This is a genomic window from Roseivivax sp. THAF197b (assembly GCF_009363255.1).
In the GTDB taxonomy this organism is placed as follows: Bacteria; Pseudomonadota; Alphaproteobacteria; order Rhodobacterales; family Rhodobacteraceae; genus Roseivivax.
In genome coordinates this window covers 3,566,071-3,623,741 of sequence record NZ_CP045318.1, presented here as the reverse complement: position 1 = coordinate 3,623,741, position 57,671 = coordinate 3,566,071, and the positions used below count along the sequence as shown (strand labels likewise).

General features: G+C 63.5%; 39 protein-coding genes and 1 tRNA gene (2 of these 40 only partly in view). 21 read left to right on the top strand and 19 right to left on the bottom strand.

Going from position 1 to position 57,671, the window contains the following annotated elements:
* Positions 1-409: the end of an acetyl-CoA C-acyltransferase family protein gene (locus FIV09_RS17315; protein ID WP_152451950.1), read on the top strand. It extends 770 nt beyond the left edge of the window; 409 of the gene's 1,179 nt are visible here — the last part of the coding sequence; its start codon lies off the left edge, out of view; the stop codon is at positions 407-409.
* Between the two features lie 13 nt (positions 410-422).
* Here the strand turns inward: FIV09_RS17315 and pbpC are convergent, their stop codons facing one another.
* Positions 423-2,432, bottom strand: coding sequence for a penicillin-binding protein 1C (gene pbpC / locus FIV09_RS17310; RefSeq protein WP_152451948.1), 2,010 nt, complete (start codon positions 2,430-2,432; stop codon positions 423-425).
* 4 nt (positions 2,433-2,436) lie between these two features.
* Positions 2,437-7,845, bottom strand: a complete 5,409-nt coding sequence (locus FIV09_RS17305; protein ID WP_152451946.1) for an alpha-2-macroglobulin family protein — start codon at positions 7,843-7,845, stop codon at positions 2,437-2,439.
* A 143-nt stretch (positions 7,846-7,988) separates the two neighbouring features.
* Here FIV09_RS17305 and FIV09_RS17300 point away from each other — a divergent pair, with 143 nt between their 5' ends.
* Positions 7,989-10,529 (top strand): PAS-domain containing protein, encoded by a 2,541-nt coding sequence (locus FIV09_RS17300; RefSeq protein WP_152451944.1) that lies wholly within the window; start codon positions 7,989-7,991, stop codon positions 10,527-10,529.
* Positions 10,530-10,557: 28 nt separating this feature from the next.
* Here FIV09_RS17300 and yaaA read toward each other — a convergent pair whose 3' ends face one another.
* From yaaA to FIV09_RS17285, 3 genes are all read right to left on the bottom strand, one after another.
* On the bottom strand, positions 10,558-11,340 hold the full coding sequence (gene yaaA, locus FIV09_RS17295; protein ID WP_152451942.1) for a peroxide stress protein YaaA: 783 nt from the start codon (positions 11,338-11,340) through the stop codon (positions 10,558-10,560).
* Between the two features lie 99 nt (positions 11,341-11,439).
* The gene (recQ, locus tag FIV09_RS17290) at positions 11,440-13,494 is read right to left on the bottom strand and encodes a DNA helicase RecQ (RefSeq protein ID WP_152451940.1); all 2,055 of its coding nucleotides are present in this window, start codon (positions 13,492-13,494) and stop codon (positions 11,440-11,442) included.
* Between the two features lie 118 nt (positions 13,495-13,612).
* On the bottom strand, positions 13,613-13,906 hold the full coding sequence (locus tag FIV09_RS17285) for a YggT family protein (protein ID WP_152451938.1): 294 nt from the start codon (positions 13,904-13,906) through the stop codon (positions 13,613-13,615).
* 137 nt (positions 13,907-14,043) lie between these two features.
* Here FIV09_RS17285 and FIV09_RS17280 point away from each other — a divergent pair, with 137 nt between their 5' ends.
* The 6 genes from FIV09_RS17280 (at position 14,044) to arfB (ending at position 19,209) form a co-directional block, all read left to right on the top strand.
* On the top strand, positions 14,044-14,577 hold the full coding sequence (locus tag FIV09_RS17280; protein WP_152451936.1) for an acyl-CoA thioesterase: 534 nt from the start codon (positions 14,044-14,046) through the stop codon (positions 14,575-14,577).
* A gap of 95 nt (positions 14,578-14,672) precedes the next feature.
* Positions 14,673-16,004, top strand: coding sequence for an MFS transporter (locus FIV09_RS17275; protein WP_152451934.1), 1,332 nt, complete (start codon positions 14,673-14,675; stop codon positions 16,002-16,004).
* Positions 16,001-16,948, top strand: coding sequence for a penicillin-insensitive murein endopeptidase (gene mepA, locus FIV09_RS17270; RefSeq protein ID WP_152451932.1), 948 nt, complete (start codon positions 16,001-16,003; stop codon positions 16,946-16,948). The genes FIV09_RS17275 and mepA overlap by 4 nt, the downstream gene beginning before the upstream one ends.
* On the top strand, positions 16,921-17,805 hold the full coding sequence (locus tag FIV09_RS17265) for an esterase-like activity of phytase family protein (RefSeq protein WP_152451930.1): 885 nt from the start codon (positions 16,921-16,923) through the stop codon (positions 17,803-17,805). The genes mepA and FIV09_RS17265 overlap by 28 nt, the downstream gene beginning before the upstream one ends.
* Before the next feature lie 95 nt (positions 17,806-17,900).
* Positions 17,901-18,530, top strand: a complete 630-nt coding sequence (locus FIV09_RS17260) for a queuosine precursor transporter (RefSeq protein WP_152451928.1) — start codon at positions 17,901-17,903, stop codon at positions 18,528-18,530.
* 259 nt (positions 18,531-18,789) lie between these two features.
* Positions 18,790-19,209, top strand: a complete 420-nt coding sequence (gene arfB / locus FIV09_RS17255) for an alternative ribosome rescue aminoacyl-tRNA hydrolase ArfB (protein ID WP_152451926.1) — start codon at positions 18,790-18,792, stop codon at positions 19,207-19,209.
* A gap of 116 nt (positions 19,210-19,325) precedes the next feature.
* Here the strand turns inward: arfB and FIV09_RS17250 are convergent, their stop codons facing one another.
* Positions 19,326-20,651 carry a mechanosensitive ion channel family protein gene (locus FIV09_RS17250; RefSeq protein WP_152451924.1) on the bottom strand — a complete coding sequence of 442 codons (1,326 nt, stop codon included), beginning with the start codon at positions 20,649-20,651 and terminating at the stop codon, positions 19,326-19,328.
* A gap of 83 nt (positions 20,652-20,734) precedes the next feature.
* Positions 20,735-20,869 (bottom strand): hypothetical protein, encoded by a 135-nt coding sequence (locus FIV09_RS20705; RefSeq protein WP_256371940.1) that lies wholly within the window; start codon positions 20,867-20,869, stop codon positions 20,735-20,737.
* 398 nt (positions 20,870-21,267) lie between these two features.
* Here FIV09_RS20705 and leuC point away from each other — a divergent pair, with 398 nt between their 5' ends.
* From leuC to FIV09_RS17215, 7 genes are all read left to right on the top strand, one after another.
* The gene (leuC, locus tag FIV09_RS17245) at positions 21,268-22,671 is read left to right on the top strand and encodes a 3-isopropylmalate dehydratase large subunit (RefSeq protein WP_152451922.1); all 1,404 of its coding nucleotides are present in this window, start codon (positions 21,268-21,270) and stop codon (positions 22,669-22,671) included.
* Between the two features lie 84 nt (positions 22,672-22,755).
* A complete protein-coding gene (gene leuD, locus FIV09_RS17240; RefSeq protein ID WP_152451920.1) occupies positions 22,756-23,361 on the top strand; it encodes a 3-isopropylmalate dehydratase small subunit in 606 nt (201 codons plus the stop codon).
* A gap of 33 nt (positions 23,362-23,394) precedes the next feature.
* Entirely contained in the window at positions 23,395-24,513 is a 1,119-nt protein-coding gene (locus FIV09_RS17235) for a hypothetical protein (RefSeq protein ID WP_371417734.1), read from the top strand.
* Between the two features lie 53 nt (positions 24,514-24,566).
* Positions 24,567-25,529 carry an endonuclease/exonuclease/phosphatase family protein gene (locus tag FIV09_RS17230; RefSeq protein ID WP_152451918.1) on the top strand — a complete coding sequence of 321 codons (963 nt, stop codon included), beginning with the start codon at positions 24,567-24,569 and terminating at the stop codon, positions 25,527-25,529.
* A gap of 79 nt (positions 25,530-25,608) precedes the next feature.
* Positions 25,609-26,712: a 3-isopropylmalate dehydrogenase gene (leuB, locus tag FIV09_RS17225; protein ID WP_152451916.1), complete on the top strand. Its 1,104-nt coding sequence runs from the start codon at positions 25,609-25,611 to the stop codon at positions 26,710-26,712.
* 102 nt (positions 26,713-26,814) lie between these two features.
* Entirely contained in the window at positions 26,815-27,780 is a 966-nt protein-coding gene (locus FIV09_RS17220) for a DMT family transporter (protein ID WP_152451914.1), read from the top strand.
* 45 nt (positions 27,781-27,825) lie between these two features.
* A tRNA-Pro gene (locus tag FIV09_RS17215) sits at positions 27,826-27,902 on the top strand.
* 251 nt (positions 27,903-28,153) lie between these two features.
* Here FIV09_RS17215 and FIV09_RS17210 read toward each other — a convergent pair.
* The 12 genes from FIV09_RS17210 to FIV09_RS17155 all read right to left on the bottom strand — a co-directional run bounded on the left by FIV09_RS17210 (position 28,154) and on the right by FIV09_RS17155 (position 44,093).
* Positions 28,154-29,140: a hypothetical protein gene (locus FIV09_RS17210; protein WP_152451912.1), complete on the bottom strand. Its 987-nt coding sequence runs from the start codon at positions 29,138-29,140 to the stop codon at positions 28,154-28,156.
* Positions 29,141-29,827: 687 nt separating this feature from the next.
* The gene (locus FIV09_RS17205; protein WP_152451910.1) at positions 29,828-32,434 is read right to left on the bottom strand and encodes a DEAD/DEAH box helicase; all 2,607 of its coding nucleotides are present in this window, start codon (positions 32,432-32,434) and stop codon (positions 29,828-29,830) included.
* Positions 32,435-32,437: 3 nt separating this feature from the next.
* Positions 32,438-34,051 carry a DNA methyltransferase gene (locus FIV09_RS17200; protein WP_152451908.1) on the bottom strand — a complete coding sequence of 538 codons (1,614 nt, stop codon included), beginning with the start codon at positions 34,049-34,051 and terminating at the stop codon, positions 32,438-32,440.
* 871 nt (positions 34,052-34,922) lie between these two features.
* Positions 34,923-35,609, bottom strand: a complete 687-nt coding sequence (locus tag FIV09_RS20650; RefSeq protein WP_254702441.1) for a hypothetical protein — start codon at positions 35,607-35,609, stop codon at positions 34,923-34,925.
* A gap of 426 nt (positions 35,610-36,035) precedes the next feature.
* Positions 36,036-36,245 (bottom strand): hypothetical protein, encoded by a 210-nt coding sequence (locus FIV09_RS17190; RefSeq protein ID WP_152451904.1) that lies wholly within the window; start codon positions 36,243-36,245, stop codon positions 36,036-36,038.
* A 488-nt stretch (positions 36,246-36,733) separates the two neighbouring features.
* The gene (locus FIV09_RS17185) at positions 36,734-37,984 is read right to left on the bottom strand and encodes a site-specific integrase (protein ID WP_172975761.1); all 1,251 of its coding nucleotides are present in this window, start codon (positions 37,982-37,984) and stop codon (positions 36,734-36,736) included.
* Positions 37,985-38,414: 430 nt separating this feature from the next.
* A complete protein-coding gene (locus tag FIV09_RS17180) occupies positions 38,415-38,693 on the bottom strand; it encodes a hypothetical protein (protein WP_254702266.1) in 279 nt (92 codons plus the stop codon).
* Positions 38,683-39,726 (bottom strand): hypothetical protein, encoded by a 1,044-nt coding sequence (locus tag FIV09_RS17175; protein ID WP_254702440.1) that lies wholly within the window; start codon positions 39,724-39,726, stop codon positions 38,683-38,685. The genes FIV09_RS17180 and FIV09_RS17175 overlap by 11 nt, the downstream gene beginning before the upstream one ends.
* Positions 39,723-40,127 carry a DUF4383 domain-containing protein gene (locus FIV09_RS17170; protein ID WP_152451900.1) on the bottom strand — a complete coding sequence of 135 codons (405 nt, stop codon included), beginning with the start codon at positions 40,125-40,127 and terminating at the stop codon, positions 39,723-39,725. The genes FIV09_RS17175 and FIV09_RS17170 overlap by 4 nt, the downstream gene beginning before the upstream one ends.
* Complete coding sequence (locus FIV09_RS17165) at positions 40,124-41,611, bottom strand: FAD-binding protein (protein WP_152451898.1); 1,488 nt, start codon at positions 41,609-41,611, stop codon at positions 40,124-40,126. The genes FIV09_RS17170 and FIV09_RS17165 overlap by 4 nt, the downstream gene beginning before the upstream one ends.
* Positions 41,612-41,867: 256 nt before the next feature.
* A complete protein-coding gene (locus FIV09_RS17160) occupies positions 41,868-42,296 on the bottom strand; it encodes a response regulator (protein ID WP_152451896.1) in 429 nt (142 codons plus the stop codon).
* 3 nt (positions 42,297-42,299) lie between these two features.
* Positions 42,300-44,093 (bottom strand): CHASE domain-containing protein, encoded by a 1,794-nt coding sequence (locus FIV09_RS17155; RefSeq protein WP_172975760.1) that lies wholly within the window; start codon positions 44,091-44,093, stop codon positions 42,300-42,302.
* 530 nt (positions 44,094-44,623) lie between these two features.
* Between FIV09_RS17155 and FIV09_RS17150 the strand changes: the two genes are divergently transcribed.
* From FIV09_RS17150 to FIV09_RS17125, 6 genes are all read left to right on the top strand, one after another.
* Entirely contained in the window at positions 44,624-46,660 is a 2,037-nt protein-coding gene (locus FIV09_RS17150) for a hypothetical protein (RefSeq protein WP_152451892.1), read from the top strand.
* Positions 46,661-46,769: 109 nt separating this feature from the next.
* Positions 46,770-47,615 (top strand): glycosyltransferase, encoded by an 846-nt coding sequence (locus FIV09_RS17145; protein WP_152451890.1) that lies wholly within the window; start codon positions 46,770-46,772, stop codon positions 47,613-47,615.
* Complete coding sequence (locus FIV09_RS17140; RefSeq protein ID WP_152451888.1) at positions 47,612-48,979, top strand: oligosaccharide flippase family protein; 1,368 nt, start codon at positions 47,612-47,614, stop codon at positions 48,977-48,979. The genes FIV09_RS17145 and FIV09_RS17140 overlap by 4 nt, the downstream gene beginning before the upstream one ends.
* 111 nt (positions 48,980-49,090) lie before the next feature.
* Positions 49,091-55,552, top strand: coding sequence for a type I polyketide synthase (locus FIV09_RS17135; protein WP_152451886.1), 6,462 nt, complete (start codon positions 49,091-49,093; stop codon positions 55,550-55,552).
* Positions 55,549-56,556: a glycosyltransferase gene (locus FIV09_RS17130; RefSeq protein ID WP_152451884.1), complete on the top strand. Its 1,008-nt coding sequence runs from the start codon at positions 55,549-55,551 to the stop codon at positions 56,554-56,556. Before FIV09_RS17135 ends, FIV09_RS17130 begins: the two co-directional genes overlap by 4 nt.
* Before the next feature lie 4 nt (positions 56,557-56,560).
* Positions 56,561-57,671, top strand: partial view of a MupA/Atu3671 family FMN-dependent luciferase-like monooxygenase gene (locus FIV09_RS17125; protein ID WP_152451882.1) — the 5' end (the start) only. The gene runs 3,524 nt beyond the window's last position; the window shows 1,111 of its 4,635 coding nt (coding positions 1-1,111); it begins with the start codon at positions 56,561-56,563; its stop codon lies beyond the right edge, outside the window.

Below are 57,671 nucleotides of genomic sequence, written 5' to 3'. Positions count from 1 at the left end.
CCTCGCTACGGCGGAGGCCGCCCAGTCGAAGGGCGCGAAGCCTCTGGCCCGCGTGCTGGGCTATGCTCATGCGGGCGTCCGCCCCGAGGTGATGGGCATCGGCCCGGTCCCGGCGGTCGAGGCGCTCATGGCGCGGACCGGCCTTTCGGCGGGTGATTTCGACGTGATCGAATCGAACGAGGCCTTCGCGGCGCAGGCACTGGCGGTGAACAAGGGCCTCGGCCTCGATCCCGCGAAGGTGAACCCCAATGGCGGCGCCATCGCGCTTGGCCATCCGGTGGGTGCGACGGGTGCCATTCTGACCGTGAAGGCGCTTTACGAGCTGGAGCGCGTGGGCGGCAAGATCGGCCTGATCACCATGTGCATCGGTGGCGGGCAGGGCATCGCCATCGCGATCGAGCGGCTCTGACCGCGAATCCGCCCTAGTCCTGAACGAGGATCGACGCCCGCGCGGCCTGGCCGGCGGCGTCGATCACCGACAGCACGGAATATCCCTGTGGCGCGGCTTTGAGGATCGTCTGCGGCGTCCTGAGCCGAGTGGCCACGGGCGCGCCGTTCAACAGAAGCGTGTAGGGCGGGACCGCGCCGGTCAGCTTCACCGGAAGGGCGTCCGCCCCCTCCAGCACCGCGCCATCCGGCGGGAAGGCGATGACGAGTTTCGGCGTCGGTCGACCGCGATCCGCGAAGCGCTGCAACGGGCGCGGCAGCTCGGCATTGGACACGAGCAGCGTATCGGCAGGCGGTGGCGGCAGAGGCACCGCCGTGCCGCGCAGATGACCCAGCGCCTCGAACAGAAGCGGTGCTGCGGTGTCGCCGCCGAACGCCCCCGGCACCGGCGTGCCGTCCGCGCGCCCGATCCAGACGCCGACCACGTATTTGCCGTCAAAGCCAAGCGCCCAGGCATCCCGGTGCCCGTAAGAGGTTCCGGTCTTGTAAGCGACCGCACCCGGTGTGCCGGAGGCCTGGGGCGGCGGGATGTCCGACAGGATGTGCCCCACCTGCCAGGCCGCGCGCGGGGACAGGATGCGCGGGCCCGGTGCTGTGTCGTCCGGCGCGATGGTCAGCGGTCGCGCCGTCCCACCGGCGGCGAACATCGCGTAAAGCTGGGTCAGATCGCGCAGGCTGAGGCCCAGACCGCCAAGCGCCGTGGCAAGCCCCGGCTCCGATCCGAGCGCGGGCTGCAGACCGGAAGCGCGCAGCGCGGCCATCAGATGGGCCGGGCCCATCGCCTCCGTCAGATGCAGGACGGGGATATTCAGCGACAGCTGCAGTGCCTCGCGCGCGGTGACATCACCGCGATAAAGCCCGTCGAAATTCTGCGGTGCATAGGTGCCGAAGCGCACGGGGCGGTCCGACAGAAGCGTCTCGGGATGGGCCAGTCCCCGGTCGAAGGCCAGCCCGTAGATCAGCGGCTTGAGCGTGGAGCCGGGCGAGCGGATCGCGCGCGCCATGTCGACGTAGTGCCGACCGGGTCCGGCGGCATAGCCCGGCGCGCCGACATATCCCAGTATCTCGCCCGTGTGGTGATCGGCGGCGATCAGGGCGGACGAAAGAGACGGATCGCGCCCGGCCATGTAGCGCGCGACATGCCGTTCCAGACGGGCCTGAAGCCCCGCGTCGAGGCTGAGGCGCTGGCGTGTGGGGCCAGTTGCCAGCGGGGTGGTCAGGTGTGGCGCAAGAGACGGCATCGCATGGCGCGCGGTCGGGGCGGCATCGCGGCGGGCGGAATCCGCGGCTTTCCGCGACAGGAGGCCCGCGCGTTCCATCCGCGCCAGCACCCGATCCCGCGCCGTCCGGGCGGTCTCGGCATGTCTGTCGGGGCGGCGGGCTTCGGGGGCTTGAGGAAGTGCTACCAGAAGGGCCGCCTCGGCCGGGGTCAGGCGGCGCGGCTCCTTTCCGAGCCAGGACAGTGACGCCGCGCGCAGGCCTTCGATATTTCCGCCATAAGGGGCGAGGTGCAGGTAAAGGCTCAGGATGTCGTCCTTGGACAATTGCCGCTCCAGCGCGAGGGCCACGCGCATCTGCCGCAGTTTTCCCCGCCATGCGCCAGTGCCGCTGTCTTCCAGAAGCCGCGACACCTGCATCGTCAACGTGGAGCCGCCCGAGACGATGCCCCCATGCCGCATCGCCTGGCCTGCTGCGCGCAGAAGGGCAAGGGGATCGACGCCGCGATGCTGGTGGAAGCGGCGATCCTCATAGGCGATGAGCATCGCGATGAAGTCCGGATCGACCGCATCCAGCGATGTTGCCAACCGCCAACGTCCGTCGCCCATGGTGAAGGCGCGCAGGAGCCTGTCATCACGGTCCCGGATCTCGACGCCGACCTCCGGGATCAGCGGCGGCAGCGTCGTTGCCGCGATCCAGTCCTCCGCCCGGTCGTGGGCAAAGGCCAGTGACCACAGCGCCAATGCGAGGACGAGAAGCGCGCGCATGGCGCTACTCGGCGACCGACATGCGGCCCGTCGCGGTCACGGCGCGATATTCCGGGCGGTACATGTCTTCGACCAGCGCCGCGGGATGGTGAAAGTCCCCGGGCGAGACCGCGCGCACCATATAGGCCAGGCGGAATGGCTCCGCGCCCTGCCAATCCATAGCCGCGATGAAACGGTCGGTGCGGAATTCGGCGCTCTCCGTCTCGGCGGTCTGAAGCCAGTCGAGGGCCGCGATGTCACCGGCACGCAGAAGCGCGGGGTTGTCGATCTCGAACCCTGCGGGCAGCGGATCATCGACGATCAACCGCGCAGGCGTCTCCTCGGCCGGACGAATGGTCAGGACCGCGACCAGCCGGTCGCCCTGCGCGACCTGTCCTGTCAGGGGCGTGCCGTCGAGGCGGTAATAGGCCCGCTCCAACGCATATCCATAGCCGCCCGCCGGGGGCGCCACCTCGGGCACGCCGAGCGTTGTGAGGGTCAGAAGTGTCGCCCGTTCCGTCGTCAGGACTTGTGCGGGAAGCCCGGGCGCACGGCGGCGCAGGTAGGGGCCTTCGACCGGCGCACCATCCGCAAAAAGGCCCGAGGCAACGGGATCCGCGACAAGCGCCTCGGCGGCGGCCAGTGTCCAGGCGCTTTCCTGCGTCGACAGGGGGCGGCCCGGCGTTGCGAGCCTGTTGGTCAGCGCGTCCAAGTCCAGCGCCGTGCTCCCGGCCCCGCGCGCCAGGGTCACGAAGGCGGCGGTGTCGCGCAGGGTCGAGCCGTAATCGTCCCGCCTGCCGCCGCGCTCCGGCGTGGCAACCGCTGCAATCCGTGCTGCGGCAAGGCTGAACAGGCGATCCGCGCGCGGCTGATCTCCATAGGCTGCAAGCGCTGCGCCAAGCTGCGCTTGCGCCGTCGGTGTGGCCAGCGCATCGCCCTTCTCGTCGGCATAGTAGCGCAGATCACCCATGGAGGCGCGTCCTTCCTGGGCCAGCACGTAAAGCGCATAGGCAATATCCGTGCCGCCCCGGTCGAAATCGGGCGCATAGGCGATGCGGTTGGACAGGTTGTCGAGTGCGGATTCGAAGGCGCGCTCCGGCACGTCATGCCCCGCGCTGCGGGCGCGCGACAGGAAATCGGTCACATAGGCGTCAAGGAAGCCATCCCCCGATCCCGCGCGCCACAGACCGAACGCCCCGTTCGGGGCCTGCCGCGCCAGGATAGTCTCGATCGCCGCGCCGATCTTGGCATTGAGCCCCTCTGGCGGAACCATGTCGAGGCTGTCTGCCACCGGTCCCAGCGACAAAAGCGGCATGGCCTGCGATGTGACCTGTTCCGTGCAGCCATAGGGATAGCGGTCGAGCCCGCGCAAAAGCCCCGGCACATCGAACCGCGCGAATGCGCCTGCGGAGACCAGCAGCTCGGGCTGTCCGGTATACCCGGCGAACAGCGCATCATCGAGGATGAAGCTTTCGCCCGCGCCCAGCGTGATGCGCCGCGTCTCCGATGTGACGGGATCGTTCCGGCGCACGCCAAGGGCGAGGGTCTTCACAAGCCGCGTGCCATCCGGCGTCGTCATCGTGACGGTGATCTCGTGATCGCCAGGCGCTCCGGCCGACAGAGGCAGGCTGACCCGCCGGGTCGCGCCTTCGGACAACGTGACCGCGGCGGGGAGGGCGCTCGTGTCGATCTCCAGACCAGGTGCGGTGACAGCCAGCGTGATGTCGCCTGCCGGTCCCGTGGCATGGGTCAGATCGAGGGAAAGGCGCGCCGCATCCCCAGGCGCCAGGAAGCGGGGCAGCGCTGCTTGCAGAACGACCGGATCCCGCACGAGAACCTCGGCCTCGGCCGCACCCACGGCCGTATCGGTCCAGGCCAACGCCATCAGCCGCACTTCCCCGTTGAAGGTGGGCAGATCCAGCGTGACGCGCGCCTCTCCGGCCTCGTCGAGCGATAGCGGACCTTCGAAAAACGCCAGCAACGCTTCGGTCGGCGGGGGGCTTTGCGCCTCCATCCGGCCCATCGCGTCCCCGCCGGAGCGGATGCGCCCCAGCGCGCCGGTTTGCCCGTCGATCAGACGTCCGTAGAGGTCGCGGATCTCGACCCCGAGCCGTTTCTGCCCGAAGTAATGCCCGGCGGGATCCGGCGTCTCGAAGCCTGTCAGGTTCAGAATGCCCTGATCCACGGCGGCAAGGGTGACATGGGCCGCCCCTGCGCCCGCGTTTGGCACGCGGACCGTGACATCGAGCGGCCCGCGCGGCATGGCCTCCGCAACCGCGTCGATACTGACATCGAGCTGCCGTGCGCCCGGGGCGACGGAGGCATGGGCGAGCCCCAGCGCGCGGGTGGGATTGCGCCCCTCGGCCTCATCGAGCGGGCTTAGAAGTTCCGCGGTCACATAGGCGCCGGTGCCCCATTCCTCGGTCACCGGCAGCGCGATCACGCTCGTGCCCTCGGGCACCTCATGGGCCGACAGGGCAATAACCCGTTCGGTCAAAACGGAGACGAGGACGCGCCCGGCACGACGCGGAATAAGGCGCAATTGCGCGGTATCGCCGGGCCCGTAGCTTTCGCGGTCGAGGGACAGCTCCAGCATGTCGGGCGTCTCCGCCGCACCGGCAGGCGCGTACCAGCCTGCATCGACCGTGACGGAGGAGGCGGTATAGGTGCCGTCCGTCCGCTCCACCACCAGCTCGTAGCGCCCCCAATCGAGCGGTGCGGTGATTTCCACAGGATCGCTGCCCAGCGTGATCGTGCCCCCCGAGACGCGGCTGCGGGTCGTGATCGGCTCCCAGTTCCAATTGCCGTAAAGCGCGTACCATTGGTAGCGCGTCTCGACCCGGTTCAGGGTCCATTCGGCGCTCATGGGCGCCGGGGACAGATCGGGGCTGAAGCCCTGCACGCGGAACCGCGCCTCTGTGCCTTCGGGAATGGTGCTGTCGGTCAGCGCGCGGATGCCGATCACCGGGCCTGCCGGTCTGACGGGCCGAGCGATGCGCCGCTCCACCGGGCGGGCGGCACCGTCGAGGACGCGCAGGATCGCCGTCGCCTCCAGGGGCCGGTCGGTCAGATCGCTCTCGGGCAGGGGAAGGGGCAGTTCCGCGGCCCCGCCAGCATCGGTGCGCAGATTGCCGGGCAGGCTTTCGGTCCGCGTGGCGCTTTCCGCGTCATGGCGGCCGAAAAGATAGCCGGGCAGGACGTCGAGGCTGCGCTGCCCGCTCAGCCGGACCTCGCCTTCAAGCGGCAGATCCGCCCCCGGTGCCCCGAAGAGGTAATCCACCTGCACGGAGAGGCTCGGCGGCGCTATTGGGTCGATGGCGCCGTCCGGCAGCGACAGGTCCATATCCACGCGCTCGGGCACGAAATCCTCGACCAACAGGGCCCGGGAGGCCAGCGCGGGGGCGTCGGGATCGGCGTGAACTGCAAGCTGCCATGTTCCGCGCGGCACAGCCTCAGACAGCGGAAAGGCCAGAACATGCCCGCCCGCGCGATCCTGGGTGGAGACCTGCCGCGCATGCTCCACCCCGTCGGGCCGGGTCAGGATGGCGGTCAGCGGCACATCGGAGATCGCCGCCGCTTTCGCGTCCCGCATGAGCGCCGTCATGTGCACGGTCTCGCCCGCGCGGTACGCGCCGCGCTCCGTGGTGAGGAAGACATCCATCGGCCCCGGCGCTTCGCGTCCCGCAACGCCGCGATCCGACAGATCGAAGGCCGGACCGTCGAGCGACAGGAAGGTCATGTCGCCCGCCATCTCCGCGACCAGCAAGGCGGGTGCCGCGGCGCCGCTGCCGCGGGTCAGACCGGCGGGGAAGCGCGCGACACCTTCGGCGTTGGTCACCACCTTGCCCAGCTCGCGCATGGAGGTCGCCATCAGCGACAGGTCGAGCCCTTCGAGGGGAAGCGCATCCGACAAGCCTCGTGCGATCACGGTCAGCCCGTCCGACCCCCAAAGCGTGGTGAGACCGATATCGGAGACGACGAACCACTGCATCGCGGTCGGATCGTCATAGGGGTCCGCATCCGGCACACGGGCGGCAAGCGCGTAGATGCCGGGGGCGCGATCGGTCAGTGGCCCCTCCATCGGGATGCGCGTGGTGACCTCGGCATTCAGGCTTGTGTCGATGTCAACGCGCCCTTCCCAGACGGTCTCCGACAGAGTCGCGGCCAGCTCCTCCTCGTCCCAGGCCGAGAGCGGGCGCGCAAACAGATCCTGCTGAACGACCCGCAGAAGCGCGGCTTCGCTGACCCGGCGCAGCGTCAGATCGAGATGCGCGGTGTTGACCGTCTCGACCGGCAGGCCCGCCGCATCGGTCCGCGGCAACACGTAGGCGCGGCCCGGGAACCGTGCAGAAGGCGCCCGGTCGCGCACGTATTGCGTGACGGGAACATCCCGGATCAGCGTCTCGCCCGACGCGGCGGGAAGGCCCGCGCGAAAGACCAGGCGATATCGCTCGCCATGGCTGAGGCCCGAAACGCAGAGATCGCGTTCGCCCGGAGTGACCGCGAGGCGGGGATCGGGGAGCTGTACATAGGCCGCGTAATCCTGCCCCGCCTGGCGCAAGGGCTCTGAGAATACGGCGCAGATGCGCGGCTCCGCGCTATCGCTTTCAACCCGGGTTTCAGTGATGCGGAAGCCGTACTTCCCGATCATCTCGTCGAGGCTGGCGGTGATCTCGGTATTGGGCGAAAGACCTTCGGCCAGACGCAAGGCCGAGATCGCGAGCCGGCCATCGCCGGTATCTTCCAGCGCATGCGCCAAGGTCTGAAGGATGGTGGCGCGCAGCCCGTCGGGCCCTGCGCGCAGATAGGCGTTGATCGCCGCCTGCCGCGCGGTCGTGCGATTTGCCGCCCGGTTCCGCCCTGCCTCGTTCGCGGCTAGTCGCGCGCGGTGAGCAAGGCTGAGCCAGAGGATCGCGCTGTCGTCCTGGGCGACGGCTGTCGCAATCCAATCGGTCGCGGCCTGCAGATTGCCCCGCGCCTCTGCATCTTCCGCCGCACGCAGGAGCGCATCGACGCTCCATTGTCCGCCGCGATAGCGCAGGCCAAGGCCGCGCGCCTGCGCCTCCGCCGCATCAAGCTCCGCCTCGGTCAGAAAGTCCAGATCGCCGGCGCGTGCGTCGGCGCGGGCAATATCGGCGTTGGTTGCGTTGATCACCCGCCCCGAAATGGCCCCGTCGAAGGGCACCGCTTCGCCTGCACCGGTCTTGGAAAAACAGGCGCCCGCGCGGGCGTTGAAGGTGAAGGCGCCGCAATCGGGATCGTTCAGGCAGACCCGTTCGCAGGCCTCCAGCGTGGTCTCGAAGAGCGGCTGCAGATCGCGTCCGGGATAATCGATGTCGTTGGTGACGACGCTGCGGCGCTCGGGCAGGTCGGCCGATGCACCGATGGGGAGGCTCAGAAGGGCGGCAAGCCCCGCGACGAAAACGGCCCGCATGGCATCGCTCCTTGATCAACACGACCCAGGGAGCGTCGCATGCGCGGTCTTAATCGGGCAAGGATTCAATCCCGTCCGTCCCGCGTTAAGCACTTTTTCAGAGCTTCGGGTGCAGATGGGCGGGCTTGACCGAAAGGGCATCCATGACGCTGAGCCAGGCCCTCAAATCCGAACGGCGCGCCCGCCTGGCGGCAGAGCAATTGCTGGCGCAGAAGCATCGTGAATTGATGGCGGCCAACCGCAAGCTTGGCCTGCATACCCGTGAACTGGCGCAGGAGGTGTACGAGGCGCGCGCCCAGATGGCTTCCATGCGCAACGAGAATGCGCGCGTGTCCGACCAGCTCGACCGGGCGGTGGCACGCATCGAGATGGTCGAATCGCATCTGTGGCAGGCGCTTGAGGCGATCCGCGACGGGTTCGCGCTGTTCAACGCCGACGGCACGCTCGAGATCGCCAATTCCGCCTACCTGTCGCTGTTTGACGGGCTCAGCGATGTGGGCCCCGGCACGCATTTCCGCACCATCATCGAGATCACCGCCGAGGAGGGGCTGGTCGATATCGGCGAGGAACCCGCGCCGGACTGGATCGCGCGGATGGAGGCGACGTTCGCGGAAACCATCTCGAAACCGCAGACCCTGAAGCTTTGGGACGGGCGCTTCATCAAGATGCAGAACCGTCGGACGGGCGATGGCGCGGTGGTCAGTCTCGTCGCCGACATCACCGAGATGATGCGCATGTGGTCGGCCGTGCAGGAATTGCCCGACGGGTTCGTCCTCTACGATGCCGATGACCGGATGGTCATGTGCAATGAAAGGTATCGCAGCTTCTACGCAAAATCCGCCGCCGCCATGGTGCCCGGCGCCGCGTTCGAGGACATCTTGCGCTACGGGCTGAAGAACCGCCAATACCTCGAGGCGATCGGCCGGGAGGAGGATTGGCTGGCCGAACGCCTGGCACTGCATCGCAAGGCGGAGACGGTGGTGGAGCAGCCGCTCGAGGATGGGCGCTGGTTGCGCATCTTCGAAAAACGCGTGACCGACGGGTCGCGCGTGGGCCTGCGCGTGGACATCACCCATCTAAAGCAGACGCAGGCGGATCTGGAGGATGCGATCCGTCGCGCCGAATCCGCCAATCGCGCGAAATCCGCCTTCCTTGCCAATATGAGCCACGAGATTCGCACGCCGATGAACGGCATCGTCAGCATGTCCGAACTGCTGATGAGCACGCCTCTCAACGACGAGCAGCGCCTCTATTCCGAAACGATCCAGAATTCCGGCGAAGCCCTCCTGGTGATGATCAACGACCTGCTCGATTTTTCGAAGATCGAGGCGGAGCGCGTGGTCATAGCCGACGCGCCCTTCGATCTGGAATGCCTGATCCACGATCTGGTGACGCTGGTGCAGGGCTCTGCGCGCGACAAGGGGCTGTCGCTTCTGGTGGATTACGACATCTTCCTGCCCAGCCGGTTTTCGGGCGACGTGCACCGCATTCGGCAAGTTCTGACCAACCTCATCGGCAACGCCATCAAGTTCACCGACGAGGGGCAGGTTCTGGTCCGGATCGTGGGCCTGGGCGAGGAAAACGGGCGGATCGCGCTCAACATCACCGTGGAGGATACCGGCATCGGCATCCCCCCCGGCAAGACGGAGCATATCTTCGGCGCGTTCAACCAGGTCGAGGAGGACCGCGATCGCGCCTTCGAAGGGACGGGCCTCGGCCTGTCGATCTGCAAGCGCCTGGTGGAATTGATGGGCGGCGAGATCTGGGTGGAATCGACCCCCGGCCAGGGATCGTGTTTCGGCTTCCGTCTGACGCTCGGCATCGCGCCGGAAGACACCGCAAAGGCACCCATGGTGCGCAGGTCCATCCGCCGCGTCCTGGTTGCCGATCCGCATGCGGGATCGCGCGCGATCCTCGCGCGGCAATTGGGCCAGGTGGGGATCGGTGCGATCATGGCCGCAAGCGCCGAGGAGGCGAACGCCCTGCGCGCCGAAGCCTGGCAAGCAGCCATCCTGGCGGAGGATATGGGGGGTACTACCGGCGTCGAACTTGCGAAAAGCTGGCGTGACGCGGGGGAGCGGCGCGGCATTATCCTGTCCGTCACGCTGCCCGATCAGGAGCGCGCCGCGCTGGAGAGGGGGATCGTGCAAGCCACCCTGACCCGGCCCGCACCGCGCGCCAACCTCTATGCCGCGCTTGAGCGGATCGCGGGGCAGTCGGCCCCGTCTCGTCATGCAATTGCGCCGCCCGAGATTGCCGAGGCGGCCAAGGCGCCGGACCCGGAGGCCGAGCTGATCGACGTGCTGCTGGCCGAGGACAACAAGACCAACCAGCTCGTTTTCTCCAAGATGCTGTCCGACCTGCCCATACGGCTCCGGATTGCGGAGAACGGGCAGGAGGCGCTGGATCAGATCGCGGCGTCGCGGCCCGATCTGGTGTTCATGGATATTTCGATGCCCGGCATGGACGGCAAGGAGGCGACGCGGCGCCTCAGGGCGGAGGAAGACCGCTCAGGCGCGCCCCGATTGCCGGTCATCGCGGTGACGGCGCATGCCATGTCCGAGGATCGCAAGGCCACGATGGCCAGCGGGCTCGATGACTACATCACCAAGCCGGTGCGCAAGGCCGCGATCCGCGCCGCGATCGAGGCTGCCCTGCCGGGCCGCATCACCTCCGACGCCTAGGCGATGGCGCGGAGGCCCTGTTGTGGCTTCAAGCGGCGCGAGCGGCGTCTTCGCTGCGCAGGAAGACCGGCTTGTCGGGCTCCGACAGATCCTCGCGGTAGCGATAGCCGCCCAGGTCGAAATCCTTCAACGCATCCGGATCGGTCAGACGGTTCTGCACGATGAACCGCGCCATCGCGCCGCGCGCCTTCTTGGCGTAAAAGCTCACGATCTTCGGCGTGCCGTTCTTGTCTTCCATGAATTGCGGGGTGATCACCCGAAGTTCCAGCGCCTTTTCCGGAACGGCGCCGAAATATTCCTGGCTTGCGCAATTGACCAGCGTCGCCGTGCCGATGGCATCGGCCTGCGCTTTTAGCGCCTTGGCGATCTGATCGCCCCAGTAATCGTACAGCGATTTGCCGCGGCGGGTCTTGAGCTTCGATCCCATTTCCAGCCGGTAGGCCTGCATCGCGTCGCGCGGACGCAGCACGCCATATAAGCCCGAAAGAATGCGCAGATGGTCCTGCGCCCAATCCATCTCCTCGGGATCGAGGGAGGCCGCCTCGAGCCCCTGATAGGTGTCACCCGCGAAGGCGAGTGCTGCGGGGCGCACGGCATCCGCCTCGGGCGCGTCCGAGAAGTCGCGGAAGCGGTCGCGGTTGAGTTTCGCCAGATCGTCCGACAGATCCATCAGCGCCTTGAGATCCTTCAGGCTGAGATTCCGCATGGTCTTGGCGAGGCGCTGCGCATCCTCCTCGAAAACGGGGGCGGTCATGTCGGTTTCGCGCTCGGACCAGTCGAGGCGCTTGGCCGGGGAAATCGCGATCAGCATCGGGCGGCTCCTTGGGGCAGTTTCGGGGGCATACTTGGTTGTCCGACGATGTAGGCCAGCCGCGCGGACGGGAAAAGACCGCGGTGCGACAGCCGACGTTTATGCCGCGTTCGTCAGCACGTCCAGAAAGGCCGCCGCGAAGCGTTCCTGCCGTTTGTCATCGAGAAACCGGGCCAGGGCCGCATCGCTCGATGGGCGCGCCTCGGCGATCTTTGCCAGTTGCGCGGCGGAGCACGACAGCGGCTTGTCCGTGCCCTCGGGCCCGCGCACCAACGCCGCTTGCGCCTCAAGGAGCCGGTCGTAGAGCGAGCCTGCCGCGCGGCCCGCGAGCTTGCGGCGCGCGGGGTGCAGCGCCTCGGCCTCGCCCGCGATCACGGCCAGGAAATCGGCGCCGTACCGGTCGAGCTTCTTCGCCCCGACGCCGGAAATTCCTGCCATGTCGTCCAGCGTCTGCGGCCGCGTCTCGGCCATCTCAATGAGCGTCCGGTCGTTGAAGATCACGTAAGCCGGGACGGATGCGGCTTCGGCCAATGCGCGGCGCTTGGCCTTGAGCGCGGACAGCAGCGGCGCGTCCTCCTCGCTGACCAGTGCCTTGGGCTGGGCGCGCACGGCGCGACGGTCCACCACGTCGCGCCGCAGACGGATGCTTTCCTGCCCCTTGAGGATCGGCAGCGCGCGATCGGTCATCACCAGCGCGCCATGCCGTTCGGGATCGGGCCGCATCAGATCGAAGCCCATGATCTGGCGGAAGACGCCCTGCCATTGGCTTTGGTTGAGGTCGCGTCCGACGCCGAAGGTCGGCAATTGATCGTGGTTGCGCTGCCGCACCTTGTCGGTTTCGTTGCCGCGCAGGATGTCGATCAGGTGGCCCGCGCCGAAATTCTCGCCCGTGCGCAGCGCCGCCGACAGCGCCTTGCGGACGGCTTCGGTGCCGTCGAACGTCTCGGGCGGGCGGTCGCAGAGATCGCAATGCTTGCAGGGCGCTTCGAGCGTTTCACCGAAATACCCCAGAAGCGTGGCGCGCCGACAGGTCTGCGCTTCAGCAAGGCCCAGAAGCGCATTGAGCCGACCGTGATCAGCCACGCGCCGCTCCGCCGGGGCGAGGCCTTCGTCGATCTGCGCGCGTCGCAGCCGGATATCATCGGCACCATAGAGCGTCAGCGTCTCGGCGGGCGCGCCATCGCGGCCCGCGCGTCCGATCTCCTGGTAATAAGCCTCGATGGATTTGGGCAGGTCCGCATGGGCGACCCAACGGATATCGGGCTTGTCGACGCCCATGCCGAAGGCGACCGTCGCCACCACGATCAGACCATCTTCCTGCGCAAAGGCGGTCTCGACCGCGCGGCGCTCTTCGGCCTCCATGCCGCCGTGATAGGCGCGCGCCGCGTGCCCCTCGGATCGCAGCGCCTGGGCAAGCGTTTCGGTCTTCGCACGCGTTCCGCAATAGACGATGCCCGACTGGCCCTTGCGCGCGGCGGCATAGGCCAGGATCTGATTGCGCGGGCTGTCCTTCGGCGCGAAGGCCAGATGGATGTTGGGACGGTCGAAGCCGCGCAGGAAGACCTGCGGCTGGGCCCCGGGGAACAGCCGCTCGATGATCTCGGCGCGGGTCTCTTCGTCGGCGGTGGCGGTGAAGGCCGCAACGGGGACATCGAGTTCGCGGCGAAGCGCGCCGATGCGCAGGTAATCCGGACGGAAATCATGACCCCACTGGCTGACGCAATGGGCCTCGTCCACGGCGATCAGGGTCACGCCCGCCTGGGACAGCACGCGGGCCGTGCCACCGGAGGCCAGCCGTTCGGGCGCAAGGTAGAGCAGCTTCAGCTCGCCCGCATGGAGCGCATCGAAGACCGCGTCGTTTTCCTCGGACGTATTGCCGGAGGTCAGGGCGCCAGCGGCGACGCCCGCCTCGCGCAGGCCGCGCACTTGGTCGCGCATCAGCGCGATGAGCGGTGAGATCACGACCGTCAGGCCGGGGCGCATCAGTGCCGGAAGCTGGAAACAGAGCGATTTGCCGCCGCCCGTGGGCATGATCGCCAACACATCGGAGCCGTCGGCCACCGCATCCACGATTTCGCCCTGCCCGGGGCGGAAGGCGTCATAGCCGAAGACGTCACGCAACAACGCATCAGCGCCGGAGAGGTCGCGAGGCATGGGGAGACCCTGTTTTTTCTATATCTGCTCTTTGATGCAGGGTCTCATACTAGGAATCGGGGGACAAGACTTAACCGTCTTTTGCACCGCTGCGATCAGTGTGCCGTCTCGCGGGACATCAGTAGCCGTAGAACAGACCGGCATTGTTGGCGAGGATGATCCGCAGCGCATAGATGCCGATCAGAGCCACAAGAGGTGCCAGATCGAGGCCGCCCATCTGCGGCAGGAAGCGGCGGATGCGCGAATAGGCAGGCTCCAGCAGGCGGTTCAGACCGTCCCAGATCTGCGCGACCAGCGGCTGTCGCAGGTTCAGGACCTGGAAGTTGATCAGCCAGCTCATGATCACATGCGCGATGATGAAGAACCATACCACGTCCAAAAGCAGCATCAGGATCTGGAACAGCGATTGCATGGGCTTTGTCCTTCAGGGTCTACGTCCGAATGTTCGGCCAGAGGTAAGCGCGGGGGCCGCCAAGGGCAAGTGCCGCGGCGTTCGTGGTTGACGTTCCCGGCGCACCTTGCGACGTCGCGGACAAAAGGAGCCCGCGCATGTATCCCTTTCTCCGTCTTGCCAAAGAGATGTTCCGTTTCCGCAAGGCCGCGCCGATTGCGCTGGGTGAGGATCACGTGTCGCATCACATCTGCTGGCCCTGGGATCTCGACATGTGGTGGGAGCTCAATAACGGGCGGACCCTGACAATCTACGATCTGGGCCGGATCCCGATGGCGTCGCGCAGCGGGCTGATACCGATCATGCGGGAGCGGTCCTGGGGACTGACCATCGCAGGCTCGTCGGTGCGGTATCGCCGCCGGGTGCGCATGTTCGACCGGATCGAGATGCGCTCGCGCATGGTAGGCTGGGATGCGCGTTTCATGTATCTCGAACAATCCATGTGGAAGACAAACGGCGATTGCGCGAGCCACGCGCTCTTCCGGGCTGCGGTGACCGACAAGAACGGCATCGTGCCCTGCGCGACCGTGGCCGAGGCCTTGGGCTACGATCCGGTCTCGCCCGACCTGCCGGACTGGATCGAGGCCTGGTCTGCAGCGGAGAGCCAGCGCCCCTGGCCGCCAATGTCCTGAGCCACGGCGTCCGCGCCGGAGCCTTGGCGCGTAACTTCGCTTGCGTTACCCGCCAGCGCGGCGTTTGATCGCGCGGGGATGGCAACGGGGCAGGCATGACCGAGACGCGCAAACGGATTTGGGGCTGGTTCTTCTTCGATTGGGCCAGCCAGCCCTACAACACGCTGCTGATCACCTTCATCTTCGCACCTTACGTGAAAGAGCTCATGGTCGATGGCGCAGCAGCGCAGACCGCCTGGGCCTTCGGCATCGGCTTCGCGGGCATCGCGATTGCGCTGCTGGCGCCGGTCTTGGGGGCCATCGCCGATACCGGCGGCAATCGAATCCGCTGGATCTGGCTGTTCTCGGGCCTTTATGTGGTCGGATCCGGGATGCTGTGGTTCGCGGCCCCCGACGATTTCAACCTCTATGCCACGCTCTTCTTCTTCGCGCTGGGTCTCGTCGGCATGGAATTTGCCACGATCTTCACGAATGCAATGCTGCCAGATCTCGGCCCGCGCGAAGAGATCGGACGCATCTCGGGCAATGGCTGGGCGTTCGGCTATGTCGGCGGGCTGATCACGCTGGTCATCATGCTTGTCTTCTTCGCCGAGAGTGCCTCGAGCGGGCGCACCTTCGTCGGGATGACACCGCCTTTCGGTCTGGACCCGGAGGCGCGCGAGGGCACGCGCTTTGTCGGGCCGCTGACCGCGATCTGGTTCGCGATTTTCATGATCCCGTTTTTCGTCTGGGTGCGCGATCCCCGCGCGAAACCGGCCCCGCCCGGCGCGGTGAAGAAGGCGCTGAGCGATCTGGGCCGCACGATCCGCACGCTGCCGCGCTACCCGTCGCTCTTCTCCTATCTGGGCGCGTCCATGTTCTACCGGGATGCGCTGAACGGGATGTATGCCTTCGGCGGCATCTACGCCGCCGGAGTGCTGGGGTGGAGCGTGGTCGACGTGGGTATCTTCGGCATCATCGCGATCATCTCAGGCGCGCTATTCGCGTGGCTGGGCGGCAAGGCGGATATGCGGCACGGGCCGAAGCCGGTAATCACGGTCTGTATCCTCGCGCTGACGGCGGTTGCGATCTCCATCGTGCTGGTCAGCCGGGAGCAGGTGTTCCTCATTCCCGTCGCTGAAGGCTCGAACCTGCCCGACATCGCCTTTTACGTCTTCGGCGTGGTGATCGGGGCGGCAGGCGGTGTCTTGCAGGCCGCATCGCGCACGATGATGGTCCGGCAGGCCCATGAGACCCGCATGACCGAAGGATTCGGCCTTTATGCGCTGGCGGGCAAGGCGACCTCGTTTCTCGCGCCGATGCTGATCGGTTTCGTCACCTGGATCAGCGGATCACAACAAGTTGGTGTCAGCCCCCTTATTCTTCTTTTCGGGATCGGCCTTCTGTTGTTACGCTGGGTGAAACCCGACGGAGATCGAGCAGTATGATCCGACCCCTTGCCAGCCTCGCCCTTGCCGCCCTTCTGCTGACGGGATGTGGTGGCGAAGATGCGCCGCCTGCGCGCAACGCCAATCCCGGAGCGCCGGAAGCGACCGCGCCTGCTTCCATCCCGGCGGTGCTTTCGTCGCGCAGTGCCAAGCAGCTTTTCGGCAGCGAACAGCGCGCCTCTGCGCAAAGCTCGAAGCCCTACGGCTCCTATGCCAAGGGCTGTGCCGGCGGGAACGTGCAACTCCCCGAGACGGGACCGACCTGGCAGGCAATGCGCCTGTCGCGGAACCGCAACTGGGGCCAGCCCGTCATGATCGACTTCATCAAGGACCTGTCCCGCTTCGCGGCGACCCAGCCCGGATGGAACGGTATTTATGTCGGCGATATCAGCCAGCCGCGCGGCGGGCCGATGCTGACCGGGCATGCGAGCCACCAGATCGGTCTCGATGCGGATTTCTGGATGCTGCCCGCGGACCGGCTGAACCTGTCGGAAGCGGAGCGTGAAAGCATCTCGTCGATCTCGCTGCGCCGGGCCAAGGGGGCCTATACTAACGACAACTGGACCCGCGCCCATCACGAGATCTTGAAAGCCGCGGCCTCCGACCCGCGCGTGGCCCGCATCTTCGTCTTCCCCGGCGCCAAGGTGCGCATGTGCAACGAAGAGACCGGCAATCGCGCCTGGCTCAACAAGATCCGGCCCTGGTACGGGCATCACTACCATTTCCATGTGCGGCTGAACTGCCCGGCAGGGGCTACAGGCTGCGTCGATCAGACCCCGCCGCCGCCGGGCGATGGCTGCGCCGATGCGCAGCAATGGGTGAACAATATCCTGAACCCGCCGCCGCCCGATCCGAACGCACCTGCGCCGACGCCCAAGCCCAAACGCGAATTGACCCTCGCCGATCTGCCTGCGCAATGCACGTCCGTTCTCTCGGCGCGCTGAGCGCCCTTCTGCTGGCAGTGCTGCCCGCCTGCGCGGCCGAGCCTGACGCGGGCAGCGGTTTCCTGTCGCGCTACACCTGGTCCATGCCCGGCGAGACCTTCGGCGGGTTCTCCGGATTGGAACTGTCGGCCGACGGCGCGGCCTTCATCGCGATCAGCGACCGCGGCGGCATCGTTGCGGGTCGGATCGCGCGGGAAGGAACGACGATCACCGGGATCACCGCGGGGCCGGTCGAGCCCCTGACATCGCCCACAGGCGCGGCCTTGCCCGAGGAGGAGCGCGATGCCGAGGGCCTCGCGATCAGCCCGTCCGGCACGCGGGTCATCAGCTATGAGGGCGAATTTCCGCGCCTCTGGGCCTATGGCGACAAGGGCGTCACCGCGCTGCCCGTACCGCCCGCCTTTGCGAGCCTCGGGAACAATTCGGGGCTGGAGGCTCTGGCCATCGACGCGGATGGCGCGCTTTACACGCTGCCCGAACGCTCAGGCGCGCTGCCCCAGCCTTTCCCGGTCTGGAAGCTCGACCGGGGGCGCTGGACACAGCCATTCGATATCGTGCGGCATGGGGGCTTTCTGCCCGTAGGGGCGGATTTCGGCCCTGATGGCGCGCTTTACCTGCTGGAGCGGGAATTCAACGGTTTCGGCTTCCGCAGCCGCGTGCGTCAATTGCAGATGGTCGAGGACATGATCGTGTCCGAACGCATTCTTCTGGAAAGCGATTTCGGCACATTCGACAATCTCGAAGGCATTGCGGCCTGGCGCGACGAGACGGGCGCGATCCGGCTGACGATGATCTCGGACGACAATTTCAACTTCTTCCAGCGCACCGAATTCGTGGAATACCGCGTCACGGAATAACTTGCGCGCGCGCGGCGTTCGGTCTAAGCGCCGCGCTTGTCCCGGGATGGTCCGGGACCAAGTCCCCGCAACCTTGCAAAAACGGGAAAGTTGTCATGACCCGCGCTTATCTTCCCGGCATTCTTGCCATGGCGGCCGTTGTTCTCGCCTCCAACATCCTCGTGCAGTTCCTCTTCGGCCAATGGCTGACATGGGGCGCGTTCACCTATCCCATCGCCTTCCTGGTCACCGACCTGATGAACCGCCTCTACGGCAAGTCGGCCGCGCGCCGCGTCGTGTTCGTGGGCTTTCTGGTGGGCGTCGCCTGTTCCTTCATCGGCACGCAGATCATGGGCGAATTCGGCCCGCTCGTGACTTGGCGCATTGCCATCGGGTCCGGCCTCGCTTTCCTGACCGCGCAGCTTCTGGACGTGGCGATCTTCGACCGCTTGCGTGAAGGCCGCTGGTGGCGCGCGCCGCTCGCCTCGACGCTGGTGGGCTCCTCGGTCGACACGGCGCTCTTCTTCACCATCGCCTTTTCGGGCGCGCTGAGCTTCATCGAACCGGCCAATGATGTGAGCTGGGCCGGAGAGATGCTGCCGCTTCTGGGCGCAGGCCCGGTCGTGCCGCTTTGGGTGTCGCTCGCCGTGGCAGACTGGATGGTCAAGCTGAGCCTCGCTCTGGTCGCGCTCATTCCGTTCCGTCTGATCGTTTCTTGGGCTCTATCGACGCGCGCGGTCGCCTGACCACAAGATTTTGTTTTGCGTCCGAGGAAAAGTCTGTCAGGCTAACCTCATTGAGCAACATAGAGAAAGGAGGTGATCCAGTGTCGAGAGAAGCATTGGAGAGAGGTGTCGGAACAGTTCGGAGGGCCCTTCTCTAGGGCAGCCCCTACAGGCGGATGACCGTCCGGATTGGTGAATACCTAACCGGTATCGCCTCCACATTCTCGAAGGGTCGCCCTCAGGGGCGGCCCTTTTATATTGTGGGTTGGAAGGAAGGCGCATGCTGAAGATCAACGACAAGGTCTCGATCGAGGATTGGGAGATGACGGAGCAGTTCATCCGCGCCTCCGGGCCGGGCGGACAGAACGTTAACAAGGTCTCCTCAGCCGTAGAGCTGCGCTTCGAGGCAGAACGCTCGCCGAACCTGCCCGGCCCGGTGAAAGCGCGGCTGAGGCGGCTCGCGGGGCGGCGCTGGACGAAGGAGGGCGCGCTCGTCCTGCAGGTCGACGAGACGCGCAGCCAGGCCCGTAACCGCGAAATCGCCCGTGACCGGCTGGCCGAGCTTGTGGCGAAGGCCTTCGAGAAGCCGAAGAAACGCATCCCGACGCGGCCCACCCTTGGCGCGAAGAAGCGGCGGTTGAAGGCGAAGAAGATCGCGGGTGAGAAGAAGGCGCTGAGGGGGAAGGTTGATCCGGATTGATGAGGCGATGGTGGGTTTTCACCCACCCTACGGCGATGGGCGTAACTCTGGAAATCCGGCCTCGTAGGGTGGGTGAAAACCCACCACACCCCGGACAACCCAAACGCCTGCCCGTCCTACCCCTCGGACCGCCCCAGCACCGAGCCCTCCAGCACCTTCACCTCCCGCTGCGGGAACGGGATCGAGATGCCGTGCTCCTGGAACGCATCCCAAAGCGCCAGATACACGTTGCCCCGAATATTCGTGAGACCGCCCGTCGGATCCTTGATCCAGAAGCGCAGGATGTAATCGACCGAACTGTCGCCGAAGCCCACGATATGACAGACGGCGGGTTTTTCGGACAGGACGCGGGACGTCTTCGAGGCGGCCTCCACGGCGATCTTTCGCACCAGATGCGGGTCGTCGCCGTAGGCCGTGCCGAAGAAGATATCGAGCCGCACGAAATCGTTGGAATGCGACCAGTTCACCACCTGTCCGGTGATCAGGTCCTCGTTCGGGATCAGGTATTCCTTGCCGTCCCGCGTGGTGATCGAGACGTAGCGCGCGCCCAGCGAATTGATCCAGCCGAAGGTCTCGCCGAGCGAGATGACGTCACCGGGCTTGATCGAGCGGTCGAGCAGCAGGATCACACCCGAGACGAGATTCGAGACGACCTTCTGCAGACCGAAACCGAGGCCCACGCCGATCGCACCCGACAGGACCGCGAGGCCAGTGAGGTCCACGCCCACCAGCCGCAGCGAGATGAAGAAGGCCGCACCATAAAGCAGCACCTGCAGAAACTTGATCGCCAGCACCTGCATGGACGGCGAGATGTCTTCGTTCGCCCGGATCCGCGCGGCAGAGGTGATGGACAGGAACCGCGCCGCCACGAACATCAGCACCAGAAGCACCAGCGCCTGCAGCGCCAGCCACAGCGTCAAACGGCTCTCCCCGAAACTGACACCCACCGAATCAAGCGCGGTGCGGGTCGCGTCCGTCAGTCCCAGGATGGACAAGGTGACCCAGATCCAGGCGCCGTAGCGGACCACGCTGCGCATCACCGGGTTGCCGATGAGCCGGGTCGCGATGGCGATGAACAGCCAGGCGGTGGCAAGCTCGGCCACGATGCCGAGGATGTAGGACCGCGACGGCCAGGTGACCTCGCGCATGATCCAGACGGTGGTCCAGATCAGCACGACGAACAGCATCATCCGGATGCGCCGCTGTAGGACCACGAAGAGCCGCATGCGCCATTTCGGCCAGCCCTCGCGGCTCCGCATCCATTCGTAAACGCGGGGCGCAATCGCCCGGTCGAGCAGGAAGGCCAGACAGAACAGCCCGATCGCGATGGCAATCTGGTAGGCGTTCCAGGGCCTCAACAGGCCTTGCGCGAAAAGCTGCAGCTCGCCCAGAAGCGTGGCGAAGATCGCGAGGATCTCGGAAAAGGCGTCGTCAGAGGACATGGGAAGCCGTCACGGGGCGTGCATTTGATCCGTTCATTTCAACGAGGATGCACTGATCAAGGCAGACGGCAAGCAAGAACGCGTCACACCTCCGTCACGGCGAACCCGATATCGAGATGCTCCGGCCCGGAGACGCGCCCGCTCGAGACTACAGCCGCGAGCGAGACGAGGATGACGAGGATCAAAATACCATTAACGAGATTGAGAGGACTGAACACGCGCATACCAAATGAATGAATTGCCTTCGGCATAGAGGCAGCGCGTCTGGTTTCCAATGGCTGGCACTCTGACTGCGACCAGATTGCACAGGGCCGGGATGATGCCGGGATTGCTCCGCGATTGCGTGTAGACGCCTCGGCAAGGCCGCAGCGCGCGGCGCCGCAGCATGCCAGCGGCCTTGCGAGACTCTCTGCGACAGGCTATGGCCACGCCATGACACGCGTGATCGACCTCGACGACCGGGTGCGCCTGAACGAGCGCTTCTTCGGTGCCATCCGCCACACGGTGCTCGCAGGCCTATAAGTCCGCGCGCCGCGGTCGCGCCTCGCGTTTCCGAGGCTCGGCGCGGGCGCTTCGATGATCCGTCTCACATCATTCACATATCTGGGGATCCCCCATGGCCGGAAAAACGCTCTACGACAAAATCTGGGACGCCCATGTCGTCCATGCTGCCGAAGACGGCACCACGCATCTTTATATCGACCGTCACCTCGTCCACGAAGTGACCAGCCCGCAGGCCTTCGAAGGGCTGCGCATGGCGGGCCGCACGGTGCGTGCACCCGAGAAGACCATCGCCGTTCCCGATCACAACGTGCCCACGACCCAGGGCCGTGACGCCAAGATCGAAAATGAAGAAAGCCGCATTCAGGTCGAGGCCCTCGACAAGAACGCCAAAGAATTCGGAGTGCATTACTACCCCGTCTCCGACGTGCGGCAGGGCATCGTGCACATCATCGGGCCCGAACAGGGCTGGACCCAGCCAGGGATGACCATCGTCTGTGGTGACAGTCACACCGCGACCCATGGCGCGTTCGGCGCGCTGGCGCACGGCATCGGCACGTCCGAGGTCGAGCATGTGCTCGCCACGCAGACGCTGATCCAGACCAAGTCGAAGAACATGAAGGTCGAGGTGACTGGCAAGCTCGCGCCGGGCGTGACCGCCAAGGACATCGTGCTGTCGATCATCGGCAAGACCGGCACAGCGGGCGGCACGGGCTACGTCATCGAATATTGCGGCGAGGCGATCCGCAATCTGTCGATGGAAGGCCGCATGACGATCTGCAACATGGCGATCGAGGGCGGTGCGCGCGCGGGTCTGATCGCGCCGGACGAGACGACCTTTGAGTACGTGAAGGGCCGTCCCCACGCGCCGAAAGGTGCCCAGTGGGAGGCTGCGCTGAACTGGTGGAAGACGCTGTACTCGGACGATGACGCGCATTGGGACAAGGTGCTGACCCTCAAGGCCGAGGAGATCGCGCCGACCGTAACCTGGGGCACGTCGCCCGAGGATACGCTGCCCATCGACGCCGAAGTGCCCGCGCCCGACGCCTTCACCGGCGGCAAGGTGGAGGCGGCGAAGCGGTCTCTCGACTATATGGGCCTGACGCCCGGCACCAAGCTCAAGGATGTGGAGATCGATACCGTCTTCATCGGCTCCTGCACCAATGGTCGCATCGAGGATCTGCGCGAAGTGGCGAAGATCATGGAGGGCCGGAAGGTCAAGGAAGGTCTGCGGGCGATGATCGTGCCGGGATCCGGCCTCGTGCGCGCGCAGGCCGAGGAAGAGGGCATCGCGCAGAAGCTTATCGATGCGGGCTTTGAATGGCGTCTTGCGGGTTGTTCGATGTGCCTCGGCATGAACCCCGACCAGCTGGCGCCGGGCGAGCGGTGCGCGTCGACCTCGAACCGCAACTTCGAGGGACGTCAGGGTCGCGGTGGCCGGACGCACCTGATGTCGCCCGGGATGGCCGCGGCGGCGGCGGTGACCGGTCGTCTGACCGATGTGCGCGACTTGATGTAACCCGGCTTGCTCTTCCGCCCTGGCGGGCGTCCTCGCGAAGACAGGCCGCCAGGGCTCGAAGAGCTGCTCCGCAGGAGAATCGATATGGACAAATTCGAAAAGATCACCGGGATCGCGGCGCCGCTGCCGCTCGTGAATGTCGACACCGACATGATCATCCCCAAGCAGTTCCTGAAGACCATCAAGCGCACCGGCCTCGGCGTGAACCTCTTCGACGAGATGCGCTACGACCAGGACGGCAACGAGATCCCCGACTTCGTGCTCAACAAGCCGCAATATCGCGACGCCGAGGTGCTCATCGCGGGCGACAATTTCGGCTGTGGCTCCTCGCGCGAGCACGCGCCCTGGGCGATCAAGGATTTCGGCATCCGCTGCGTCGTGGCGCCGAGCTTTGCCGACATCTTCTACAACAACTGCTTCAAGAACGGCATTCTGCCCATCACGCTCCCGCAAGAGCAGGTCGATGTGCTGATGCAGGACGCGGAGAAGGGGGCCAACGCCCGCATGATCGTCGATCTGGAAGCGCAGACGATCACCACCTCCGACGGCGACACCATGTCCTTCGAAATCGATCAGTTCAAAAAGCACTGCCTGCTCGAAGGGTTGGACGATATCGGCCTGACCTTCGAGAAGGTCGCGGCGATCGACACCTTCGAGGAGAAGATGGCGCAAGAGCGTCCCTGGGTCTGATCGCGCCCCGGCCCGCGCCGGGCGTTAACGATTATGAACGGCCGCAGCTTCGCGCTAGCGGCCGTTTTTCTTTGGCCCACAACATCTTGGGGCCGCACCCAATGCGGCCAAGCTATCGTCCGACGTTCGATGCAATTTCGCACCAGACTTACCCGAAATGGGCCGCATTTCGGTGTCATTCCGGTTCCCGATCTTGAGCACTTGTCCGAAAGGCGGCAAGAATTGGGCAAATTAGAGGCAAACGCCGGTATCGGCGACAAAGTGCCGGGACGAGGACGCGGCCATGTATCGCGCCCGCTTGGCAACGAGGGCAGGTTCGTGATCAAACGCGTCTTCAGCGCGGGGCTTCGTGCTCTGATGATGGCCTTTACAGTGGTCATGCCGGCGCTTCTGCTGCCGCAGGGATCGCAGGACGGCTCGTCGGTGCTGATGTTCGCCGCGATCATCGCGGGCATGCTGACCTTCAGCGAATATGCCAGCTCCAGCCCCAGCTTCATCGAATTCCGCTCCGCCCCGCCTTTCAACCGTGTTCGGTTCATCGTGCTATTCTCGATGCTGCTCGCGCTGTCGCTTCTCATGCGGGAGGCGGTCACGCCCGGCGCGCAGAGCGGCGTGATCGCAACGCTCGGCCATACTCTGGGCCTCGCGCTCGATGTGCCGTTCTCTCCGGTGCGGCTCGTGGCGCTTACCGGGGCCGAGTCGATGGGCGGCGCGGACATGGTCACCGCCCGCGCAATGGCCGGGCTCAGCCTGACGCTGGCGATGATCGCGCTGACTATCTTCGTGCCGCTGATCCGCATCATGCGCTGGCCGATCCGCAAGGGCGCCTTCAATGTCTGGATCAACCTGCCGCTTTTCGATCCGACGGCGGGGGGCGATGTGATCTACCGCTTGAAGCGGGATGCCAACATTAACGTGGCATTAGGGTTCTTGCTGCCATTCTTGATCCCGGCGCTGATGTCAGTGGCCTTCTCGATGGGGATCAGCCTGCCACTGGACGACCCCCAGACCCTGATCTGGACGATGACCGCATGGGCCTTCCTGCCGACATCCCTGGTCATGCGCGGCATCGCCCTGTGGCGGGTTTGCGACCTGATCGAGGAAAAGCGCCGCCGCGCCTACGCCCAATCGGACGTCTTGCAGCCCGCCTGACCGCGCTTGTCGCGGCGACTGTCATCGGTCTTTTCGCCTCCGCGCCATCGCTCATGGCCGAAACCCTGCGCATAGCCACGTGGCATGTGCCGCTGACCCGCAAGGGCCCCGGACTTCTGCTGCGCGATCTCATGCGCGCCGAGGATGCGGACCTCGCCGCCGCCATCGCGGAGATCGATGCGCTGGATGCGGATATCCTTCTGCTCACCGATATCGATTACGATCAGGGGCTCGCGGCCTTGTCCGCGCTGAATGACCGCCTTGCGGTGCCCTATCCGGAACTCTTCGCGCGCCTGCCGAATACCGGCATGAGAACCGGGCGCGACATGGACGGCAATGGCGCCCTGGCGGAGCCGCGCGATGCGCAGGGCTATGGCTGGTATGCGGGCGAAGGCGGCATGGCCGTGCTTTCGCGTTGGCCACTGCGCCTGATCGCGGATGCGAGCGATATGTTGTGGGAGGCCGTGCCGGAATCCCGGATGCCCGAAGACGATCCGGGACGCGGTGTGCAACGCCTCTCCAGTGCGGGGCACTGGCTGCTGGAGGCCGGGCAGGGCGACGGGGGGATCACGCTCATGGCGTTTCACGCAACACCACCGATCTTCGACGGGCCCGAGGATCGCAATGGTCTGCGCAACCACGACGAGATCGCGTTCTGGGGGTATCTTCTGGATGGACGCCTCGCGATCCCGCCGCCCACCGGCCCGTTCGTGATCTTCGGCGATGCCAATCTCGACCCGGCGCGCGGAGAGGGGCGGCGCGCGGCGATCCGGTCGCTTCTGGATCATCCACGCCTGACAGATCCGCATCCCGGCGCGGCATCCGCGCTGTGGCCCGAAACGCTGGGGGCATTGAGGTTGAGCTACGTGCTGCCGTCCCGTGATCTCGAACTGACAGAGGCAGGTACGCGCACCCCAGGTGCAGCAACCGGTCCCCATGGGGCGGTCTGGATCGACATCGCCCGGCCGCAGAGGGGCGCGTCCCATGAAGGTTACGCGCCATCGCCTCCCGGCTGATCGGGCCCACCGTTTCTTGACGGCATCCGCGGGTTTGCTTAGGCGAACCTGAACGACAGACATACAAAGGATGCATGCCATGACCACGCCTTCGCTTCTCATTCTGCCCGGTGACGGGATCGGCCCGGAAGTCATGGCAGAGGTGCGCAAGGTGATCGATTGGCTGGGCGCCAAGCGCGACATGCCGTTCGACGTCAGCGAGGATCTGGTCGGTGGCTGCGCCTATGATGCCCACGGCACGCCCCTGCATGACGACACGATGGCCAAGGCGCAGGAAGTGGACGCGGTCCTGCTTGGCGCCGTGGGTGGCCCGAAATACGACGACCTCGACTTCTCGGTGAAGCCCGAGCGCGGCCTGCTGCGCCTGCGCAAGGAGATGGACCTTTTCGCCAACCTGCGCCCGGCGCAATGCTTCGACGCGCTGGCGGATTTCTCATCGCTGAAGCGCGATGTGGTCTCTGGCCTCGACATCATGATCGTGCGCGAGCTGACCTCGGGCGTCTATTTCGGCGAACCGCGCGGCATCTTCGAGGAAGGCAATGAGCGGGTGGGCATCAACACCCAGCGCTACACCGAAAGCGAGATCGACCGCGTCGTGCGCGCGGCGTTCGACCTGGCCATGAAGCGCGGCAAGAAGCTCTGCTCCATGGAGAAGGCCAACGTCATGGAGTCGGGCATCCTGTGGCGCGAGGTGGCCACGCGGGTCGCGCAGGATTACCCCGAGGTCGAGCTGACGCATATGTATGCCGATGCAGGCGCGATGCAGCTCACACGCTGGCCCAAGCAGTTCGACGTGATCGTGACCGACAACCTCTTTGGCGACCTCCTGTCCGATCTCGCGGCGATGCTGACCGGATCGCTCGGCATGTTGCCCTCGGCCTCGCTGGGCGCGCCGATGTCCAATGGCCGACCCAAGGCGCTTTACGAGCCCGTGCACGGCTCCGCGCCCGATATTGCGGGTCAGGGCAAGGCGAACCCCATCGCCTGCATCCTGAGCTTTGCCATGGCGCTGCGCTATTCCTTCGATCAGGGCGCGGAGGCCGAACGGCTTGAGCGTGCGGTCGAAGCGGTTCTGGCCGACGGTCTGCGCACTGCCGATCTTCTGGGCGAGGAAGGCGTGCAGCCCGTCTCGACCGCCGATATGGGCGACGCGATCATCGCCAAGCTCGACGCGTCGCTCTGACGCCATGCCAATTCGGGATGGCAGCCATGCCTTGCCATCCCGCGCCTCCCGGCGTTAGGCCTGTGCGTGACCTCACGCGCGCCAGGATGAAGGATCGGGAGCATGGGACCGAACGTGACCGGCGCGCTTTTCGGGCTGCTGGGATTCGCTGTCTTTGCCACGCATGACGTCGTCGTGAAGGCGCTGGGCGTCGACTACAGCCCGATCCAGATCCTGTTCTTCGGCGTTCTCTTCGGTTTCCCGCTCGTGGCGCTCATGCTGATCCGCGATGCAACGCCCGGCCATTTGCGCCCGCTGCATCCCTGGTGGGTGGCGCTGCGCACGCTGTCGGCCGTCATCACCGGCGGATCCGCCTTCTACGCCTTCTCGACATTGCCGCTGGCGCAGGTCTACGCGATCATCTTCGCGGCCCCGCTGTTCATCACCATCCTGTCGATCCCGATCCTGGGAGAGCGCGTGCGCCTCAGGCGCTGGATGGCGGTCATTGCAGGCATGGTGGGCGTTCTGGTCGTCCTGCGGCCGGGCACCAGCGACTTGTCACTGGCGCATCTGGCGGCGCTGGCCGCGGCCTTCGGGTCGGCGCTGTCCTCGCTCATCTCGCGCAAGATCGGCCAGGACGAGCGCAGCGCGGTTCTTTTGCTCTATCCGATGCTCGGGAATTTCGTGGTCATGGGGGCTATGCTGCCCTTCGTCTACGTGCCGATGCCGCTCGGGGCTATGGCGCTGAACGGTGGTCTCGCGATCCTGGGATTCGTCGCAGCCGCGCTGATGATCGAGGCCTACCGTAGGGGCGAGGCGGTCATCGTCGCGCCAATGCAATACTCGCAGATCCTCTGGGCCGCGATCTTCGGCACGCTGCTGTTCGGCGAAACGCTGGACCGTCCGACGCTTCTGGGCGCGGGCATCATTATCGCATCGGGGCTGTATATCGTGGTGCGTGAGGGCCGGACATCGGCATCGGTGTACCGGCCGGTGAGCCGTACACGCACGCGCTTCGACCCCGGCACATCGCCGCGCATCGACACGCTGCTGCGACTCGCACGAATCCGGCCTCCGAACGGGTCGTGACCCCTTGCCAAAGGCATGCGCTTTGGATATCCGGCGCAGCACGGTCGGAGTGTAGCTCAGCCTGGTAGAGCACTGTCTTCGGGAGGCAGGGGTCGTGAGTTCGAATCTCGCCACTCCGACCAATTAAATCAATGACTTAGCTGAAATCTGCGGGTGTGCTTCCTGTGGCGGTAAGCACATAGTAAGCACGGCAGAGGTAAATTCGGGTGATCTCAGGTCGAATCTGATGCCCGCCGCCGCCTAAGATAGATAGAGGTAGAGATACCTAAGAGAGCTTGTTTTCCTCGGAGCCGCCTTCGCGCCCCTCACACGCGCGGCGGAGGTGGCTCCGAGGGAAACAAGCGGGTTTTCCTTGGTGAGTAAGAGCAGTCTGTCAAAACTCCTCATCGTAGCCAGACTGCAAAAATCCGATCAAAAACGCAGCGGCATGATCCGCGGCAAGTTCGCGAAAAACATCGTCGGTCTTTTTGTTGCAGAGGTCTGAAATCCCTCGCACGGCCATCACTTCCGTCATCGAATCCCGAAAGTGCTCTCGCGCCCGGCGAGCCGCTAGCGCCATCCCTCCAGTCTCCATTTCCACGACCAAGAATTCTTTGTCGTCATTCTTAACCTCTTCTCGGATAGATTTTTTATTTAGTACAAAGTCCCAAGACATGACCTTGCCCAACCGCACAATTGGCTTCACGCGGTCATAGTACTGATGAACCTCAAAATTTTCGATGTCAGGCCGCAAGTCTGCATCAGCTTTTGCTGTCCCAAGCCAGCGCTCGGAGGCCGACCAGAATCCTGAATCCCTATCGGTTTTGAACAAACCGCGTGCAGGTGCCTCTGCGTCCGTTGCAGCGTTGTTGTCCCTGATGAAGCTCTTAACAAGGTTCTGAAGGCGTTCGTTTACTGGATGCTCATCAAGGGATATTTTGCGCATTTCCTTAGAAACGCTATCACCTGATATTTTGTCGAACCCCTTCCAATTGACATTGCTCGATACAATTACATTCCCTAGCTGAGCTTCTTTCACGTCCAATGAACCACCGATTCCGCAGAAAACCACAAGCTTTGGCCTGTGTTGGGTGTGTAGAAGATGTGAAAGCTCGATTCCAGAATACCCGTTTCCAGCTCTTTGCAAACATCGCGTAAGCAAACGGAGCTCTGGTACATCGTGATTTCTTGGAAGACTCCACCGGTGCAGGTCTTTCAGGCGCTCCGCCTTTGTCTGTTCTTTGTAGACGGCTCCCACTCGCTTTAGGTGGTTTGTGAGAGCGTGGGCTTCTAAATCCTCAATCGCGGTAAAGATCAGGACATCGCAATCTTCGATGTCGTATTCCTCTTGCGCGGAAACATCGCGCTTTTTGACTGCCATTTCTGCTCTCCACCTCTTAGCGAAAAAGACTATCCCGCTCGAAATGGACCTCGTCAAGATCGGGGTCTGTTAGAAACCGAACAAACAGAATGCGGTACCTATATGCCAGGCTGTCGAACTGACCTTGCTCAATCAACCCTGACAATCTCTGGGCTTCTTGCGACCCGCCAATGCTGAAAGTACACTCGAAGCATCCGTCCTCAATGGATTGCATAACTGAAGTTATCCCCAGCTCATGGGAAAGGCTTCCTTGAAAAGATAGAACCCGGTTTGTGGCGGACGGACCGACTTGGCCGTAGTATCCTACTCGAATATCGGCGTCTCCACCCGGTCGCTTAGCGACAAAAATCGGGGATAGCCTTCTCGCGTAAGAAAAGGCTGACTTTGCCGCGTCAGTGATCATGCTCTAACTGCCCTGCCTAGTGGCTTACCACCACATTTGGTGTCAGAGTAGCATGGCTGACATATATGTGAACACATTTTTTTCATGTCGAGTCTTGTACGCTAGCGCGAAGCCTATAGAGGAGCAACTCAGTTTGAGTTTGGTTGGTTTACAGGGAATTAGAACGCTGCCAATCATCCGATAGAGAGCGCATTGGTTCGCTCGGTTGGCTCGTCTCTAGAACGTTTTCCTAGGAGACTGGATTGGGTCAGATTGGGCCACAAATCCTCACTAAGTAGCTCAAATTATACAACGTAGTCTTCGGCCATCGGGCTACCGTAAAGTTCTTCGGCACTCGTTGCGGCCTCGACAGCCTCTCTCACTTCCTCGTTAGTCAGGTCGAGCATCCGATAAGTTCCGGTCTTTTTCAGTTTCGTGATCGCCTCCATGCGTCGGAAGGTCTCCAGATTCCTGGCAGCATATTTCGTCAGCCCTTTAAGTTTCGGCAGGGCATCTGCGAGATGGTCCCCATGTGGGTCGATCAAGTCGGCGGCGATGCTGCCATCTTCCATCTGCACAAAGAAAATGAAGTCCGGGCGGACCAATCGGTTTTCCCCTGCCTCCTCATATACAACCCCCAAAGAATCCTGGCTTGCGCGCGCTGGGTTCCGGTACCAGCCGATGCTCCCTTCCTTCTGAAGCTCAGCCCGTAAAACAGCAGGTTCCCAAGACGAATTGAAAGCATCAGGAAAAAGGCCGTCCTCGTCGCAAAGCAAGTGGCCTTCAAACCGTTCAAGGTCATATTCCTTGCCGTTCGGTTCACGCGCTGTTGTCGGTTGCAGCCACATATGTGGCCGGGCGATTTCGACCGGGAGCGGGTCCGTGCTCATTTCCCGAATCTGGCGATAGGCTTCTTGCCTTTCATCAGTGAGGCCCTTGATCGCACCCTTGTGGGTTCCCAGCCATTCCCTCGCCAGTTTCTCGGCTTCTGCCTCCAAATCGTCTTTGATCTTCGGCACCAATCCGATTGCTGCGATGATCGTGTGTGCTTCGATCAGTGCTTCTTCCTCGTCCTCTTGGTCTTCCATGCCCCCAGCCAAATGCTCTGCGTAGGTCGTGGCCAGGTCAGGACTAATGGCCCGTCCGGCTCGCTTGTATGCATCTTCGATAACCGCATAGTCGGCAGCTTCAACAAAGTCATCGAACGACATTTCCCGCGTCTTCGTGTCCGCTGAAAGGGTTTTCCCTTCGACGGTTAAGACGGATGCGCGGGCTTCGGTGATCTTGGTTGCATATGTTTCCACCGAGGCGTCCAGAACGGCGTGCATCGCTTCGTGTGCCTTCTTCCCGGCATCAGGTAGAAGGTCGTCCATCGCCAGTTCATGCGCCAAAGCGGTCAGTCGTTTCACCGGTCTGGCCTGCTTCTTTGGCAAGGTCTGAGAGGGTAGCGAAGTCAGCTTTTCCCAAACCTCTTCAGGAATTGCCGGGTTCGGTTTCATTTCGCGCGGATTGATCAGGACGCGGCGACCGGGTAGTTCTTCGCCACTCTCGCCGCCCTTCATCAGTTCATCGACAACCGCTGTGACGGTCTCTTTGTTGAAATGGGGTAGGAGACAATCGACAGCGTTCAGGCGGTCATTGCCCGAAATCCGCCGCGCGAGCGGGGTACGTACCATCCGACCCAAGAGCTGCGTGATGTGCGTCCTGTCAGACGCGGCGCGAAGCGAAACCATCACTTCGGCGCGGGGGCAGTCCCAACCGGTGCTGATCGCGTTCTTGGCTATCAGGATGCGTACCCAAGCGTCCTGTTGGACCCGCTGCGGCTCTATATAGGGAACGGTGTGACGGCCAAAGGTCTCGGTTTTATGCTCCCCGAACACGTTGGCGATGCTGTCCTCGGGAAGATCGGGAAACCGCTCAAGGATGATGTCCAGCCATTTTCCAATATCTTTGGGGTTTGGTGCGTCAGGCACTTGCAGCACCAAGAGCGGCTGAACCTTACTCCCGTCGCCTTGTTCGTACGCATAACCTGCCCAGGCCTCAGTGATCTCGCGAAGCTTGTCGGCCCCACGGCGCAAAAGCACGGTTTCGAAATCCCCGACCTCGTCGGGTACGTCCATCGTGATCGTGTCCTTCAAGAGGCCCGATGCCTGAACCAGCCCGGCGTCCACCTGAACATGCGGCAACGTGGTGCGCCCCTGCATGTCCTTCAACGCCTTGTTGAAGCGGTCAACGGTGGCGGAGATACCCCAGACAATCGGAATGGCGGGCGTGCCGCCTGAGCCGTTGATGAGCTGCTTGACTATAGTCTGCCTACCGGAGGCTCCGGCAACCCCGCCATCAGCCTTCATGCCCCGGTGCGCTTCGTCCAGCACGAGGTAGAGCGTCAAGTCGGGGTTTTCGATGGTGTTGCGGATAGTATCCCAGATGGTGAACGCGCGCATGTCGGGCATGATTTTCTGCCCATCTGCTGTCTCCAGGCTGTCGTCGTCCGGGTCATGTCCGCGTGTCAGAAGGCTGCTCTTGGATAGCTTTTGCGTGTTGAGGAAGTAGATCTTCCCGGCTTCCAGGGTTTCCCGGTTGAAGGTGTTCTCGACCGTCACAAGATCGGAAATGGTCAACTTGTCGGAGGCCTCCTGCAAGCGCCATTTTGATTGCGTGTTTAGCGAAGGGTCATCGCTGAACCAGATCACGACCGCGCCGGGGTCTGGCTCGAATTCCAATTCATCATTGCCGAACAGCAGCGCTTCGAACACAGCGGCGGCCATGACCGTCTTACCGGAGCCGGTGGTGGCGGCGAGGGAGAAGGCGGTTTTCATGTCGTGATCTTGCCAGAACACCCGCGCCTTTTTCATGTTGTCCAACACGTCGGCCACGGCTTGGGCCTGATAGTCGATAAGCGTAAACTTCATGTCTCAGCGCCCCATCGCGAAGCGGAAATTGGTTAGGTAGGATTCGTACAGGCGCACAGGCTCAACCCCAGCGGGCAATTCCCGTGTGACGGCCTGAAATCGCCGCTCGTCATCGGTAACGACATAGGCGATGCGGATGCCGCCTTTGACGGCGATCTCGGTGCAGAAGGAGGCGGCGCGGTCGAGATTGGTCAGAAGGCCGTAGGTATCGGCCACTTCCCAGCCTTCCGTTGGTTCCTTATCAATCCGCCGCCCTTCGCTACCCGCCCGCATCCACAGAAGCGGGGCGATCCGAGCGAAGGCGCGGTTGTGGCTGACGGCCACCGGAGTTTCATAGGTGAGGGTGAAAAACTCAGCGTTTTCCTCAAAGCCTTCGGCCATTGGGAACTCGTCGGTGAATTTGTAGTCCCCTTGGATAAACTCACCGTCTGGCGTCTTGCCAGTGATCGCGGCCTTGATCCGGGGTTTGGTAATGTAGTCGCAGATTCCCCATTGTTCCCAATCAGGATCGCCGGGGCGAAGGCCATCTTTTCGGAGCTTGGCTTGCTCTTCCGCTGCTACTTCGTTGTTGGTGACTGAAATGCACTGCCGGTTGCCTCCGTCCTGACGGTTGAGGCGCATAACAGCATGGGCTGTTGTTCCCGAGCCTGAGAAAAAATCCAGGATAGTTGCGTCAGGTTTGCGTGACACAAAAAAGCGAATTGCGTCTTCCACCGCATATAGCGATTTCGGAAATGGGAATTTTCGGGTTGGCACGAAACGGCTGAGAAGCGCCGTACCGTGGGCGCTCGCGTCATGCGCACCCACCGTCCACATGGTCTTGGCCTTTCGAGCTGCACGTTCTCCTGCCTCAGTGATGATCCGGCCATCATCACTCCTTCCGACCACCTTCAACTCTCCACTTTCGACCCGCCTAATGTCGCCAGATTTCAGATAGATAACAGATGCGGAGCCAGTCTTTGGGTCAGCATCCTTTAGCGCGGCTGTGCCGTCATCAAGTTGCTTGCGAAGTCTTTCCGGTGAAATTTGCCATCGGCTGTCTTCACCACTCGGATCAAGGGGCCAGACAGCAAATGTACCTTCAGGAGCTTGATACGATTGCCTTTCGGTTTCTAGCGGGAGTGGTTCTCCTACCGACACAAGTTTTCCATCAGTGAGTGAGATATGTAGAGGATAGAATCCGTTAGGCCTGGTTTCCCTACGCCAGTCGGTGCTGCCGCGCTCGACCTTTCCGGTGCTAACGAGGCCGGGGTAGATATAGTCGCGAAACTCCGCGACCACGATCAGATCGGCCACCGCAACCTCCTGCGTCTCCGGCTCCACTCCGCCGATCAGCTCAACCTGGGCCACGCGCTCGGCCCCTTTGCCAGACAGGCTGCGCACCTTCCAGAGCCGCAGATCTCCCTTCTTCGTCTCGCCACGCGGCGGTAGGATACGGACCTTGTCGCCCTTACGGATCGGTCGCCCTGGCAGCTCCACGCTCTCAGGCCGATGTCGTTCGAAGTTGAGGCCAAAGGCCCGCCTGTTCGTGTAGGCCTTGAACTCCCGCTCCAGCTCTCTCCCTAGATCGGCATCTTTCGCCTTGGCCTGCGCGATCAAGTCCGTAAGTCGTGACACATTCTGCCCCTTTGTCCGCATCGTTTCGCTACTGCCGCAGCGTGACGCTCGCCTGCCCCAGCGTTGAAGCTGTTTGATCAGATTGCTTTATTCTTGGGGCCGTAGGCTGCTCGCCATTGCCGCGCAGACTGGCAGATTGGTGATAATGAGGCCAGTTGAAAGTGGTCTGTCCGAGACATGCATCCCGGACAGACCTTCAGCGTCTCCCTGCTGAAATGGGTAAGTGATAGTTTCCTGAGATAGTCCTGGGTCTTGGCATTCATATCCTGCATGTATCAATGCATATTTACATTGTGTAGGACATTACTATTTCCTGAGATTTTCTTTTCATTCACTTTCATATAAGGAATGATAAGATGTTAATTTTTCCGAGATTGATCCTTTGATTTTCTGTCGTTGTTGGGTTTTTTGAGGTTCGCCGGGAGCTCCTCTTAAATAATCCAGTAAGCCTCTCGACTCCCAGCATAGGAACATTCATTCACTGGATATCGCACAAGCATCATGCCTATGCAGATTTCTTGACATACAGAAATGTTAATAATTCAAAAAAGTCCTTCTGCATCGATTCCGTTTTTCCCCTGGCAGGATTTTGGGGGAGCATTTTTTACTTCGTTACCTTGCTTCCATACTCGGACTCTCGTTTCCCACTGTGTGGGCAATACAAGCCGCCGCGCTAAGCATCTCGTTTGCCCAAACCGGGTAGAGCGAGATGTCTGTTTCTCGAAATTGCATCCGTTTCTTTAGCGCGTTTCGGCATATTACTGGTTGTCCTGGTCCATGCAGCGGAGCCAGTATTTCTTGAGTGTTTCTCGGCTGTTTCTTTATGAGTTTTCTTGTTCGAACGAGCAAACCCACACCAAGGATGACATTCTCAGGGCACAACGTCGTCACCTCTTAATTCTCTGCATTCGTCTTCGAGGCAGCTTTCCCACTCTTCTAGGCTAGCTTTTTTGAACGCGAAGTGCTGTGTAGATTTTACGAGGTCGCGCGCATATAGGGTAAAAGGCAATCTGGCCTCTTCCGCTAGCCTTGCCATGAACTCCTTTGAGACATGGATCGGCCTGCGGGGATTTCTTGGCGAGGGAAAGCACCAATCATATTCGTTTGAAAGGTCAATTAGGTTCCGAGTTGATCTCGGAATCGCAGGCCAGTTCGATGGGTGCCATCTATGTATTCTTCCGCAAACGTCGATGATTTTCGCGTTGCGTGCCCTCTTAAAATCGCACGCGGTGATTATGGAAAACCGGACAAGCCTGGCGGAAACGTTATCTATTTCCTGGGTTGCCAGGTAAATTTTTGCAATTTCAGTGAAAGAAATATCGCGGCGTGTACCTCGACTGGCTTTGGGAAGCTTGGTTTTCGTGAGCGGATTTGCTTTCACTATTCCCGCGCTTGCACACCAGTACAGAAACGCCTTAGCTTTCTTGTGTGCGTGTTCGGCTTCGGTGGGGCTATGCATATTGAGCCGCTCAAAGTACTCCATGAGATCGGCTTGCGACAAATCACATAATCTTTGGCTTCCCATTATCTTGGGGAGGTGACGCATCAGGTATTTCACGGATAGATGCGCTGTGTGTGCTGAGAAGCAAATGCCTCGTCTTCCTTCCATTCCTTCGCTCATATACATTTTGATTATATCCGCTAGAGGAGCTTTCCGAGAAACACGTGCTTCACGGTCTAAGAGTGATGGAATTTTCTCCGCCCTGCGTGCGATTATTCGCGCCTCCGAAACGGTAAGCTTTCGAACGGAGCCGATTGCGTAGTAAAATTGACTCCAATCCATGGACTTAGGATTGGACCATTCGTAAGACTGGAAATAGAAGGATTTTGAACCACTTGGCCTGCACCGAACTAGGAGTGACCTGCATTCGGTATCGAAAATCCGTGTCTCCTTTGTTGGGGTGGGTAGTGAGCGTATCCACTCGTCGGTTAGGTGAAAGGATGTCGGAAGGCCCGTCATTTCGAGCCTCCCCATCCTTGCGGATTACGCGCGGATGTCTGCCTCCTGCGCATCCAACAATATCGCCAACTGTGGAATTGTGGCGGTCGTGTAGACGGATGGTCCGCAGGCGAGATACACAATGGCACCGTCGGCGCCGTTGGCTCTTCCCCCGGCGATCTGGCTGTGGCGCACCAGTGCGCCTCCGCCAGTTTTGGCGGGAATAAGGATGAAGCTGTCATTGTAGTCTTCCATGACGAGACCCTTTCTGTTGGTTGGCGTCATGGTGAAGGCCAGGTGACCTTCACCTTATATAACAAACCAGACCTACAGGGGGTGTCAACATTTCATTTCATTAAGTTATTGATTATATTGGTATATTGTCAGATTTATTCCAAGGTTGAGCGACGACTTTGGGTGCGCTGAGCTACCCATTCGTCAAGATCACTCGAACGGTAGTATATCCGCCCGCCGTGCCTGACGTACTTCGGGCCGATCACCGAAATACTCCGAAGCTTGGCGAGATACCTGGGACTGTAGCGAAAGCCATAGGTCGAGCTGATATATTTGACGGCTTCGTATGGCCTAAGATGGAGGTCCATGCTAAGTCATTCCCTTTGCTTGTTGGAATGCCACGCTCCTCGTGACCCTGATTTATACATTTTTGGAGCCAATTTCTCGTCCGGTTCTGGGAACTTTTTTCGATTTTCGACGTAAGGCATTGAAAAAGAGAAATATTATATTTAATCGTCGCCTTTCCCAAACGGCAAGCTGACGGACATGTCATTCAACGCTCGCCGCAAAGGGTCTTCGGTCAAGTGTGCGTACCTGGCTGTTGTTTCCGCAGATTTGTGGCCCAAGAGCTTACCGATGACTTGAAGGCTTAAACCCTGTGCGGCGCCAATTGACGCGAACGTGCGCCGTAGATCGTGGATGCGGACATCTGCGATCCCGGCGTGTTCCGAAATTCGTTTCCAAGGACGTTTTAGGTCGGCTCGCGGCTTGCATGGGTTGTCACCCGCGACAACATAGACTCCCGCGCGGGGAAGGCGCTCCAAGACCTGAATTGCGGCATTCGACAGGTAGACTGTCTTACGTCCGGTCTTGCTGTCGGGAAGGTTCAGTAAGCCGCGCTCCAAATCCACCTCGTTCCAGCGAAGATGCAGGATTTCGCGAAGGCGGCACCCAGTGAGCAAGAGCAGACGGATTGCACCGGTCACATGAGGCGACATAATTTCGCGCATGTGTTCTTCATTCGGTCGGTGTTTGGCCTTGGCTTCGGTTCTTAGCGTCCAAGGCAAGCCGGTGGTCTCGGCCTCTTCAAGTGTCTTGGCCAAGTTATCCAACTCGATCTGACGCAAGAACCGTTCCTTTGACCCATCTTTAAAGACCTTCACTCCTGCGCATGGGTTGGTTTCTACCAAACCGTGGTTCAACGCGTAGGTAAACATGCCGCCTAGCAGCCGAACGGTTCGCGTCGCAGTGCCCTTGCCGCCTTTAATGATCGAACGGCCCTTTACGGTGCGTGTGTCCCGAGCCGTCTTGCCTACTGCAACGTCCCGCAAAAGCTGTTCAACGTCGCGTCGGGTAAGGGAGTTGATTTTCTTCTTCCCGATCAGCGGTCGAATGTGTCCGTTAATCCGCCCAAGGTCCGTCTTGATAGTGCTGGGCTTCTTGGTCGTCATTCCGTGCTTGATGTAGTCGTCGCAGAGCTGGCCCACGGTCATTTCTCCCCGTGCCTGTCGTTTTTCCCCAACCAGATCGTTTCCGAGGTGTGCGGACGCGAGGTACGATTCTGCAGTTTTGCGGGCCTCGTCGGTGGTGACGGTGCCAAAGACCCCGAGGGACTTGCGGCGAGTTGGGGCGTCCCTGCCTCCAGCACGATACTGCACTACGAAGACCTTTCGGCCTGTTGGCCAGACCCGGACGCCAAAGCCCGCCAGTTTGCCGCACCAGACAAAGTACTCTTTTTCACGTGGTTCGAGCTTGTCCACTACCGTCTTGGTCAGTCGATCTGGGGTCATTTCGCTACAGGAAGCACATAGGAAGCACGGGGCCGGTAAAGAGAGGAAAACGGGGGTGTGCCCACAACAATGATCATTTCCTATTAAAACACTATTTTTATTGAAAAATCAAACCGGAAAGGTATGCATGGGTCACAAGCCGAGTGCTCAGGAAAAATATTTCCCTAGCCTTCGGAAGGCAGGGGTCGTAGGTTCGAATCCTGCCACTCCGACCAATAATCACCTACTCAGCTCTCCCTTCTCCTGATGGAATGTGGCGCGAACTGGGTCCGACATGGGCTGCGTCGTCTTGATGCGATCGAATCGCGTCGAAGCGAGGCGTCACTCATTTGGACATCGCTGCGTTTCCCATGTCTTGGGCTCAAGCACAGAGGTCAGGGATTTGAGGCGTTCCCGAATATCAAAGCGACAGACAACCCGCGAGACCGGCGGGCAGAACCAGTCGCGCACCGGCCTCGTATAACGACGCCACATAGCCCGGCTGGCTCGACACAAGCGTGATCGCATGGGTGAAACGGTCCGAAATCGCGACGTGATCTGGCAGCGACGACAGGAACGTATCGGACGGAAACAGAACGAGGGCCGCGGGCGCCGCATCCGACAGCGCCATGGTGACGGCCAGCACGCCGAGCCAGCCGACAAGAAGGGACGCGAGCCCTGAGCCGACCCTAATAATCATGGATATGCTCCAGTCGTGTGTTGTCTGTTGCAAGGCTCTGCAAGGTCACGGACAGGTCGCTGACTTTCAGAAGAACCAGGTGCCGGTAATCGCCGAACCCCTGGCGCGGCACAGAGATCAGGGCATCGGGATATTGCGCCTCATCCGATATCACGGTGAGCATGATATCATCATTTCCCGCGATCTCGAGGATCTGAATCCTCTCCTCTGCAAGCCCCTGCAACATCTCCGTCAGGGCGCGATAGCGGATCGTTTCGACCTCGATGCCTGGACCGTTCGGCCCGATCACCTCCAGCCCGTCGCCCGGCGCGGGCGCCCGGTCCACGATCATGCGCAGGCGCAGCGCGTCATTGCCCGTCGAGGCGACAGCTGCCGCGATGGCCTCCGCGTAAAGGGCCTTGCCCCGGTATTCGAGACCGAGTGCCATGCGCCGCTCCCGATCGCGCAGCGCCCCTGTGGCCTCCGCCGCGAGGGCGTCCGCTGCCTCGGTGAAGTCCCAGCGATACCAGGGCACCTGCCGCAGGAAGACGGCGTAATCGCGGGCTTGACGGGCCGATAGCTGATCAAGCGGCGCAGGCTCCGGTCCGCGAAGCCATGTTGCGGCCCGGCCCAGCGTTTCTTCATAGGCGGCCTTCGCCAGAAGCTCCGCGGTGAAGCTGACGCCGACCACGTAGACCATGGTTTTCGTATCGCCCGGGAAACCGCCATGCGCGCCGGACGCGGCCGACAGATCGCACAGCGTGGTCCAGAAACCCGCGATGCCGCGCAGGAAGCCGTATTCGTGCGGATCGCCCTCGCGCAGAATTTCGGCGTAATCCTCATAGGCATGCACGATGTGCCATTCGGGATAGGTCAGAAGCGTGCGGCTTTCGGGGCGATGATGCGCCTCGGGCTTGATCGGATCGTAGGGCGCCGCAGTGCCCGTGGGACGGCAAGATGTCTCTATATAGAGCACGGGCAAGACCAGCAGCAGGGCGATGCCCAGCAGGGCTGCGATCGTGGCGCCCAGTGCGCGGGCCAGCTTGACGATCACGCCCGCTCGACCCGGAAGCCGGCCCAGAGTGCGACGCCGCCCAACAGCAGATGCGGTGCATTGGCCAGAACACGGAAGAGCGTGAAGGACATGCCTTCGGACGCATTGGTGAAGATCCCGAGGTCGAGATAGCCGTATCCGGTGAAGAAGCCGAAGATGCCGTCGCCGAGGTACAGCGCGCCGAACAGGATCAGGAAGGCACGCGCGGCCCGTTGCGAGATCAGTGCTGCCGCTAGCGCCCAAAGTGCCGATGCCACATGCAGCGCGTCGTCAAAGATATCGAGCGCGAATATCCCGAAGGCCAGCCCGTCCTGATCGGTGAGGCCGGGTATGTAATTGAGTGAGGCCGCCGCCATCAGAATGGCGAAATAGCCCAGGCAGAGTTTGCGCAAACGGGTCATAGCGGCTCCAGATACTGATCCCACAGGTTGTTGCGGAACAAAAGTCGTGGGTCGAGCGCGCGTTTGGCGTCTGCGAAGGCCTGCGCGCGTGGGTAGATATCGCGGAACTGGTCTGGCCGCGCGTGGGGGCGATAGGGCAGGTAATAGCTGCCGCCGATCTCGCGCATGCCGTCGATCAGCGCTTGTGTCATGCGGGCCATGTCCGCTTCGGCGCGGGCGGTTTTCTCCTGGCTGAAGGACATCACCGCCGCGATCCGGGGCTCCGGCGCGTAGGCCAGCCAGGATTCCGGGTCGCTGTCCACAAAGCGCAGCGTCACGTTGAGGAATTGCTGATAGGAGGCTGGAATAACCGCGCGGCAGATCTCGAGGAAATCCGGGAAGCGTTCCGGCGGCACGAAATATTCATGCAGAATATCCGTGCGTGCGGGATTGCGATCATCGAGCGTGGCCACCGGCTCGTTGATCAGCGAGTTCCGGGTCACCGCACCACCGCCCACGACCGGACCAAGCTCCGTCTCGAACCACCAGCGCAGTTTCCGGGCCCATTCGCGCCCGAGCTGCGCGCGGTAGACGCGGCTTGCCACATGCGCGGTCCAGCCCGATCCGGATGCGGGCGGCAGCGCCTCCTGATCCGGGTCTGGGCGATAGGTGACAAGGAACGCCTCCTCGAAGAAATTCTCATGATCGACGTTGAGCCGCCCGTAAGCCATGTTGACGCCGCTATCGCGCGCTGCGGCCATGAAGGTGGGAGCAAAACGTGCCGCGTGCATGGCCTGAAAGCTCGGGACAAGGCGCAGGTTTTCGGCTGCGGACACTTCAAGCGCGATGATCGCACCGGTCAGCCCGTATCCGCCCATCGTCATGCGGAACAGCTCGGCCTCTTCGGTGCGGCTGCACCGCAGGCGCGTTCCGTCGGGCGTGATCATCTCGATGGCCTGCACGGTCGCGCCCATCGGGCCAAAGGGCACGGCCCAGCCATGCGCATTGACACAGAAGGTCGCGGCCAAGCCAAAATCGTTGTTCGATTGCATGACCTGCGGCGAGAAACCCTGCGGATCGAGTGCGCGGATCACGTCAGCCCAGCGTGCGCCCGCATGCGCGCGGTAGATCCCGGTCGCGCTGTCCAATTCAAGCCCGGCGTTGTCGAAGGTGATCGCGTGGCCGTCGCGCGGGATCGACTGCCCGCCCATCGAGTGCCGCGCGGCGCCGATATTGACGGGTCGCCCCGCTTCGGCCGCATCGCGCATCTCTGCGCGTATGCGGGTGACGAGGGCATCGCCCATATCCTCCGTCATCGTGATGTGGCGGTGCACGGGCGTTAGGCTGAGTTCGCTGGCGTCATTCAGGATTGTCTGCCCCGATTGGGGCGGGATACTCAGGTGCGGCGTGACTTTCGGCAGATCGGAGCGCGACAATCCGACCGCCGTGGCACCGAGGGCCGCGCCGGATCCCAAAAGCAAAGCGCGCCGCGTCAGATCTTGCATGCGATGCAAGCCCCGTCTGTGCGCCGGATACCGGACGCTTTCGCTGCGCTGATCATGCGGTTGAATTCCCCTGCCGCCTTGCAGCAGACGGTACGCTCAAAGCCCGTCGCCCCGCAATGGCGGCAATCCTGACCTTGAAGGCCGCTCTATGGGGTCAAGGTCGACCGGAGGCTCTCGACGAAACGACTTGTTTGCGTGCGTGTTTCGCTGCGCTTCAATCGAATGGCGGGCGGTGGGCCTTGATGCAGTGCAGGGATCACTTCGGGATTTCGCAGAGGTCCCAAAACTGCGACGCCTTCTCGAGGATGGTAATCATTTCCTCTGCTGTTTCGGGTTTCACGAAATAGCCAGAGACGCCGCGCTGATAGGCGTTCTCCACATCGACGTGATAGTCCGACGTCGTCACCACGAAGACTTGGGGATAGGATTTCGATCCGCTGGCGCGCAGCGTTTCCAGAAATTCGATCCCGCCCATACGCGGCATGTTGAGGTCGAGCACGATGACGAACGGCGTTTCCGGCGGGCGCGTCTCTGCCGTCCCGCGGATGATGTCGAGCGCCTCGACACCGTCACGGGCGCGCACGATCTGTCGCATGTCGGAGAGTTTCGCGAAAGCGCGTGTCACGCGCTTCACGTCAAAATCGTTGTCCTCAACCAAAAGGACGCTTTTCGCCCGGATTTTCATTGTCTACTCCGCTGCGATATTGCTTGTCGTGGCCACGAGATCGGATGGAAAGGTCACGATGAACTCGGCGCCCTGACCGGGATGCGACTGCACGGTGACCGTGCCCTTCACGCTTTCCGCGGCCTTTCGGACGATGGCGAGGCCAATGCCTGTGGCATTATCGGTCTTGTTGGGGCCGAGGGATTGGAACATCTCGAATATCTTCTCATGAAATTTCGGAGGAATGCCCGGTCCGTTATCGGCGACGGAAAAGGTGGCGCCCTCCCCGGTGATGTTGCCCGTCACCTTGATACGGAGCGGAGCGGGACCGACGCCATGTGCCACGGCATTTCCAAGCAGATTGCCGAAGATCTGGGACAGAGTCGTGGCGCTGGCGAAGAGGTCCGGGAAGATGCCCTCGATCTGCAATTGATCGGTCGATAGCCGCAGATCGTGTGCGTGGTCGAGGATGATGTCCCTGGGATTATGCGGGTCCGCCGGTGCGGCATGCCTGGGGATCTGCGCACAATCGAGAACGCCTTTGACCAAGGCCTCCATACGGTGGGACAGCTCTTTCAACTCGTGGAATTGGCGAGATATGTCCGGGTCTTTCAGCGCATCTGGGTGCCGTTCCTCAAGATCTTCCATCAGGTAATCGGTCGTGTCGCGCATGCCGCGAATGGGTGTCTTCAGATCATGAGATGCCACATAGGAAAATTGTTGCAGCGCCTCGTTCGTGTTGATCAGTTCGCGTTTTTCCCTGCGCAATTCCTCGGTGACTTGATCGGAATAGGCGATGGCCCGATGATTGCTGCGCGCCAAGGACCAGAACAGGACGAGCAGGAGCGCGTCGATTATCAGTCCGCAGATCAGGATGATGGTCGGCTGGGTCGTCAGGTTCGCGTCGCGGAATGCGAGGTTCGTGCGCATGTCGACCCTCCAGACACGTCCGTACATGTCCATTTCGACCGTGCGGGTGAAGACCGGATCGGGGTCGTAGCCGACCTCCTCCTCCAGGTGCTCATCGTAGAGCAGGGTTTCCCCGTCCGAGATGCTGACCCAGATGGGACGCTTGCCGCGGTCCAGCATGCCCTGCATCAATTTCTTCATCACGAATGGCGCGTAGACCGCGCCCGCGAAGGCCTCTCGGCGTGCGGTGATATCGCCGTCGGACAGGGCCGCATAAAAGGGCGCATAAAACAGGAATCCCGGTGTCGCTTCTGCGTCCTGCACCAGAACGATGGGCCCGGTGATGCGCGGCTCGCCGGAGTCGCGCGCCGCGAGCAGGCCCTCGAGGCGGTTGGCCTCAAAGGCCATGTCGAGCCCGACGGCCTGGGCATTTGGGCCTTCCGGCTCGATATAGGTGATCGGGAGGTTGATATCGCGGTCATGTTCCGGATGGATGCGGAACCCGGGGCGCAATTGGCGCTGCTCGGACAGGAAATCCGTTTTCTCGTCCTCGGGCAGGTGGAAGATCACGCCGATCCCGTTGATTCCGGGATATTGCTGATCGATCTGTAGTGTCTCGGCGAAGGTGCGCCATCGCGTGAGCCCGATATCACCGCCATTGGCGTTGATCGCGCCGACGCCCGCCCGCAGCCCGTCTTCGTAGCTTTTCATGCGCTCGGTGATCAGTTCGAGCACCTGATCGACCGCATTGTCGAAGACGGTGGCAGCCTGCCGATCCGCGGCGTGGCTGGCGAAATTCCAGACCAGGAACGTCAGCACAAGCGAGCCAACCAGCACCACATAGTGGATATTGCGGAGGCCCCGCAGAGGTTGTGTTGCTTTCAGCTCCGTATCCGAAAAATGGGTCATACTGTCCTGAAAGGTATCGGTGAGGTGTCGATGCATTTACCGGGCCCGGTGGCGCGATGGTGAAGCTTTGAGCCGGATCAAATAGGCACTGATTTTCGACCCCCGCCTGCGCGGAAAATCGGCGCGCTCCGCGCCGAAAATCCGCTGCGACCAAGGGGCCCGCCCGTGGATCCCGCGCCATATGCACAGGACGCTGGTGATTTTTGGTCGGACGGCGTCTCAAAAGCAGTGCGGTCATGACACGTCATGCAGATTCGTCCTCATGTTCCTGTGAAGGCGGTTGGCTTTCCCGCCAGATCAGGACGGTGCCGCAAAAGCCTTTATAAATTGCAAATGAATTGCTGAGACTTGCGTGCACCTTACATTTTTCGGACGCGGCATGACCGTGCGTCCCGCGCCGGGGTCGGATCTGGACCATCACGCGCAGCATGCATCGCACTCGCCTGTGATTGCGCTGTGTGTTCCCGTTGTTCTCCGGGCCAAATCGCGTAAGGCTAACCGGCGTCCTGCCGTCATCCGGAGCCTGATCCGTGTCCACAATCCTGCGCTGCCTTGCATTCCTGGGCCTCGTATTCGCCGCGCCGTTGGGGGCTGCCACAAGTCCCGACACCGATCTGTCCGAGCCTGCGCCCGTAAGCGGGGATGCACCTGCGCTCGCCATCGGGTTGAACGGGATCACCGACTGGACGACGCAGCATCCCTTCATCGATCTCTTCAAGACCTCGCGGGCCTGGATCGGGCATCTGCCGGGGCAATGGGGCGGGATATCGGCCGACGAGATGCGCGCGGGCGGGCATGTGGATGCCAATGGCTGGCCGCTTTCCATCCCGCCCGAGGCGGAACGGATCGAGGCGCTGATGCTGACGGGCCAGCAGGAAGAGGCCACGCATCTGCGGGGCTATTACATCCTGACCTATGAGGGGCAGGGCAACCTGTCGCTGGCAGGCAATGCCCGGCGGGTCGCGACCGAACCGGGGCGGCTGCGGTTCTTCTACACGCCAGGGCCGGGCGCGGTCGGCGTCTCCATCGACGAGATCGATCCCGACGATCCCATCCGCAATATCCGCGTCATGCGCGAGGATCACGAAGCGCTGCACGCGGCGGGCGCGATCTTCAATCCCGACTGGCTGCGCCGGATCGCGGATGTGCGCGCTGTGCGGTTCATGGACTGGATGCAGACCAACAATTCCACCCTGTCCGACTGGGAGAACCGCCCACGCGTCACCGATGCCAGCTATGCCGAATGGGGTGTGCCGCTGCCGGTGATGATCCGGCTCGCCAACGAGATCGGCGCGGATCCCTGGTTCACGCTGCCCCATCAGGCCGATGACACCTTCGTGCGCCGCTTCGCCGAGACGGTGCGCGACGGTCTCGATCCGCGACTGAAGGCCTATGTGGAATATTCCAACGAGGTCTGGAACGGCGTCTTTCAGCAAGGTCTCTGGGCGCATGAACAGGCCACCGCACTCTGGGGCGAGACCGCGGACGGGCGGCACCAATATTACGGCTACCGCGCCGCACAGGTCATGGACCTTTTCGCGGAGGTGTTCGGCGATTCGGCCGAGGACAGGCTCGTGCGGGTCTTTGCCACGCATACCGGCTGGTTCGGCCTTGAGGAACAGTCACTCAACGCGCCGCTGGCCTATCTGGGGCTCGGGCAGATGCCCGCCCTGAGCTTCGATGCCTATGCCGTCACGGGTTATTTCTTCAACGAGTTCAAGGACGAGAATGCCGAAAAGCTCCGCGCGCTTCTCGACGATGCCGAGCAGGAGGCCGAAGCTGCGGGCCGCGAGGACGGCCTGCAGCGCGTGGCCTTGCGCGAATATGTGCGCGAGAACCGGTTCGATGCGGCCTTCGCGCCGCTCGCGGCGGATATCGCGGAGACCTCGATCGCCCGGCTCACCACGGAGGTGTTTCCCTATCACGCCGAGGCGGCAGCGAAACATGGCCTCGATCTGATCATGTATGAAGGCGGCGCGCATCTGACCGCCGTGGCCTCCGACATGGACGAGGAGCGGCTGACCGATTTCCTGACGGCCTTCGGCAATTCGACCGAGATGGGCGCGCTCTATGACCGGTTGCTGTCGGGTTGGACGGCGTCGGGCGGACGGCTTTTCAACGCCTTCGTCGATGTGGCCGTGCCGTCGAAATTCGGCATCTGGGGCGCGTTGCCGCATTTGAGCGCCGAGACCCCGCGCTGGGACGCGCTTTTGCGCTACAACGACACGGCCCCGTTGCCAGATGCGCGCCCTGTCGCGGCCTTCGCCAATGGTGCGCTGGCGGCAGGCACGCAGGGCGACGACGAGATCGAAGGCTCCCCCGAGGAGGATGTGATCCTGGCCGGGCCGGGTGATGACCTGATCCGGTCCGGCGGGGGGGCGGACATGATCCATGGCGGACCGGGCGCCGACACGGTGATCCTGCCCGGTGCGCGCGAGGATTACGCCCTGTCGGAGCCTCAACCCGGACGCATCCATGCGCAGGCGGGCTGGCGCGTGATCCGGTTGACCGATGTCGAGTCCCTGGGTTTCGAGGCCACACCTGACGATATCCGCCCAATCCCCTGAACCGGCTTCATTCTTATGCCATCTTTGGCTGTCAGTGGCGCCCGGATTGGCTTAGCAACGTCGCGATCGTGGCGTGGCGCAGGTACACGCGCTCAGGGCATAAGGCGAGATGACGGATAACGCGCCCCATATCAGCGTGATCATCCCCGCGTCGAACGAGGCGGGGCATATCGGTGCGTGCCTGACGGCGCTTCTGGCGTCGGATTGGACCGCGGACCAAGCGCCCGAGATCATCGTTGTCGATAACGGCTCGACCGACGATACGGCCGGGATTGCCCGCGGGTTCGAGGGCGATTTCGCCGCGAAGGGCTGGGCTCTGCGCGTGATCACTGCGCCCCGAACGGGCAAGCCCTCCGCGCTCAATTCGGGCGATGCGGCGGCGCGGGCGCAGGCGCGGGTCTACCTCGATGCGGATGTGATCGTCTCGCCGCCCCTGCTGGCGCAGATCGCCGATGCGCTGGCCGATCCGCAGCCGCGTTTCGTGACGGGTACGCTGAATATCGTGGCGCCGGAGAATGCCGCAAGCCGGGGCTATGCCCGTGTCTGGGCGCAGGTGCCCTTCATGGCCGATTGCGTGCCCGGCTGCGGCTTGTTCGCGGTCAACGCGGCGGGCCGGATGCGCTGGGCCGCGTTTCCGGCGCTCATTTCCGACGATACCTTCGTGCGTCTGCATTTTAAGCCGCATGAACGACACGCCGTGCCTGCACGATACGAATGGCCTGTGGTGACCGGCTTCGGCAACCTGGTGCGCGTGCGTGCAAGGCAGGATCGCGGGGTGGCCGAGATCGCGAGGGCGCATCCCGAGCTTCTAGGCAACGACGATCACCGTCCTTTTCCGCTGTCGCGCAAGCTGGCCATCGCAGCGCGTGATCCCTTGGGCTTCGCGGTCTATTCCGGAGTGGCGCTCGCGGCCCGTCTCAGGCCTGCCAAAGACGGCTGGAGCCGGGGCCGATGAGCGTCTTCAGCCTACAGCGCTTTCGCGGGGCCTCTCTGGGCGCGCGCGCCGTGCGCTCTTCGGTGTGGACGACGGGCTCCTTCGCGGCGAGCCAGCTGATCCGTCTCGGCTCCAACCTGATCCTGACGCGGCTTTTGTTCCCGGAGGCGTTCGGCCTGATGGCGCTTGTCGCGGTGATCATCCAGGGCCTGACGAACTTCTCAGATACCGGGGTGATGCAGGCGATCATGGGCCACAAGCGGGGCGAGGATCCGCGCTTTCTGAACACCGCCTTCACGATCCAGGCGGTGCGCGGTGTGATCCTGTGGCTCTTTGCCTGCCTGCTCGCATGGCCTCTGTCGGTGTTCTACAACGCGCCGCAGCTCCTCCAGATCCTGCCCGCCGCGGCCCTCAGCCTCGTTGTGCTGGGCGTCAACCCGATGCGGGTCGCGACCGCCCACAGGCACCTTCTGCTGGGCCGGGTGTCGATGCTGGATATTCTGTCGCAAACCCTCGGTGTGATCCTCGCCATCGGTCTTGCCTGGTGGATGGAATCGGTCTGGGCGCTGGTGATTTCCGGGGTTCTGGCCTCCATCATCAACGTGGCCTTCAACTGGGTGTTCCTCCCCGGCCATCCCGACCGGCTGACCTGGGACCGCGAGGCTGCGAGCGAGCTGACCTCCTTCGGAAAATGGATCTTCCTGTCGACCATTGCGGGCTTCTTCGTCAGCCAGGGGGACCGCATCCTGATCGGTCGCTTCCTGAGCCTCGGTGCATTCGGCGTCTACAATATCGGCTATTTCCTCGCCTCCTTCCCGAACATGCTGGGCCGGATGGTGGCGGGCAAGGTGCTGATCCCGATCTACCGCGAGGCCCCTCCGGGCGAGAGCCGCGCGAACTTCCTGAAACTGCGCCGTATGCGCATGGTCGTGACCGCGGCCCTTCTCGTTATCATCGCGGTTCTGGGGCTCGCCGGCCTGTGGCTGGTCGAGATCCTCTATGACGACCGCTACCGCGATGCGGGGCCGGTAATCGTGCTGCTGGCCGTGATGTGGATCCCGCAGATCATCGCCCTGACGTATGATCAGGCAGCACTTGCGGCGGGCGACAGCCGCAATTTCTTCGTGCTGGCGCTGTTTCGCGCGACAGCCCTTCTGGCATGCGTCTATGTCGGGCTCGAGATGGCGGGGCTTCTCGGCGCGATTGTCGGGCAGGGGTTGGCCGGGCTTCTGTCCTATCCGGTCGTGGTGTGGCTGTCGCGGAAGTCGGGCGCCTGGGACCCGCTGCATGATGCGCTGTTCGCCGGGCTGGGCGTTGCCGTGGCAGCACTGCTCTTCACCGTGCACAGGTCCGACATCATTGCGCTCGCATCAGGGGCGCTGTGACATCAGGGCACTGAAAAAGGGCATTCGGTCACATATGTTATCGCAAGCGCGTCAAATTTCCCCCGCATTTGCTGTATAGGCCATTCGGGTAGGAGCAGCAGGACAACAGGCATGACACGACCTGAACAGGGTCCGGACATTGCATATTCCGACATCGCGATTGTCGGCATGGCGGCGCATCTGCCCGGTGCGGAGACGATTGCCCAGTACTGGGACAATCTGCGCAGCGGTGTGTCCTCCATCGCGCGGCTGAGCGAGGCCGAGCTTCTGGATGCGGGCGTGCCGCAAGGGCTACTGCGCCGGAAGGATTACGTACCTTACGCCGCGCGCCTCGACGGGTTCGAGATGTTCGATGCCGAGTTCTTCGGCTTCTCCCCGAAAGAGGCCGCAATCCTCGACCCCCAGCATCGACGGTTTCTGGAGGTGGCTTGGGAGGCGATGGAAAACGCAGGCCATGTCCCGCAGAACTTCCCCGGCCCCGTTGGCGTCTTCGCGGGCTGCGGCATGGGCAGCTACTTCTATTTCAACCTCTGCTCGAACCCCGATCTGGTGGACAGCACGGGCATGTTCCTCTTGCGCCATACCGGCAACGACAAGGACTTCCTGACCACCCGCGCGAGCCACATCTTCGACCTCAAGGGGCCGTCGCTGTCGCTGCAGACGGCCTGTTCCACATCACTCGTGGCGGTGCATTACGCGGCGCAATCGCTGCTGAACGGCGAATGCGACATGGCGCTTGCGGGTGGCGTGACGATCGAGCTGCCGCAGGGCCAGGGCTACTTCTTCAAGGAGAACGAGATCCTGTCGCCCGACGGCGCCTGCCATGCCTTCGATCATCGCGCGCAGGGCACGGTTTTCGGTTCCGGCACGGGCGTCGTGGTGCTGCGGCGCCTCTCGGATGCCATCGCCGACGGCGATCATATCTGGGCAGTGATCAAGGGCTCGGCGGTCAACAATGACGGGGCCGACAAGGCGGGCTATCTCGCGCCCTCGGTGGGTGGTCAGGCCGCGGCCGTGGCCGAAGCGCAGGCCATAGCGAACACGCCCGCGGGCACCATCGATTATGTCGAATGCCACGGCACCGGCACCTATCTGGGCGATCCGATCGAGGTGTCGGCCCTGACCGCCGCCTTCCGCGAGACGACGGAGCAGACAGGCTTCTGCCGGATTGGATCGGTGAAGACGAATATCGGCCATCTCGACACGGCGGCGGGTGCGGCGAGCCTCATCAAGACCGCGCTGTCGCTGAAACACGGGCAGATGCCGCCCAGTCTGGGCTATGAGGCGCCCAACCCCGCCATCGATTTCGAGGCCTCGCCCTTCCGCGTGAATGACAGCCTGCGCGATTGGCCGCGTCGGGATCATCCGCGCCGCGCGGGCGTCAATTCGCTGGGCGTGGGCGGCACGAATGTTCATGTGGTGCTGGAGGAGGCGCCCGAACGCGCGGCCTCGGACGCGCCCGAGTTTCCTTTCCAGATCCTGACCCTGTCGGCCCGCAGCAAAGCGGCGCTCGATGGCAATGCCACGCGGCTTGCGACGCATCTGCGCCACCATCCCGAACACCCGCTCGCCGACATCGCCTATACCCTGCGCGAGGGCCGCGCGGACTTCACCGAGCGCCGGGTCGTCGTCGCTGAAACCCATGCCGAGGCGGCCACGCTTCTGGAAAAGGGCGACCGGTATCGCGTGCACAGCCACAAGGCCCTGACCGCGCCGGACGTGGCCTTCCTGTTTCCGGGCGGCGGCGCGCAATACCCGCAAATGGCGCGCGGCCTTTATGAGACGGAGCCGGTCTTCGCCGATTGGATGACGCGGGGCCTCGATCACCTCGCGACGCTGACGGCGGACGATCCGCGCGATGCCTGGCTCGCCTCCGGGCCCGAGGCCGAGCAGCGCCTGCGCCAGCCTTCCGTGCAGCTTCCGCTCATCCTGATCACCGAGGTGGCGCTTGCGAAGCTCTGGGAAAGCTGGGGCGTCGTGCCCGCAGCGCTCATGGGACATTCCATGGGTGAGAACACCGCAGCCTGCATCGCGGGGGTTCTCGGTTTCGAGGACGCGATCGGCCTCGTGCATCTTCGCGGCAGGCTGTTCGACTCGGTGCCGCGCGGCGGTATGTTGTCCGTGGCCATGTCCGAAGCCGCGCTGCTGCCGCATCTGGGCGACGATCTCGATCTTGCCGCGGTCAATTCCGCGCAGCTATCGGTGGCCACCGGTCCCGTTGCCGCGCTTGATGCGCTTGAGGCGCGGCTGAAGGCGCAAGGCGTCGAATGCCAGCGGATCGGCATCGATGTCGCGGCCCATTCGCGCATGCTGGAGCCGATCCTGCCCGCCTTCCGCGATTATCTTGCCGGGCTCGACCTGAAGGCGCCGCAGATCCCGATCATCTCGAACCGCTCCGGCACCTGGATGACCGATGCGGAGGCGACCAGCCCCGACTACTGGGTCGATCATCTGCGCAACACCGTGCGTTTCGCGGACGGCGTCGCCACCATTGCCGCCCCCGAGAACCGCGTGCTGATGGAGGTGGGGCCGGGCCACGCGCTGTCGACGCTGGCGCGGCAGCAGCCGCAGATCGGCGCAAACCGCGTTCTGCCTGCCTTGCGCCATCCGAACGATGCCATCGCCGACGACCGCTACTTCCACGAGGTGCTGGGCCGCCTCTGGGGCTTGGGCGTTGCGGTCGATTGGGATCAGGTCTGGGGCGAGGCACGGCGCAACCGGGTGCCGCTGCCGAGCTATGCCTTCCAGCATGCGCCCTATTTCATCGAACCGGGCAATGCGGTCAGCGATACTTCCGCGCGCTATCCCGCGCGTAGCGACGACATGCGCGACTGGGGGGCAGTTCCGATCTGGCGCCCGCGTGCTGCCGAGCCGCCCGTCGATATCGCGCATGATGCGGACGCCCTGCCGACAGAGACCTGGCTCGTCTTCGCCGACGATGCGGGCCTTGCGCGCGATGCGCTGACGCCACTGAAGGCCGCCGGGCATCGTGTGATCGAGGTGCGTCCGGGTGATGTCTTCGCGCGCCTGTCGGACACGGCCTACAATATCGCGCCGGAACGCGGACGCGAGGGGTACGACCTGTTGCTCTCCGATCTTGCCGCGCGCGGCTTCACGCCCAGCCGGATCGCGCATTTCTGGGGGGTGACCGCGGATGAAAGCCACCGGCCGGGATCGAGTTTCTTCCATCGTCTGCAGGAACAGGGCTTCTATTCGCTGCTGTTCCTCGGGCAGGCACTGGTCGATGAGGGGCTGAGCCACATCCATATCGACGTTGTGACCAATGGCGCGGCACGGGTGCGCGACGAGGCGCTGCCGCATCCGGTGAAGGCGACGATTGCGGGTCCGGTTCGGGTGATCCCCCGCGAGGCCGAGGGGCTGACCCTGTCGACCCTCGATGTGGTCCTGCCCGAGCCTGAACCTGCGCCGTTCTGGCGCGCCAAGGAGGCCCGGCAGGCGACCGAGACAGCGCACCAGTCGCTCTGTCATCAGATCACGGACGAGCTGATCTCCCCGCCGGGCACCCGCGAAGCCGCGATCCGGGATGGTCGCCGGTACGAGCGCGCGCTGATCGACGCGCCACTTTCCCCCGCGCCGCAAGAGGCAGAGACGCACCTGTCCGGGACGATCCTGATGACCGGTGGGTTTGGCGGGATTTGCCGGACGCTCGGGCTGGCCGCTGCCCGCAACGGCGCCAAGCTGATCCTCGTGTCGCGCACCGATCTGCCGCCGCGCAGCGACTGGACGGAATATACCCGCCGCCATGCGCCGCAGGACCCGGTGCGCCGCGCCATCGCTCATGTCGAAGCGCTGGAAGCGGCCGGTGCGGAGGTCATGGTGGCCACTGCCGATGTCTGCAACGAAGACGCGATGCGCCGGGTCAGGGACGCGGCAACGGACCGCTTCGGCCCGATCGCCGGGGTGATCCACGCGGCGGGCCGCCTCTCGGACCAGCCGTTCCTGGCGCTCAGCCCTGCGGATGTGGAGGATATCTTCACCCCGAAGCTGCACGGCACCGACGTGATCGACCGGCTCTTTTCGGGCGGGGTGGCGGAGTGGATCGCGTATTTCTCCTCCGTCTCGACCATGGCGGCGGCAGCCGGGCAGCTCGATTACGTGGCCGCGAACGAGTATCTCAATGCGCTCGCGCAGGCCCGTGCGGGCGATGCCACGCGCAGCGTCGCAATCAATTGGGGCATCTGGGCCGAGGCAGGTATGGCCGCCGACGCGCTTGCCCGCCGAACGGGCGACACGGAGCCCGCACCGGAGATTCCGGTCAGCCGCGCGTTGCTCGATACGATGTCCTTCGACGCCGAGGGGCGGCGCGTTCTCGAGACGCAATTCTCGACCCGCGACTGGATCATCGACGAGCATCGCACCCGCGACGGGCTGGCGCTGCTTCCCGGCACGGCCTCGGTGACGCTGGCCGCGCATGCGCTGTCCGAGGCGCATGAGGGCGCGGCATTCGAGATCCGCGATCTGGCCTTTCTGCGCCCGCTGACCGTTCCCGAAGACGGCGCGCGATCCGTCACCACGCGGCTGGAGCGGACGGAGGCGGGCTACAAGCTCGATCTGTTGTGCGAGGCGCGCGCGGAGGGGCGGGTTGGCCTCACCCGCTTTGCCGAGGCGCAGATCGACCTGCGCGCGCGTGGGGCCGCGCCGCGCATCGACCTGCCCGCGATCCGCGCACGCCTTCGTACACCCGAAACCGCACCGCCGGGCCAGACGCTGACGACCGGGCAAGAGGCGCATCTCGACTTCGGGCCGCGCTGGCGGGTTCTGACCGCACGCGCGCTGTCGCCCGATGAGGGCCTCGCCGACCTCACGCTTGCGAAGGCGGCGGAGGGGGATGACTGCCTCGTGCATCCCGCCCTTCTCGATATCGCGACAGGCTGGGCGATGGAGCTGATCCCGGGCTACGTGCCCGATCATCTTTGGGTGCCGCTGTCTTACGCGCGCGTCACGCTTTGGGGGCCCTTGCCCGACCGGATCGTGAGTTGGGTCCGTCCGGCGCAGGGGGGGCATTCCTCCGCCGAGAGTGCCAGCTTCGACGTGACGCTCGCGGCGCCCGACGGCACGGTCGTCATGGAGATTGCAGGCTTTGCGATCCGGCGGCTCGACGATCCCGCCCAGCTGCGTCGCGCGCCGCGCCTGACCGCAGCCGAGATCGAGACGGAGATGAAGGGAACAGGCGCCGCCTTGTCGCCGGGCGAGGAGATGCTGCAGCACAATCTGGGTCAGGGCATTCGCGCAGATGAAGGGGCCGAGGCCTTCGCGCGGGCGCTTGCGCAAAGCCGCCCGGTGATCGCCGTTTCTCCCGTTCCGGTCGCGGCATTGCGCGCACAGGCCGATATCGCGGCGCGGCCCGCCACCCAGATGCAGGCGTTTGACCGCCCGGTTATGGACGAGGATTTCGCAGCGCCCGAGACCGATATCGAGAAGCGGCTTGCCGGGTTCTGGGAGGAGCTTCTGGGCGTGCGCAATGTCGGCGTCGACGACAGCTTCTTTGATCTGGGCGGGCATTCGCTGATCGCGGTGCGGCTTTTCTCGATGGTCAAGAAAGCCTACCGCGTCGATTTCCCGATCTCGGTCCTGTTCGAGGCCCCGACGATCCGCGCCTGCGCCGCCCTCATCGCCGAGAAGGCGGGCATTTCCGACACCGCGAGCGGTGACGCCGACGCGCCCGCGCAAATCCGGCCTGAACGGCGCTTCTCGCATATCGTGCCCATGCATGAGGGCGAGCCCGGATCGAAGCCGCCCTTCTTCCTCGTGGCGGGCATGTTCGGCAACGTGCTGAACCTGCGACACCTCGCGCTTCTGATGGGACGCGACCGGCCGTTCTACGGGCTGCAGGCCAAGGGGCTTTACGGTGACGAGGACCCTCACCGCTCCATCGAGGAGGCGGCGCGGGACTACATCGCGGAGCTGAAGCAGGTGCAGCCTGATGGGCCTTATCATCTGGGCGGGTTCTCTGGCGGCGGGATCATCGCATTCGAGATGGCGCGCCAGCTTGGCGATCTCGGCGACGAGGTCGCTTTGGTGGCGCTCCTTGACACGCCGCTGCCGCAGAAGCGGCCTCTCCTGGCTGTCGACCGCGCGGTGATCCAGTGGCAGGAACTGCGTCGCAAGGGCGTGGGCTATCCGCTGATCTGGGCGCAGAACCGAATCCGCTGGGAGATCGAGAAGCGCCGCGCGAAGGACGCGACCGACGCGCCCGAAAGCTTCCACAACACGGAGATCGAGGCCGCGTTCCTCGGGGCCATCGCTGCCTATGACATGGCACCCTATGCGGGCCGCGTCGTGCTGTTCCGTCCGCCCTTGCGGGAGAAGTGGCGCGTGGCGGGCGGGCGGCTCGTGAACGACGAACGCGCCTATCTCAGCGATGACAACGATTGGGGCGAATATCTGTCAGATCTGCAGGTGATCGAGGTGCCGGGCGACCACGATTCCATGGTGCTCGAGCCCAATGTGCGCGTGCTGGCCGCGGCCCTTGCCCAGGCGATGCGCGATGCGGCGCGGCCCGGCGATGCAGGCGCGGTCGTGCCTTTCGCGCGCACGGAGGCCGCGGAATGAGCGCGCGTGAGATCAAGCTCCTCGCAGTGCTTCTGAACTGGCGCACGCCCGACATGACCGCGCGCGCTGCAGAGGCCCTGGCACGCGCCCTCGACGGGCTCGATGCGGAGATGGTCATCGTCGACAATGACAGCGGCGATGGCTCCGAGGCGACATTGCGCGCCCTTGTCGAAGGCGCGGAATGGCCGGTGCCCGCGCGCGTCGTGCAATCGGGCCGCAACGGAGGCTTTGCCTTCGGCAACAATGCGGGCATCCGGGCAGGGCGGAGCGATGGGGCGCGGCCCGACTATGTCTACGTGCTGAACTCCGATGCGTTTCCGGCGCCCGATGCGGTGCGCGTGCTGATCGACCATCTGGAGAGGCATCCGCAGGACGGTTTTGCCGGCTCGCAGCTTTGGTCCGAGGATATGCCGATCCATATCTCGGCCTTCCGTTTTCCCACGATCGCGTCGGAATTCGAGGGCACGGCCCGAACGGGCATCGTCACCCGCGCGCTGCACAAATACCGCGTGCCCTTCCTGGATCTCACGCGCACGCGGCCGGTCGACTGGCTGGCCGGGGCGTCGATGCTGATGCGGCAGGACATGCTCGACGAGGTGGGGCTGCTCGATGACGGCTTCTTCCTTTATTTCGAAGAGACGGAGCACTTCTTCCGCGCCCGACAGCAGGGCTGGACCGCGACCTATCTCGTCGAAAGCCGGGTGGAGCATCTGGGCTCCGTCTCGACCGGCATGAAGCAATGGGCGGAGGTGCCGAAGTACTGGTTCGACAGCCGCTGGCGGTATTTCACCCTGTGTCACGGCCGTGCCTATGCGGTGGCGGCGACGCTGGCGCGCGCGGCGGGCCTTTCCGTCTGGAAGCTGCGGCGCCTCATGGGGGCGCCCCGTCTCGATCCGCCTGGAACGCTGCGGCGGCTCGTGCGCCACGATCTGCGCGCGCTTTTCAGACCCGCGGTCCGGCACGACACGCGCGCGCCCCGGCCCAACCCGTCTTTTGCGGAGTGATGTGATGTTTTCTGCGATCCTGATCGGCAATGACCGCCTGACCCGAGAAGCGGGTGAGAAGCTCTTGCGCGCGGGCCACCGGATCACCGCCTGCGTGAGCCGCGATGCGGATGTGAGCGCCTGGGCCGCGGCTGCGGGTCTGCCCGTCATCGCGCCCGGTCAGGGTCTCGCGGAGCGGCTCGATGGCCATGCCGCCGATTGGGTGCTGAGCGTGGCCAATCTCGACCTCCTGCCCGCGGATGTGCTGGCGCTGGGCACCAAGGGCGGGGTGAATTTCCACGATGGTCCGCTGCCGCGCTATGCCGGGCTCAATGCGCCGGTCTGGGCGCTGCATGCAGGCGAGACGCGCCACGGTATCACCTGGCACCTGATGGAGCAGGGCGTCGATCGCGGCGATATCCTTGTTGCCCGCAACGTGGAAATCGGGCCGGAGGACACCGCGCTCACGCTCAACATGAAGTGCTTTGCCGCAGCACTCGACAGTTTCGATGCGCTGATCGACGCGCTGGCGACGGGCGCGCCGGAGAGTTACGCGCAACCCGAAACCGAGCGCAGCTATTTCGGCCTCACCGCACGGCCCGCCCATCACGGCGTTCTGGATTTCACGCAAGACGCGGAGACTCTGGCCCGGCAGGTCCGCGCGCTCGATCATGGCGGATACTGGAACCCCGTGGCGCTGCCCAAGCTCTTCACCGAAGCCGGGCTTCTTGCCATCGGGCGCGCGGAGGTCGTGACGGGGCAGGCCGCGCCCGGCACGATCCTTGGCGTGGACAACGATGCGCTCGTAGTGGCCTGTGGTCAGGATGCGCTGCGGCTGTCGGCCCTGACATTTCTCGGCGACAGCAAAACGTCATTGCCGGAGGTCGGCCACGTGTTGCCGCCCGCGCCTGCGGATGACCTGTCGGATCTCGCCCGGGCAGAGCGTGGCTGGCGCGCCCGACTTGCGGAGTATCGCGCGGCGATCCTTCCGGGCTTTGGTGCGCCGTCCGGCACATATAACAGTCTGCCGCTCGATAATGTTCGTGACCCCGCCGGGGCGCTGGCCCTGCTGGCGGCGCGACTTGCCCCGGATGGCGTAGCCCATATCGCCTATGCCACGCCGGATGTGTCCGAAC

Excerpts from the sequence above, each read along its gene's own strand:
- pbpC (WP_152451948.1), bottom strand. The coding sequence starts at position 2,432 with ATGCGCGCGCTTCTCGTCCTCGCATTGGCGCTGTGGTCACTGGCCTTT.
- FIV09_RS17305 (WP_152451946.1), bottom strand. The coding sequence starts at position 7,845 with ATGCGGGCCGTTTTCGTCGCGGGGCTTGCCGCCCTTCTGAGCCTCCCC.
- FIV09_RS17300 (WP_152451944.1), top strand. The coding sequence starts at position 7,989 with ATGACGCTGAGCCAGGCCCTCAAATCCGAACGGCGCGCCCGCCTGGCG.
- yaaA (WP_152451942.1), bottom strand. The coding sequence starts at position 11,340 with ATGCTGATCGCGATTTCCCCGGCCAAGCGCCTCGACTGGTCCGAGCGC.
- recQ (WP_152451940.1), bottom strand. The coding sequence starts at position 13,494 with ATGCCTCGCGACCTCTCCGGCGCTGATGCGTTGTTGCGTGACGTCTTC.
- FIV09_RS17285 (WP_152451938.1), bottom strand. The coding sequence starts at position 13,906 with ATGCAATCGCTGTTCCAGATCCTGATGCTGCTTTTGGACGTGGTATGG.
- FIV09_RS17280 (WP_152451936.1), top strand. The coding sequence starts at position 14,044 with ATGTATCCCTTTCTCCGTCTTGCCAAAGAGATGTTCCGTTTCCGCAAG.
- FIV09_RS17275 (WP_152451934.1), top strand. The coding sequence starts at position 14,673 with ATGACCGAGACGCGCAAACGGATTTGGGGCTGGTTCTTCTTCGATTGG.
- mepA (WP_152451932.1), top strand. The coding sequence starts at position 16,001 with ATGATCCGACCCCTTGCCAGCCTCGCCCTTGCCGCCCTTCTGCTGACG.
- FIV09_RS17265 (WP_152451930.1), top strand. The coding sequence starts at position 16,921 with ATGCACGTCCGTTCTCTCGGCGCGCTGAGCGCCCTTCTGCTGGCAGTG.
- FIV09_RS17260 (WP_152451928.1), top strand. The coding sequence starts at position 17,901 with ATGACCCGCGCTTATCTTCCCGGCATTCTTGCCATGGCGGCCGTTGTT.
- arfB (WP_152451926.1), top strand. The coding sequence starts at position 18,790 with ATGCTGAAGATCAACGACAAGGTCTCGATCGAGGATTGGGAGATGACG.
- FIV09_RS17250 (WP_152451924.1), bottom strand. The coding sequence starts at position 20,651 with ATGTCCTCTGACGACGCCTTTTCCGAGATCCTCGCGATCTTCGCCACG.
- leuC (WP_152451922.1), top strand. The coding sequence starts at position 21,268 with ATGGCCGGAAAAACGCTCTACGACAAAATCTGGGACGCCCATGTCGTC.
- leuD (WP_152451920.1), top strand. The coding sequence starts at position 22,756 with ATGGACAAATTCGAAAAGATCACCGGGATCGCGGCGCCGCTGCCGCTC.
- FIV09_RS17235 (WP_371417734.1), top strand. The coding sequence starts at position 23,395 with ATGAACGGCCGCAGCTTCGCGCTAGCGGCCGTTTTTCTTTGGCCCACA.
- FIV09_RS17230 (WP_152451918.1), top strand. The coding sequence starts at position 24,567 with ATGGCCGAAACCCTGCGCATAGCCACGTGGCATGTGCCGCTGACCCGC.
- leuB (WP_152451916.1), top strand. The coding sequence starts at position 25,609 with ATGACCACGCCTTCGCTTCTCATTCTGCCCGGTGACGGGATCGGCCCG.
- FIV09_RS17220 (WP_152451914.1), top strand. The coding sequence starts at position 26,815 with ATGGGACCGAACGTGACCGGCGCGCTTTTCGGGCTGCTGGGATTCGCT.
- FIV09_RS17210 (WP_152451912.1), bottom strand. The coding sequence starts at position 29,140 with ATGGCAGTCAAAAAGCGCGATGTTTCCGCGCAAGAGGAATACGACATC.
- FIV09_RS17205 (WP_152451910.1), bottom strand. The coding sequence starts at position 32,434 with ATGAAGTTTACGCTTATCGACTATCAGGCCCAAGCCGTGGCCGACGTG.
- FIV09_RS17190 (WP_152451904.1), bottom strand. The coding sequence starts at position 36,245 with ATGGAAGACTACAATGACAGCTTCATCCTTATTCCCGCCAAAACTGGC.
- FIV09_RS17180 (WP_254702266.1), bottom strand. The coding sequence starts at position 38,693 with ATGATTATTAGGGTCGGCTCAGGGCTCGCGTCCCTTCTTGTCGGCTGG.
- FIV09_RS17170 (WP_152451900.1), bottom strand. The coding sequence starts at position 40,127 with ATGACCCGTTTGCGCAAACTCTGCCTGGGCTATTTCGCCATTCTGATG.
- FIV09_RS17165 (WP_152451898.1), bottom strand. The coding sequence starts at position 41,611 with ATGCAAGATCTGACGCGGCGCGCTTTGCTTTTGGGATCCGGCGCGGCC.
- FIV09_RS17160 (WP_152451896.1), bottom strand. The coding sequence starts at position 42,296 with ATGAAAATCCGGGCGAAAAGCGTCCTTTTGGTTGAGGACAACGATTTT.
- FIV09_RS17155 (WP_172975760.1), bottom strand. The coding sequence starts at position 44,093 with ATGACCCATTTTTCGGATACGGAGCTGAAAGCAACACAACCTCTGCGG.
- FIV09_RS17145 (WP_152451890.1), top strand. The coding sequence starts at position 46,770 with ATGACGGATAACGCGCCCCATATCAGCGTGATCATCCCCGCGTCGAAC.
- FIV09_RS17140 (WP_152451888.1), top strand. The coding sequence starts at position 47,612 with ATGAGCGTCTTCAGCCTACAGCGCTTTCGCGGGGCCTCTCTGGGCGCG.
- FIV09_RS17135 (WP_152451886.1), top strand. The coding sequence starts at position 49,091 with ATGACACGACCTGAACAGGGTCCGGACATTGCATATTCCGACATCGCG.
- FIV09_RS17130 (WP_152451884.1), top strand. The coding sequence starts at position 55,549 with ATGAGCGCGCGTGAGATCAAGCTCCTCGCAGTGCTTCTGAACTGGCGC.